Source organism: Streptomyces oceani, from assembly GCF_001751245.1.
GTDB lineage: Bacteria > Actinomycetota > Actinomycetes > Streptomycetales > Streptomycetaceae > Streptomyces > Streptomyces oceani.
Genome location: NZ_LJGU01000123.1, coordinates 21,400 through 78,142, shown reverse-complemented (window position 1 = coordinate 78,142; position 56,743 = coordinate 21,400). Strand labels below are relative to the sequence as shown.

General features: G+C 71.5%; 50 protein-coding genes and 1 pseudogene. 23 read left to right on the top strand and 28 right to left on the bottom strand.

What is annotated here, in order from left to right:
- Positions 1–30 precede the first annotated feature (30 nt).
- Together AN216_RS13145 and AN216_RS13140 are read right to left on the bottom strand one after the other, a co-directional pair.
- Positions 31–1,767 carry a hydantoinase B/oxoprolinase family protein gene (locus AN216_RS13145; RefSeq protein ID WP_070196856.1) on the bottom strand — a complete coding sequence of 579 codons (1,737 nt, stop codon included), beginning with the start codon at positions 1,765–1,767 and terminating at the stop codon, positions 31–33.
- Entirely contained in the window at positions 1,764–3,857 is a 2,094-nt protein-coding gene (locus AN216_RS13140; RefSeq protein WP_070196855.1) for a hydantoinase/oxoprolinase family protein, read from the bottom strand. Before AN216_RS13140 ends, AN216_RS13145 begins: the two co-directional genes overlap by 4 nt.
- Positions 3,858–4,024: 167 nt before the next feature.
- Between AN216_RS13140 and AN216_RS13135 the strand changes: the two genes are divergently transcribed.
- From AN216_RS13135 to AN216_RS13125, 3 genes are all read left to right on the top strand, one after another.
- On the top strand, positions 4,025–4,663 hold the full coding sequence (locus AN216_RS13135; RefSeq protein WP_070196854.1) for a GntR family transcriptional regulator: 639 nt from the start codon (positions 4,025–4,027) through the stop codon (positions 4,661–4,663).
- A 108-nt stretch (positions 4,664–4,771) separates the two neighbouring features.
- The gene (locus AN216_RS13130) at positions 4,772–6,103 is read left to right on the top strand and encodes an MFS transporter (RefSeq protein ID WP_070196853.1); all 1,332 of its coding nucleotides are present in this window, start codon (positions 4,772–4,774) and stop codon (positions 6,101–6,103) included.
- Positions 6,104–6,173: 70 nt separating this feature from the next.
- Positions 6,174–7,091, top strand: coding sequence for a LysR family transcriptional regulator (locus tag AN216_RS13125; RefSeq protein ID WP_070196852.1), 918 nt, complete (start codon positions 6,174–6,176; stop codon positions 7,089–7,091).
- An 87-nt stretch (positions 7,092–7,178) separates the two neighbouring features.
- Here AN216_RS13125 and hglS read toward each other — a convergent pair whose 3' ends face one another.
- Both hglS and AN216_RS13115 read right to left on the bottom strand, forming a co-directional pair.
- On the bottom strand, positions 7,179–8,591 hold the full coding sequence (gene hglS, locus AN216_RS13120; RefSeq protein WP_070196851.1) for a 2-oxoadipate dioxygenase/decarboxylase: 1,413 nt from the start codon (positions 8,589–8,591) through the stop codon (positions 7,179–7,181).
- Between the two features lie 35 nt (positions 8,592–8,626).
- Positions 8,627–9,775 (bottom strand): Glu/Leu/Phe/Val family dehydrogenase, encoded by a 1,149-nt coding sequence (locus AN216_RS13115; RefSeq protein ID WP_070196850.1) that lies wholly within the window; start codon positions 9,773–9,775, stop codon positions 8,627–8,629.
- Between the two features lie 718 nt (positions 9,776–10,493).
- Between AN216_RS13115 and AN216_RS13110 the strand changes: the two genes are divergently transcribed.
- The 6 genes from AN216_RS13110 to AN216_RS13085 are packed head-to-tail and all read left to right on the top strand — an operon-like array spanning position 10,494 to position 15,913.
- Positions 10,494–12,071 (top strand): ATP-binding protein, encoded by a 1,578-nt coding sequence (locus AN216_RS13110; protein WP_070196849.1) that lies wholly within the window; start codon positions 10,494–10,496, stop codon positions 12,069–12,071.
- Positions 12,068–12,472, top strand: coding sequence for a roadblock/LC7 domain-containing protein (locus AN216_RS13105; protein ID WP_244502443.1), 405 nt, complete (start codon positions 12,068–12,070; stop codon positions 12,470–12,472). The genes AN216_RS13110 and AN216_RS13105 overlap by 4 nt, the downstream gene beginning before the upstream one ends.
- The gene (locus tag AN216_RS13100; protein WP_070196848.1) at positions 12,469–12,819 is read left to right on the top strand and encodes a DUF742 domain-containing protein; all 351 of its coding nucleotides are present in this window, start codon (positions 12,469–12,471) and stop codon (positions 12,817–12,819) included. The genes AN216_RS13105 and AN216_RS13100 overlap by 4 nt, the downstream gene beginning before the upstream one ends.
- Positions 12,800–13,390: a GTP-binding protein gene (locus AN216_RS13095; protein WP_070196847.1), complete on the top strand. Its 591-nt coding sequence runs from the start codon at positions 12,800–12,802 to the stop codon at positions 13,388–13,390. The genes AN216_RS13100 and AN216_RS13095 overlap by 20 nt, the downstream gene beginning before the upstream one ends.
- Complete coding sequence (locus tag AN216_RS13090; RefSeq protein WP_070196846.1) at positions 13,387–14,664, top strand: cytochrome P450; 1,278 nt, start codon at positions 13,387–13,389, stop codon at positions 14,662–14,664. Before AN216_RS13095 ends, AN216_RS13090 begins: the two co-directional genes overlap by 4 nt.
- Positions 14,654–15,913 (top strand): cytochrome P450 family protein, encoded by a 1,260-nt coding sequence (locus AN216_RS13085; RefSeq protein WP_070196845.1) that lies wholly within the window; start codon positions 14,654–14,656, stop codon positions 15,911–15,913. The genes AN216_RS13090 and AN216_RS13085 overlap by 11 nt, the downstream gene beginning before the upstream one ends.
- Positions 15,914–15,963: 50 nt before the next feature.
- Here AN216_RS13085 and AN216_RS13080 read toward each other — a convergent pair whose 3' ends face one another.
- The 3 genes from AN216_RS13080 to AN216_RS13070 form a co-directional block, all read right to left on the bottom strand.
- Entirely contained in the window at positions 15,964–16,740 is a 777-nt protein-coding gene (locus tag AN216_RS13080; RefSeq protein WP_070196844.1) for an SDR family NAD(P)-dependent oxidoreductase, read from the bottom strand.
- Positions 16,741–16,820: 80 nt separating this feature from the next.
- On the bottom strand, positions 16,821–17,042 hold the full coding sequence (locus AN216_RS13075) for a DUF397 domain-containing protein (protein ID WP_070196843.1): 222 nt from the start codon (positions 17,040–17,042) through the stop codon (positions 16,821–16,823).
- Positions 17,039–17,893 (bottom strand): helix-turn-helix domain-containing protein, encoded by an 855-nt coding sequence (locus AN216_RS13070; RefSeq protein WP_070196842.1) that lies wholly within the window; start codon positions 17,891–17,893, stop codon positions 17,039–17,041. The genes AN216_RS13075 and AN216_RS13070 overlap by 4 nt, the downstream gene beginning before the upstream one ends.
- Before the next feature lie 157 nt (positions 17,894–18,050).
- On the opposite strand from AN216_RS13070, the gene AN216_RS13065 reads away from it, so the two are divergent.
- Together AN216_RS13065 and AN216_RS13060 are read left to right on the top strand one after the other, a co-directional pair.
- Positions 18,051–18,485: an ATP-binding protein gene (locus tag AN216_RS13065; RefSeq protein WP_070196841.1), complete on the top strand. Its 435-nt coding sequence runs from the start codon at positions 18,051–18,053 to the stop codon at positions 18,483–18,485.
- 89 nt (positions 18,486–18,574) lie between these two features.
- Complete coding sequence (locus tag AN216_RS13060) at positions 18,575–18,949, top strand: hypothetical protein (RefSeq protein WP_070196840.1); 375 nt, start codon at positions 18,575–18,577, stop codon at positions 18,947–18,949.
- Positions 18,950–18,969: 20 nt separating this feature from the next.
- On the opposite strand, the gene AN216_RS13055 is transcribed toward AN216_RS13060, so the two are convergent.
- Positions 18,970–20,022 (bottom strand): zinc-binding dehydrogenase, encoded by a 1,053-nt coding sequence (locus AN216_RS13055; RefSeq protein ID WP_070196865.1) that lies wholly within the window; start codon positions 20,020–20,022, stop codon positions 18,970–18,972.
- Between the two features lie 85 nt (positions 20,023–20,107).
- Between AN216_RS13055 and AN216_RS13050 the strand changes: the two genes are divergently transcribed.
- On the top strand, positions 20,108–20,683 hold the full coding sequence (locus tag AN216_RS13050) for a TetR/AcrR family transcriptional regulator (protein ID WP_070196839.1): 576 nt from the start codon (positions 20,108–20,110) through the stop codon (positions 20,681–20,683).
- Positions 20,684–20,751: 68 nt separating this feature from the next.
- On the top strand, positions 20,752–21,405 hold the full coding sequence (locus AN216_RS13045) for a class I SAM-dependent methyltransferase (protein WP_070196838.1): 654 nt from the start codon (positions 20,752–20,754) through the stop codon (positions 21,403–21,405).
- Positions 21,406–21,471: 66 nt separating this feature from the next.
- Here AN216_RS13045 and AN216_RS13040 read toward each other — a convergent pair whose 3' ends face one another.
- Together AN216_RS13040 and AN216_RS13035 are read right to left on the bottom strand one after the other, a co-directional pair.
- Complete coding sequence (locus tag AN216_RS13040) at positions 21,472–22,659, bottom strand: methyltransferase domain-containing protein (RefSeq protein ID WP_212732699.1); 1,188 nt, start codon at positions 22,657–22,659, stop codon at positions 21,472–21,474.
- Between the two features lie 188 nt (positions 22,660–22,847).
- Positions 22,848–23,657, bottom strand: a complete 810-nt coding sequence (locus tag AN216_RS13035; RefSeq protein ID WP_070196836.1) for a GNAT family N-acetyltransferase — start codon at positions 23,655–23,657, stop codon at positions 22,848–22,850.
- Positions 23,658–23,746: 89 nt separating this feature from the next.
- Here AN216_RS13035 and AN216_RS13030 point away from each other — a divergent pair, with 89 nt between their 5' ends.
- Positions 23,747–24,547, top strand: a complete 801-nt coding sequence (locus tag AN216_RS13030) for a metallophosphoesterase family protein (RefSeq protein WP_070196835.1) — start codon at positions 23,747–23,749, stop codon at positions 24,545–24,547.
- A gap of 158 nt (positions 24,548–24,705) precedes the next feature.
- Entirely contained in the window at positions 24,706–25,746 is a 1,041-nt protein-coding gene (locus AN216_RS13025) for an aspartate-semialdehyde dehydrogenase (RefSeq protein ID WP_070196834.1), read from the top strand.
- A gap of 137 nt (positions 25,747–25,883) precedes the next feature.
- On the opposite strand, the gene AN216_RS13020 is transcribed toward AN216_RS13025, so the two are convergent.
- The 3 genes from AN216_RS13020 to AN216_RS28200 form a co-directional block, all read right to left on the bottom strand.
- Complete coding sequence (locus tag AN216_RS13020; RefSeq protein ID WP_070196833.1) at positions 25,884–26,954, bottom strand: S1 family peptidase; 1,071 nt, start codon at positions 26,952–26,954, stop codon at positions 25,884–25,886.
- A 974-nt stretch (positions 26,955–27,928) separates the two neighbouring features.
- A complete protein-coding gene (locus AN216_RS13015) occupies positions 27,929–29,080 on the bottom strand; it encodes a slipin family protein (protein WP_079166542.1) in 1,152 nt (383 codons plus the stop codon).
- Between the two features lie 131 nt (positions 29,081–29,211).
- Complete coding sequence (locus AN216_RS28200) at positions 29,212–30,444, bottom strand: DUF5685 family protein (protein ID WP_070196832.1); 1,233 nt, start codon at positions 30,442–30,444, stop codon at positions 29,212–29,214.
- Between the two features lie 319 nt (positions 30,445–30,763).
- On the opposite strand from AN216_RS28200, the gene AN216_RS13005 reads away from it, so the two are divergent.
- A complete protein-coding gene (locus tag AN216_RS13005; protein WP_070196831.1) occupies positions 30,764–31,210 on the top strand; it encodes a cell division protein SepF in 447 nt (148 codons plus the stop codon).
- A gap of 716 nt (positions 31,211–31,926) precedes the next feature.
- Here the strand turns inward: AN216_RS13005 and AN216_RS13000 are convergent.
- Positions 31,927–33,132, bottom strand: coding sequence for an acyl-CoA dehydrogenase family protein (locus AN216_RS13000; RefSeq protein WP_070196830.1), 1,206 nt, complete (start codon positions 33,130–33,132; stop codon positions 31,927–31,929).
- 38 nt (positions 33,133–33,170) lie between these two features.
- Positions 33,171–34,826: an MFS transporter gene (locus tag AN216_RS12995; protein WP_070196829.1), complete on the bottom strand. Its 1,656-nt coding sequence runs from the start codon at positions 34,824–34,826 to the stop codon at positions 33,171–33,173.
- A 466-nt stretch (positions 34,827–35,292) separates the two neighbouring features.
- On the opposite strand from AN216_RS12995, the gene AN216_RS12990 reads away from it, so the two are divergent.
- The gene (locus AN216_RS12990; RefSeq protein WP_079166540.1) at positions 35,293–36,309 is read left to right on the top strand and encodes a phosphatase PAP2 family protein; all 1,017 of its coding nucleotides are present in this window, start codon (positions 35,293–35,295) and stop codon (positions 36,307–36,309) included.
- Between the two features lie 153 nt (positions 36,310–36,462).
- Here AN216_RS12990 and AN216_RS12985 read toward each other — a convergent pair whose 3' ends face one another.
- From AN216_RS12985 to merA, 6 genes are all read right to left on the bottom strand, one after another.
- Entirely contained in the window at positions 36,463–36,678 is a 216-nt protein-coding gene (locus AN216_RS12985) for a hypothetical protein (protein ID WP_070196828.1), read from the bottom strand.
- A gap of 461 nt (positions 36,679–37,139) precedes the next feature.
- Positions 37,140–38,150, bottom strand: a complete 1,011-nt coding sequence (locus tag AN216_RS12980) for a helix-turn-helix transcriptional regulator (RefSeq protein WP_070196827.1) — start codon at positions 38,148–38,150, stop codon at positions 37,140–37,142.
- Positions 38,151–38,368: 218 nt separating this feature from the next.
- Positions 38,369–39,376, bottom strand: coding sequence for a recombinase family protein (locus AN216_RS12975; RefSeq protein ID WP_070196826.1), 1,008 nt, complete (start codon positions 39,374–39,376; stop codon positions 38,369–38,371).
- Positions 39,377–39,630: 254 nt separating this feature from the next.
- Positions 39,631–40,149, bottom strand: a complete 519-nt coding sequence (locus AN216_RS12970) for a DUF1440 domain-containing protein (RefSeq protein WP_070196825.1) — start codon at positions 40,147–40,149, stop codon at positions 39,631–39,633.
- Between the two features lie 48 nt (positions 40,150–40,197).
- The gene (gene merB, locus AN216_RS12965) at positions 40,198–40,848 is read right to left on the bottom strand and encodes an organomercurial lyase MerB (RefSeq protein WP_070196824.1); all 651 of its coding nucleotides are present in this window, start codon (positions 40,846–40,848) and stop codon (positions 40,198–40,200) included.
- 28 nt (positions 40,849–40,876) lie between these two features.
- Positions 40,877–42,316: a mercury(II) reductase gene (gene merA / locus AN216_RS12960; RefSeq protein WP_070196823.1), complete on the bottom strand. Its 1,440-nt coding sequence runs from the start codon at positions 42,314–42,316 to the stop codon at positions 40,877–40,879.
- 122 nt (positions 42,317–42,438) lie between these two features.
- On the opposite strand from merA, the gene AN216_RS12955 reads away from it, so the two are divergent.
- From AN216_RS12955 to AN216_RS12940, 4 genes are read left to right on the top strand one after another with little or no spacing between them, the layout of a single operon-like run.
- On the top strand, positions 42,439–42,822 hold the full coding sequence (locus AN216_RS12955) for an ArsR/SmtB family transcription factor (RefSeq protein WP_070196822.1): 384 nt from the start codon (positions 42,439–42,441) through the stop codon (positions 42,820–42,822).
- Between the two features lie 19 nt (positions 42,823–42,841).
- The gene (locus AN216_RS12950) at positions 42,842–43,177 is read left to right on the top strand and encodes a hypothetical protein (protein WP_070196821.1); all 336 of its coding nucleotides are present in this window, start codon (positions 42,842–42,844) and stop codon (positions 43,175–43,177) included.
- A 41-nt stretch (positions 43,178–43,218) separates the two neighbouring features.
- On the top strand, positions 43,219–43,716 hold the full coding sequence (locus AN216_RS12945; RefSeq protein ID WP_244502442.1) for a TlpA family protein disulfide reductase: 498 nt from the start codon (positions 43,219–43,221) through the stop codon (positions 43,714–43,716).
- A complete protein-coding gene (locus AN216_RS12940) occupies positions 43,713–44,645 on the top strand; it encodes a cytochrome c biogenesis CcdA family protein (RefSeq protein WP_070196819.1) in 933 nt (310 codons plus the stop codon). The genes AN216_RS12945 and AN216_RS12940 overlap by 4 nt, the downstream gene beginning before the upstream one ends.
- 132 nt (positions 44,646–44,777) lie before the next feature.
- On the opposite strand, the gene AN216_RS12935 is transcribed toward AN216_RS12940, so the two are convergent.
- The 3 genes from AN216_RS12935 to AN216_RS30690 all read right to left on the bottom strand — a co-directional run bounded on the left by AN216_RS12935 (position 44,778) and on the right by AN216_RS30690 (position 50,062).
- Positions 44,778–47,822, bottom strand: coding sequence for a Tn3 family transposase (locus AN216_RS12935; protein ID WP_079166539.1), 3,045 nt, complete (start codon positions 47,820–47,822; stop codon positions 44,778–44,780).
- A gap of 101 nt (positions 47,823–47,923) precedes the next feature.
- Entirely contained in the window at positions 47,924–48,895 is a 972-nt protein-coding gene (locus tag AN216_RS12930; protein WP_070196818.1) for a hypothetical protein, read from the bottom strand.
- Between the two features lie 438 nt (positions 48,896–49,333).
- Positions 49,334–50,062, bottom strand: a complete 729-nt coding sequence (locus AN216_RS30690) for a transglycosylase family protein (RefSeq protein WP_275522293.1) — start codon at positions 50,060–50,062, stop codon at positions 49,334–49,336.
- Positions 50,063–50,371: 309 nt separating this feature from the next.
- Between AN216_RS30690 and AN216_RS12920 the strand changes: the two genes are divergently transcribed.
- Positions 50,372–51,253, top strand: a complete 882-nt coding sequence (locus tag AN216_RS12920) for a hypothetical protein (protein WP_244502444.1) — start codon at positions 50,372–50,374, stop codon at positions 51,251–51,253.
- 682 nt (positions 51,254–51,935) lie between these two features.
- Here the strand turns inward: AN216_RS12920 and der are convergent.
- The 4 genes and pseudogenes from der to AN216_RS12895 all read right to left on the bottom strand — a co-directional run.
- Complete coding sequence (der, locus tag AN216_RS12910; protein ID WP_070196815.1) at positions 51,936–53,402, bottom strand: ribosome biogenesis GTPase Der; 1,467 nt, start codon at positions 53,400–53,402, stop codon at positions 51,936–51,938.
- A gap of 18 nt (positions 53,403–53,420) precedes the next feature.
- A complete protein-coding gene (locus AN216_RS12905; RefSeq protein ID WP_420855730.1) occupies positions 53,421–54,038 on the bottom strand; it encodes a lysophospholipid acyltransferase family protein in 618 nt (205 codons plus the stop codon).
- Between the two features lie 59 nt (positions 54,039–54,097).
- Positions 54,098–54,799: a (d)CMP kinase gene (cmk, locus tag AN216_RS12900; RefSeq protein WP_070196813.1), complete on the bottom strand. Its 702-nt coding sequence runs from the start codon at positions 54,797–54,799 to the stop codon at positions 54,098–54,100.
- Positions 54,800–54,973: 174 nt separating this feature from the next.
- A pseudogene (locus AN216_RS12895) lies at positions 54,974–56,080 on the bottom strand (prephenate dehydrogenase); the annotation flags it as partial.
- A gap of 180 nt (positions 56,081–56,260) precedes the next feature.
- Here AN216_RS12895 and AN216_RS12890 point away from each other — a divergent pair.
- Positions 56,261–56,743: DNA polymerase beta superfamily protein (locus AN216_RS12890; protein WP_170843111.1), on the top strand; the 483-nt coding region annotated here is incomplete at its 3' end.

Below are 56,743 nucleotides of genomic sequence, written 5' to 3'. Positions count from 1 at the left end.
TCCGCGTCGCTCGGCGGGGCCGTGTGCCGCTCAGTCGCCCGATCGGACGATGCGGTAGTTCTCCGGGGGCCGGACGAGCGCAGTCGGCTCCCCGACGTACTCGACCTGTACTCCGTAGTGTTCACGGGCCGAGCGGATGCTCACGTAGCCGTTGACTACATCGTCGAGGACCCGCTCGACCGTGCGCGCCCGCGGCGCGCCGTATCCGCCGCCGCCCGGGAACGACAGCCGGACCTCCGCCTCCGGGTCGAGCCGCACCAACTGCTTGCGGGCGAGCGGTTCCCCGGAGACGGTGTCGGTGAACTCCCCGGGGGCTCCGGGCAGGCCGCCCTCGGCTCCGGGAGCGGGGTAGTCGAGCCGGTCGATGTTGGCGTTGACGGACCATCCGTGCCGCCCCCGGCGCCCCACCCGCACCACCTGACCGAGTCCGCCACGGTACGTCCCCGGTCCGCCGGAGTCGGGCCGCAGCTCACGCTGGCGCTGGACGAGGGGGGTGAGGGTCTCGAGCACCTCCGTGGGCGCGGCCCGCACACCGGTGGGGAAGCCCGTCGTGTTCAGCCCGTCCTTGTCCGGACGTCCGCCGACGCCGCCGGCCCCGAACACCGTCAGCGTGAAGGGGTGCGCCTCGCCCGTCTCGCCGCCCCGCCACACGGTCATCCACAGGGCGTCCGAGCTGGTCGCCGGCAACCCACCGGGGACCGCGTCCCGCAGCGCGTCGAAGAGCAGGCTCGGCAGGAAGTGTCCGACCAGGTGGCGGGAGGCGACCGGAGCGGGATCGACGCAGTTCAGCACCGAACCACGCGGCGCGCGTACGCGTACGGGGCGGAACGAGCCCGCGTTGTGCGGCACTTCGGGAGCGAGGGCGGCCTTGATCGCGAAGGAGGTGTACGCCCTGGTGTAGTTGAGCACGACGTTCACGCCGTACGGTGACTGCGGGGAGGAACCGGTGTAGTCGACGTCGACCCGGTCCCCGTCGATGGTGACCGCGACCGCGAGGTCGATCGCCTGGCCGTCGAATCCGTCGGAGGTCATCCGGGACTCGTACCGCCCGTCGCGCAGCTCGCGGAGTGCCGCCCGCAGGGCCCTCTCGGAGCGCGTCATGATCTCCGCGGCGACGGCGTCGACACTCTCCAATCCGAACTCCCGCAGCATCGCGCCGAGACTGCGGGCGCCCACCTGGTTGGCCGCGACCTGGGCGTAGATGTCGCCCATCGTCTCGTCGGGAGTGCGTACGTTGGCGCGGATGAGCCTCTCCAGGGTCTCGTTCGGCCCTTCGGCGGTACGCAGCTTGACGATCGGCAGCCGTAGGCCCTCCTCGAAGACCTCGTGCGCGGCGGCGGAGAGGATGCGCCCGCCGATGTCCGGGGAGTGGCAGCAGCTGGCGAACCAGGCGATGAGCGTCCCCTCGAGGAAGACCGGCGTGGCTACCGTGAGGTCGTTGATCTGGCCCGCGGTCATCCACGGGTCGTTCGTGATCAGCACGTCCCCGTCGGCCAACGCCGTGCGCGGGTACTCCGCGACGATGTGTTCCATCCCGGTGGCCATGGCGTTGATGTGCCCCGGGGTGCCGTTGGAGGACTGCCCGATCATCCGGCCCCGGCTGTCGAACACCGCGCAGGCCAGGTCCAGTGACTCCCGCACCACCGGGCTGAACGCCGTGTTCACCAGGGCCGCCTGTTGTTCGTCGAGCAACGAGTGCAGCCGGTTCGCCACCAGGCCGACCACCACCGGGTCGACCGACTGCTCGGAGCTGGAGGTCGGGGTCATCGCGGTTCTCCCTGGGTGAACTCGACAAGGATGCTGCTGTCCTCGGTGACGGTGCAACGGGCCGCTGGCGGGACGACCAGGGTGGATTCCTTCTCCCGCACGAGGGCCGGCCCTGACAGCACCGCGCCGGGGTCCAGCCGGTAGCGGTCGTACACGGCGGTGGATATGTGGCCGCTGGCAGGGAAGTACGCGTCCCGGTGGCCGAGCAGGGCGTCCGACGCGGTGTCCGTACCGGCCAGCCTCAGCCTGGCGCTCGGGTCCGGGCCACGTGAACAGACCCGCCAGGTGAGGATCTCCGTCTCGACGCCCTCCGGGGCGACGGTGCCGAAGCGTTGCCGGTACTGCTCGGCGAAGCGGGCCGCGAGGTCTTCCCGCCACCCTCCCGAGAGCGGCGGCACGGGCACCTCGACCTCGCTGCCCTGGCCCACGAACCGCATGTCCAGGGTGCGTTCGTGCTGGACCTCGGCCGCGGGGACGCCCGACTGGTCCAGCAGTCGAACGCCCTCGTCCTCCATCTCGTCGAAGATCGCCTGCGCCGTGTCGGGAGACACCGTGCCCAATGGAGCGTGCCTGGAGCGGACGATGTCGATGGACATGGGAGCGGACAGGAATCCCAGCGCGCTCAGTACGCCGGCGGCCGGAGGCACCACCACGGCGGGGCTGCGCAGGGCGACCGCCACACCGGGACCGTGCAGCGGACCGTTCCCGCCGGATACGAACAGGGGCACCCGGGCCGGGTCCTGGCCGCGTTCGACGGCGTGCACCCGGGCGGCGTTCGCCATGCTCTCGTTGGCGGTCGCGTGTATCCCCCAGGCCGCCTCGGCCACGCCGATGCCGAGGGGGCGGGCGATCTCCTCCTCGATGCTGGCCGCGGCCGCGGCGGCGTCGAGCACCATGTCGCCCCCGAGGAAACCGTCCGGGTCGAGGTACCCCAGGACGACGTCCGCGTCCGTGACGGTGCAGTGCCGGCCTCCCCGGCCGTAACTCACCGGCCCCGGCTCGGAACCGGCCGAGTCCGGACCGACGGTGATCAGTCCGAGCGCGTCGACGCGGGCGATCGAACCGCCGCCGGTGCCGATCTCGATCATGTCGATGACCGGAGCCCGTACGGGCAGTCCGGAGCCCTGCCGCAACCGGTACACCCGGTCCACCTCGAAGGTGTGGGTGACCAGGGGGCGACTCCCCTCGATCATGCAGAGCTTGGCGGTGGTACCGCCCATGTCGAAGGCCAGTTGGTCGGGCCGGCCGGCGGTACTCCCGAAGGCCAGGGCTCCCAACGCCCCACCGGCCGGCCCGGACTCCAGCATCCGGATCGGGAACCGGCGCGCGACGTCCACGGCGGCGAGACCGCCGTTCGACAGCATGATCAACGGGTCGCTCCGCAGGCCGATGCCCCGCAGCCGGCCGCGCAGGTCGTCCAGGTACGTCTCCACGAGTTGCTGTACGTAGACGTTCGCCACGGTGGTGGAGCTTCGCTCGAACTCCCGTATCTCCGGGTTCACCTCACTGGACAGCGCCACTCGCAGGTGCGGCGCCGCGGCGGCGATGACCTCCCGGGCCTGCCGTTCGTGCGCGCTGTTGGTGTGGCTGTGCAGGAAGCACACGGCCACGGCCTCGACGCCGGCGTCCGCCAGTTCCACCGCGAGTTGCCTCACCGTCGTGGTGTCCAGAGCGGTGTCCACGCTGCCGTCCGCGAGCACGCGCTCCCGTACGCCGAATCGCAGGTGCCTGGGAACCAGCGGTCGCGGCAGCTCCAGCCCGAGGTCGTACAGCTCGTACCGGTGCTCGCGGCCCATCTCGACCACGTCCCGGAAGCCCTCGGTGGTGAGCAGGGCGGTGGGGGCTCCGCGACGCTCGATGAGCGCGTTCGTCACCAGGGTGGTGCCGTGCACCACGCTGGTGATGTCGCTGGCGGCGAGCCGGTGTTCGTGGAGGGTCTGGCGCAGGACGTGCTCGACGGCCGCGGCGGGCTCCTGGTGGGTGGTGAGAGTCTTCCCCACGGCGACGATCCCGGAGTCGTCCAGGATCGCCATGTCCGTGAACGTTCCACCGATGTCGACCCCGACACGCAACGCACGGGACGTGGTCATGGCACCTCCTCCGGGGGTGGCTGCGGGTGAGTGGGACGGTACAGATCGTCCGACGATTCTGCAACGAATCGTCGGACGATAATAGAGTGCGGAACAGAGCGAACGACCAGCACGGACCACCGGCGACACCGGCGCCGGCGGGGCCGCGGAGGGGGCGGTGAACTGAGATGGACTCGACCGGCACGGCCAGCAGGGTCGCGGACACCCTGCGGAGCCAGATCGTCTCCGGCGAGCTGAAGCCGGGCAGTCGACTGCCGGAGGAGGCCTTCCGGGAACTCCACGGCGTCTCCCGCAGCACCCTGCGGGAGGCGTTCCAGCGGCTGATCCGCGAACGGCTCCTGGTGCACGAGCTGAGCAGGGGCGTCTTCGTCCGGCAGCTCTCCCGCGGAGATGTGGCGGACCTCTACGAGGTGCGCCGGATCGTCGAGTGCGCGGCCGTACGGCGCATCCGCAGTCTCACCCCGGCGGGGTTGCGACGGCTGGCCGAGGCGCTGTCCGCGGGCACCGCGGCGGCCGAGGCACAGGAGTGGGACACCGTGGCCGCCGCCAGCATTCGCTTCCACGAGGCCCTGGTGGCGCTCGCCGGGAGCGAGCGGCTCAGCGCGATGATGAGCGGCGTCCTCGCGGAGTTCCGGCTCGCCTACGCGCGCATGGGCGACACCCAGCGCTTCCACGCCGCCTTCCTGGAGCGCAACAGGGAGATCGCGGAGGCCCTGCGGGCCGGCGAGACGGACCACGCCGCCACCTTGCTCGACGCCTATCTCACCGACTCCGAGGAGGCCCTCCTGAAGGAGTACCTCGACTGACGCCGTGAAAGATGCCCCGAGACTCTTGAGGATCGTCAGACGATACACCTAGGGTCGGCGCACTGTTGGAACGCGGTCCCCAGCCCGTACGTATCCTCGGGAGTTCCTGTGAGTGCCATCCGCAACCCCACCTCCGCCGGGAACGATCCGGCCCCCGACGCACCCGGCCCCGCACCCGACACACTGCGTCGCGCGACGGTGGGGGCCACGATCGGCAGCGTCGTGGAGTGGTTCGACGTCGCTGTCTACGGATACCTCGCCGCCGTCCTGGGCCAGGTGTTCTTCCCCGGCAGCGACCCCACCACGGCGCTGCTCAGCTCCTTCGCGGTGTTCGGGGTGGCCTTCGCCGTACGTCCCCTGGGCGGCATCTTCTTCGGAGCGCTCGGCGACCGCATCGGCCGACAGAAGACCCTGGCCTGGGTGATCATCCTGGTCTCCGCGGCCACCCTGTGCACCGGGCTGCTGCCCACGTACCACTCCATCGGTCTGACGGCGCCGGTGCTCCTGGTGATCCTGCGGCTCTTGCAGGGCTTCTCCGCCGGCGGCGAGATGGGCGGCGCGTCCGCCTTCGTGGCCGAGTACGCCCCAGCCAAGCGACGCGGCTACCTGGTGAGCTGGGTCGAGATGGGCTGCATCCTGGGATTCCTGCTCGGTTCCCTGGTGGTGCTGGTGCTCAACACCTCGCTGACGGCTGACGAGATGGAGCAGTGGGGGTGGCGCGTGCCCTTCCTGATGGCCGCGCCGCTGGGGGTCATCGGGCTGTACATCCGCAACAAGCTCGAGGAGACTCCCGAGTTCGCCCAGCTCCGCAGCCAGGGCAAGGTCTCCAAGCGTCCCCTGACCGAGTCGGTCACGCGCCACTGGCGCGGAATCCTCCGTACCGCGGGATTCGCCCTGTTCCAGAACGCCGCGCTCTACGTGATCCTCACCTTCGTACCCAGTCACCAGGAGGGCCCGCTGGGCTACTCGGCGAGCATGGCCTCGGTCTCCTCCGTGGTGTCCATGACGCTGGTGTGCCTGATGATCCCGCCGACGGGCGCGTTGTCCGACAGGATCGGCCGGAAACCGGTCCTCGGCGGTGCCTGCGTCCTGGCCCTGGTGTTCTCGTATCCGCTGTTCCTGCTGATGGACACGGGGAACCCCACGCTCGCGATCGTCGCCCACACCGGCCTCGGACTGATCCTCGGCGTCTTCCTCGGTCCGACCCTGGCCGCCATGAACGAGCTGTTCAGCACCCGGGTGCGGTACGGCGGCTTCTCGCTGGGCTACAACTTCTCGGTCTCCGCGTTCGGCGGCACCGCGCCGTTCCTCGTCACCTTCCTCGTCTCCCGGACCGACATGAACGCCTCTCCCGCCTTCTACGTCATGGCGGCCTCCGCCATCACCCTCGGGGTGGTCTTCGCTACACCCGAAACCGCTCCCCGACGCGTGCGGAGTTGACCTTCCCGTCCGCTTCCCTGTCCCCGGGGGGCCACTGTGCTCATCTTCATGGCTTTTGGAGGGTTCTGGGTTGAATCCAGCTCATGTCCGTACTTTTGGTGAGGTACTGGCCACGGGATCGTTCGCCGACGCGGCGAAGCGGCTGGGTTACACGGCCTCCGCCGTCTCGCAGCAGATCAGCGCGCTGGAGCGCGCGACCGGACTCACCCTCTTCGAGCGCGGTGCCCGCACCATCCAACCCACCCGCACCGCACGGGTACTGGGTGAGCGGTGCGGGGAACTGCTCGACTCGCTCACCGCGCTCGAACGGGAGGCCGAGGCGCTGGCGGCCGGGCAGCACGGACTGGTGCGGGTCGGCAGCTTCGCGACAGCCGGGGCCTCGCTCGTGCCCTGGGCCCTCGCCCGGTTCGTACGGCGGCAGCCGGACGCGGAGGTGTCCCTGGAGGAGGGCGAGCCGGACGAGCTGCTGCCTCTGGTGCTGGCCGACAGCCTGGACCTGGCCCTGGTGTACGAGTACGACCTCGTACCCCGCCGCTGGGCCCCGCAACTCTCCGTCTCCGAACTGCTGCGGGAGGACCTGCACCTGCTGCTGCCGCCCGCGCACCGGGCGGGCCGCTCGGCAGCGGTGGAGCTCGCCGACCTGGCGGAGGACACCTGGATCGCCAGCCGGGAGGGTTCCGCGGGTGCCCGGTCGCTGTCCCGGCTGTGCGCGGGTGCGGGCTTCGAGCCGAGGGTGGCCTTCCGTACGAACGACTACGACGTCGTGCGGGAGCTCGTACGAACCGGGCTGGGGGTGGCCATGGTGCCGGAACTCGCGGTGACCGACTCCGCCCGGCCGGGAGCGCGCCGTCTGTCCGGCGAACCCGTCGGACGTCGGATCGTCGCCGTACGACGGGCGGCGAACCCGAATCCCCTGCTGGCCCCGCTGGAGGACGCCCTGGCGCGTGCCGCCGCCGCGCGCGTCCGGAGCCGTCCGCGGGCTGACTGACGTGTCCCGCCACGCTGCGGAGCACTCTCGAGAGTGGCGCTGCCTCCGTCCTCCTCAGACGGGTCAGGGTCAGGGTCAGGGTCAGGGTCAGACGGGATCATCCCCCGCCAGCCGGATGTCCGGCAGTCCCAGTTCCTCGGACACGCCGCGCAGCGAGCCACCACGCTGCGCGGCGTAGAGCCGCATCGGGTCCCGTACCGGGCGGTCGAGGACGCCGGACAGCCATTCCGTGTCCCGGGCGACGGCTTCCCGGGCGCTGTCCACCGAGCCCTCGCTGGTGAGGTTGGAGGAGAAGATCCCCGCCGCCGAGCGGGGCAGGAAGTCCTCGTAGACCACCGGCGTCGCGGTGATCCAGCCACCGTCGAGCAACCCGGCGAGGTCCCGCGGCGGCTCGGTGCCGTCCCTGGGCCGCCCCCGCGCCACGGCGAAGGTGTAGAAGGCGAGGTCACCGGCGGCCAACCGGTCCTCCGAGCCGGGCAGCCGCTCCTCCCAGACCGCCGCCGCGGCGTCCTGGCGTGTCATGCCGGTGCTCTCCGCCCGATGGTCCGCCTCGGCCACCATGGCGTCGTACAGGTCTCGCCCGGCGGGGGTGAGGGCGACTCCCCGGGCCTCCACCTCTCCGAACCGCACGCGCAGCGAGTCCGTGCCCACCGAACCGTCCGGCTCCCGGAAACGCCGGGGTTCGGCCAGCGCCCGGAACGAGGTCTGGCGCAGCAGCACGTCCGGCCCGGACCAGCGGGGCGGCCCCTGGATCTGGTCGATCATCGCGATGCCGTGGCCCTCCATACGCCGGTAGAGCGCGTCGATGTCCAGGACCCTCGGGGTCAGATGATTGATGTGGGTGCTGGTGACGCCCCCGATGTCGGCGGCCACCGCCGAGATCCGCTCCAGCGTGGTGTACCAGTCGCGGTCCACCGGTTCGTCGGAGAGCGCGAAGGAGCGTGTCGCCAGTTCCAGAAAGCGGTCGGCCAGCGTCTCGGACAGGCCACCCTCGGCTTCGGCCCGGTCCGCCAGCGCGAGGAGTTCCTCCGGGAAGAGCTGGCGTGCCTCGAGGAAGTTCCTCAGCCGCCCTTCCAGATCGGCGTCGAAGAAGCGCCGGTCCTCCGGTGTCAGCAGGGAGGTGAACACCCGGAAGGGATTGGCGGCCAGTTCTCCGGGCTCGATCGGGCGGAACGCGGTCGAGACGACCGGGATGGGCGAGGGTTTCGCGTCCCGCAGGTCGTAGAAGCCGGTGGGGTGCATCCCCACGGCGCCGAACACCCGGGCCACTTGGCGCAGTTCCTCCGGCGTGCCGAGCCGGATGGCGCCGTGCCGCTCGGCCGTCACCCGGTTCAGGTCGCCCAGTCGCTCGGCGGTGCTGCCATGCTCCGCCAGGACGTCGGCGTTGACGCGCTCCGAGACATCCACCAGCGTGCGGTACGCCGGCACCTCGGTTCCGTACAGCGCGGACAGGTTGCGGGCGAAGCGGGCACGGAGCTCGGTGGAGTTGACCGTGTTCATGTGGCCTCCGGTTACGTACGTCGTGGGCGGTGCGGTCAGTTCCGGGGCAGCCGGCCCCGCAGGGCCATGGCCTTGTGCACACGCTCCCGGGCGAGTGCCAGGGCGGTCTCGTACGGGGTGTGGCCCCGTGCTCGGCTCTCCTCCAGCACCTGGACCGTGTTGGCCCGCAGCTTCACCGACAGGGTGTCGAAGATCTGCGGAGGCTGCGGGCGGAAGGGCGAGTAGCGCGCGTCCATCGCGAAGGCCGCGGCCACCGCGCCTCCGGCGTTCGCGATGAAGTCCGGGACGAGCACGACGCCGCGTTGGGCCAGGACCGCCTTGGCGGCGGGGGTCGTCGGCAGGTTCGCGCCCTCCACGACGAGGTGGGCCGAGGTCTCGCGGGCGGTCCTCTCGTCCACCGCGTCCTCGCGCGCCGCCGGCACCAGGATGTCCGTACGGACGTCGAGTTCCACGCCGACGGGCAGGAGTTCGGCGTCGTAGTGCGCGACACAGGCGTCCCCGGCCGCGGCGCGCAGTTCGAGCAGCTCGGCGATGTCCAGGCCGTCCGGGTCGTGCACGGCGCCGTGGCTGGTGGAGAGCGCGACGATGACCGCCCCCAGTTCGGTCAGGCGTTTCGCGGCGGCCGCCCCGACCGCGCCGAAGCCCTGGAGACTGACGCGGGAACCGCTCAGTGGGCGGCCGATGTGCTGCGCGGCGGCGTCGACCGACTCGGCGAGGCCGTAGCCGGTGACGCCCAGTTCGTCGTACGGCACGCCGCCCAGCGCGGCGGGCAGACCGACGGCGGCTCCGGTGTCACCGAGCTCGTCCCGCAGGATCGCGGCGTCCCGCTCGTCGAGTCCCATGTCGAGCCCGAGTACGTACTCTCGCGGGACCTCGTTGGACAGGGCACGGGCGAAGGCGCGGAGCATCTCCTCCTTCTGGGGCGCGTCGGGGTCACCGAGAATCCCGGCCTTCGCCCCGCCGTGGAACAGGTCGGTCGCCGCCCACTTCCAGGTCATCGTCCGGGCGAGCCGTGTCACCTCGGTGACGTCGAGGGTGGGGCTCATCCGGGTTCCGCCCTTGCCGATGCCACGTGCCGTGTTGTCCAGCACGAGGACTCCGCGCATTCCCGTGCGGGAGTCGGAGACGCACACGACCTTCTCCGGTCCCCATTCGTCCATCGTCGAGAGCAGTCCTTCGGTCATGTCGGCGCCTTCCGCGGGTGCTGATGTCGCTTCCACGGTGGGCTCAGCGGCCTCCCGACCCAAGAGCCCGAGAGATCGTGCTCGCTTGGCTGAGCGCAAGGACCGCTTGTGCTCGACACGACGGACTCCGCTGCCGCGCTCTTCGGGCAATACCGGCGATCCTCCCCGGACACCGAAACCAGTGGTTTACGGAGGAACCAGTCGAAGCCTGGTCGGTACCGGTACGCCGACGGGCCGAAACCCCGCGATCCGGCGTCCGGTCAGGGGATTCAGTCGCCGCGAACCCTGTTACTGAGCGCAGGCGGACGAGTATGGTGCGCTTGGGCTCAACGGAGATATGACTACCTGGACTTGGCCGATGACTTCTCTCAGCACGTACCCCTCTCGTACGGCCACCAGCCTGGGCAGAGCCTCTGAGTCACCTTCCGGCTCAGCTGGCGGGGCGGAGCGATGAACCCGCCGTCCGCCGGACACCGCCGGTTCGAGGACGGGCGGCCGAGAGGCCAGCGCCCGTGGCGGCCACCGCCCCGCTGCTTAACCAGACGCCCGGGCTGAACGGCCGGCACCTTCCCGCATCGTCCGGGTCGTTGCCCCTCCAACCGGACGGCACCGGTGAGCCCGCCGGGCAGCGGTCCTCCGCGCGCTCCGTGCGGTCCATCTCGCTCACGGACCGCGCGGTCGCCAACCCCCTTCCCCTTTGACCTCGAGGACTCTAGATATGGCGACATCGGAGGTTGTGTCCGTCAGCCTGGCGGTGGCCCTGCTGGCCACAGCCGTGCTGGCCGCGGTACTCCTGTTCTACGCGCGGGGTGTGGCGCGGCATGCCCGCCAGGAACGGGACGCCGCCGCCCAGGAGAACCTTCGCCTCTCGGCGCATCAGCGGATGCTCGAGGAGGAGACCGGCCACCTGGTGTCCGTACGTCTCCCCGCGCTGCTGGGTGACACGCCGAGCGACGAGGTGCCGGGGGTGGGTCACTCCTCCCTCGCCGCCACGGTGTTCGCCGAGCAGCATCGCGCGGTGCTGGAGCAGGCCAGCGTCGCCGTACAGGCCGAACGCGGCCGTGCGGAGTCCGCCCGTGCGGCCTTCCTGGTGATGGCGGACCGCATCCAGGTGATGGCCCTCGCACAGCAGCAGGACCTGGACGAGCTGGAACAGCGCGCCGAGGACCCGCACCTGATGGCGGGCCTGATGCGTTCCGACCACGCCGCCGCGCAACTGGCCCGGCAGGCACAGACGATGACGGTGCTCTGCGGCGCCTGGCCGGGCCGGCAGTGGCCCTCCGCCGTCTCGCTGCTGGACGTCGTACGCGGCGCCCAGTCCCGCGTCCTCGAGTACCAGCGGGTGCAGGTGCAGGACGCCCGGGAGTTGGCGGTCGAGGCGCCTGTGGTGGAGGCGCTGATCCACGCGGTGGCGGAGCTGCTGGACAACGCGGTGCGGTACTCGCCACCCACGGTCGCGGTGCTGGTCGCGATCCGGCCGGTGCACAGCGGCGCCGTCATCGAGATCGACGACGGCGGGGTCGGCATGACCGAGCAGGGCCTCGCGGAAGCGGAGGTCCGGCTGCGTGGGGACCGGGAGGCCGAGGCGAGCGGTCTGGGCGGCAGCCCCAAGCTGGGCTTCGCCGCCGTGGGACGGCTGTCCCGCCGGTTCGGCTTCTCGGTGCGGCTGAACTCCCCGTCGGCGTACGGCGGGGTGCGGGCCGTGCTGCTCGTACCCTCCGCGCTGCTCGCGGACGCCCCGCAGGCGCCGATCACCCCCGCCCCGCCCCGGATGCCCGCGGCTCCGCCCGGCCCGGGTCCGGCCCCGCGGCACGAGGCCGTACGCGAAGCGCCGTACGCGTCCGAGGCACACCAGCGGCCGGCGCAGCAGCAGCCCACGCACCAGCACGCGCACCAGCAGCCGGCGCAGCAGCAGCACGCGCACCAGCAGCCGGCGCAGCAGCAGCTCGCGCACCAGCAGCCGGCGCACGAGGAGCCCCTCCCGCAGCGTCCGGCGTCCGGCGAACCGGCCCCGCCCGGCACCCGGGTGTCCGCGGCACCGGTCGAGGTCTCGGCCGAGGGCCTGCCCCAGCGGCGCAGCCGTCGTCAGGCGGGCGCCGACCAGACCGCCGGTGCGCCGGGCACCGGCCCGAACCCCACCTGGGCCCCCGCCGACGCTCCGCCCGCGAACAGGTCGACCCGGTCTCCCGACGAGGCGGCGGCGCTGATGAGCAGTCTCCAGACCGGTACCCGGCAGGGCCGTGACCAGGCAGCGAGCCAGGGCCCGCAAGCAGCTACGGAAGGCGAGCAGCGTTGAGCACGCATGGGAAGTTCGACTGGATGCTGAGCGACATCGTGCGGGTACCGACGGTGCAGCACGCCCTGCTGATCTCCCGAGACGGCCTGTCGATGGGACGCTCGGCCAGCGTGACGCAGGACGACGCGGACCGGATATCCGCCGTCTGCGCCGGGCTCCAGTCCCTCGGACACGAGGCGGCGGCACAGCTGGTCGGCACCGGGAGCACCACCCGCCAGGTGATGGTGGAGTTCGACGGCGGTTTCCTCTTCCTGGTCGCCGCCGGCCCCGGTGCCGCACTCGCGGTGTCGACGAGCGACCAGGTGGACGCGGGCCTGGTGGCGCGGGAGATGCAGCAGTTGGTGGCCCGGGTAGGCGAGCACCTGACCAGTCCGCCCCGTAAGGAGACGACCACCCCGTGACCAGTTCGGCGGGGTCCGGCCCGGTCCGCCCGTACGTCATCACGGGTGGCCGGTCCGTGCCGGCACTCGACAACCTGGCGCTGGAGACCCTCGTGATCGCCGCGTCCGGCAGCGCGCCCGAGCCGCGTATGAGCCCCGAGTCGGCGGAGATCCTGTCCCTCTGCCGACGGCAGCTGTCCGTGGCCGAGGTCGCCGCGCATCTCGGCCAGCCGATCACGGTGGTCAAGGTGCTGCTCGCCGACCTGGTGGACGCCGGTCTGATCAAGGTCCGCCCGCCCGTTCCGATAGCTGACCTGCCTGACAAGGGGCTGCTGAAAGAGGTACTCGATGGACTCCGCCAACTCTGACGACCACTACGTGGCGGACACGGTGAGCGCGGCCGTCAAGATCGTGATCGCCGGGCCGCTGGGGGTGGGGAAGACCACGCTGATCGGCTCCCTGAGCGAGATCGTCCCGCTGCGTACCGAGGAGTCGATGACCCAGGCCGGGTCCGGCGTGGACGAGGAGGTCAGCGGCAAGGCCACCACCACGGTGGCGATGGACTTCGGCCGCATCACGCTGAACGCGCGCCGGGTGCTGTACCTCTTCGGTACACCCGGCCAGCCCCGCTTCTTCCCGATGTGGCGGCATCTGGTGCACGGCGCGCTGGGCGCGCTGGCGCTCGTCGACACCCGCCGGCTGGAGGCGAGCTTCGACGTGCTGGGGCATCTCGAGGACCTGGGTGTGCCGTTCGCCGTGGCGGCGAACAACTTCCCCTCGTCTCCCAACTACCCGCCGGAGGCGCTGCGCTCGGCCCTGGACCTGTTGCCGGAGACCCCCCTGATGATCTGCGACGCACGTGACCGGTACTCCAGCGCCCAGGCGCTGATCACCCTGGTCGACCACCTGTACACGACCGCGTCGGAGGCGACCCGATGACTTCCCCGAACCCCTCCGCTCCGCCCTCCGGATGCCCCGCCCACCAGGGACGCACCCCGTTGTACGGCGATGTCCTCAGCGGCGACACGCTCCCGCTGTACGAGGAGATGCGGCGTACGCACGGCCCGGTCGCCCCGATCGAGCTGGAGCCGGGCGTGCCGGGCTGGCTGGTGCTGGGCTACCGGGAGTTGCTGGAGGTCACCCGCAACGAGGAGTGCTTCTCGCACGACTCGCGGTACTGGCGGGCGCTGCGTGAGGGGCAGGTGCGGAAGGACTCGCCGCTGCTGCCCATGATGGGCTACCGCCCGACCGTGCTGCACACCGACGGCCCCACCCACCGGCGGTTCTCCTCCGCCGTCGCCGACAGCCTCGGCCGTATCGACCAGCACCAACTGCGGCGTACGGTCACCCAGCTCGCCAACAACCTGATCGACGAGATCGCCCCCACCGGCCACGCCGACCTGGCCCCGCAGTACGCGCACCAGCTGCCGCTGTGGGTGGCCTCCCGCCTCTTCGGGCTGCCGGACGAGCTGGCGCCGCGAATCATCGCCGGGGTGCAGGGCCTGGCGGACAGCGGAGCGGAGGCGCAGGCCAGCAGCAAGGCGCTGGAGAAGATCTTCACGGACCTCGTACAGGACCGTTCCGCGCGCCGGCGCGACGACCTGCCGTCCTGGCTGTTCGACCACTCCTCGCAGCTGACCGTGGCGGAGGTACTGCACCACCTGATGGTGGTCATCGTCGCCGGGAACGGCCCCGCCGCGAACTGGATTCTCAACACCGCCCGGCTGCTGCTGCTGGACGCCCGCTTCCGCGCGAACCTCACCGGCGGCCGGCGTACGGTCGACTCCGCCCTGGACGAGACGCTGTGGCGGGACACCCCGGTACAGAACTTCCCCGGTCGGTACGCCACCCGGGACCTGAACTTCGGCGGCCAGTACATCCGTTCCGGCGACGTCCTGATCCTAGGGCTGACGGCGGCGAACCACGACCCCGCCGTACAGCCCCCGGACGGCCGGATCGTGCCGGGCAACCGCTCGCACGTCGCCTTCGGTGCGGGCCCGCACACCTGCCCGGCGCGGGACCCCGCGCGGGTGATCGCGCACACCGCCGTCAACACCCTCATCCACCGGCTGCCCGACATGCAGCTCACGGTCGCGCCGGAGGAGTTGAGCTACCGACCCTCGCCGTGGTCCCGGGCGCTGCAGAGCCTCCCCGTGCGCTTCACCCCCACCCTGCCGCTGAACGACACCACCGGAGAGCGCTATGCACAGTGACACCCACGCCGCACAGACCCCGCAGACCCACGCAGCACCGCTCGTCCCGCTCGACCCCACCGCCTCCGACCTGCACGGCGAGGTCGAACGGCTGCGTGCCATCGGCCCGTTGGTACGGATCACCATGCCCGGCGACGTACCCGCCTGGGTCGCCACCCGGCACCAGGTGCTGCGCGAACTGCTGGAGGACCCGCGTGTCGCCAAGAACTCGGAGCACTGGAGCGCCCTGACGGACGGCACCGTGCCGGATGGCTGGCCACTCATCGACTTCGTGACCAACCCGGGCATGACCACCGCCGACGGCGACGACCACCGCCGGCTGCGCACCCTGGTGACCAAGGCGTTCACCCCCCGCCGGGTCGCGGCGATGCGGCCGGACATCGAGGCCAGCGTGGACTCCCTGCTGGACTCGCTGGCCACCCACGCGCCCGGCCCGGTGGACCTGCGCCGGCACTTCGCCTACCCACTGCCGATGCGCATGATCGGCCAACTGCTGGGCGTACCAAGCGAGCGGTTCGACGAGTTCCGCCACCTGTCCGCGAGCCTCATCAGCAGCACCACCTCCCCCGAGGAGACCCTGGAGACCGGACGCAAGCTGTACGCCCTGCTCACCGACCTCGTCGCGAGCAAGCGCGCCGCTCCGGGCGAGGACCTCACCAGCGCGCTGATCGACGTACGGGAGGACGGCGACCGGCTCACCGAGGCCGAACTCACCGGCACCCTGACCCTGATGCTCATCGCCGGCCACGGCACCACCCTCAACCTCATCACCAACGCCGTCCGAGCCCTGCTCACCCACCCCGAGCAACTCGCCGCCGTACGGTCCGGGGAGCGCCCGTGGGGCGCGGTCATCGAGGAGACGCTGCGCTGGAACTCCCCGGTCGCGCACTTCCCGATGCGGTACGCCACCGAGGACATCACCGTCGGCGAGGTGACGATTCCGAAGGGTGAGGCGCTGCTCGCCTCGTACGTGGCGGCCGGCCGGGACCCCGAGCAGTACGGCCCGGACGCCGGGGAGTTCGACATCAGCCGGGAGTCGATACGGCACCTCTCCTTCGGGCACGGCCCGCACTTCTGCATCGGCGCCGGGGTGGCCCGGCTGGAGGCCGAGGTGGCCCTGCCGGCGCTGTTCGACCGCTTCCCCGAGCTGGCGCTGGGCGTGCCGGAGGCGGAGCTGACGGCACAGCCGTCGTTCGTCAGCAACAGCGTCGCGAAGCTGCCGGTCACCCTGGGTGGCGACGACGCGTAGGACGACGGCGGATCCCGTGTGCCGGCCAAACGTGCGAGCCGGCGTGGCGCTCACAACGCGTGCCCGCCGGCCGCCTGGAGGACCTGGCCGGTGACGAACCGGGCCTGGTGGGAGGCGAGGAACAGCACCGCGTCCGCGATCTCCGCCGGCTCCCCCGCCCGGCCCAGCGGCACGATGTCCCGTACGTGCGCGAGTAGTTCGTCGTCCATCCAGCCGGTCTGCACCGGTCCGGGCGCCACCGCGTTGACCCGGATGCCGACGGCGGCGAGGTCGAGTGCCGCGCCCCGGGTGAAGGCCTCCAGTGCGGCCTTGGAGGTGCCGTAGCCAAGTTGTCCGGGGAAGGCACGGGCGGCGTCGGTGGAGATGTTGACCACGCAGGGGGCTTCCCGCGACGGGTCGTGGCGGCGGGCCAGTTCACTGGTCAGCAGGGCCGGCGCGGTCACGTTGACGCGGTAGTGCCGCTGGAGGCTGACGGCGGTGAGGGTGTCGATGGTGTCCGGGCTCGCGCAGTGCGCGGCGTTGTTCACCAGCACGTCCACAGGCCCCAGTCGCCGCTCCACCTCGTCCAACAGCCCGGCGGCGGCGTGCTCCTCGGCCAGGTCCATCCCGACCGCGACGGCGCCGGGGAGTTCGGCGGCGAGCCGCCGGGCGGTCTCCCGATCCGGCAGTTCGTGTGCCACCTCGGTGGGTGGCGACTCCGGCACGGGCAGGAAATGCACCGCCACTCGGGCGCCCTGGGCGGCGAAGGCCCGCGCGGTCGCCGCTCCGATGCCCGCGCCCGCGCCCGTGACCAGCACGACCTTGTCGGTAAGGCCCGTATCCAGCATGGCGGCGAGTCTCGTGCCTCGCGCGCGGGCGGGGCAATCGGATTTCGTACGGTCAGCTGTGCCGGGTTACGTACGACTGCTCAGCGCGCGGCATCCGCGAAACCGGCGGCGTACGCGGCGAACGCCACCCAACCAGCCTCGGGAAACGCCAGCTTGGCCCCAGCAGCACACTTCGAGTCCCGCACCCGCACCGTGTCGGCAGTAGCCGCCACCTCGACACACTCTGGCCCGTCGTTGCTGCTGTAACTGCTCTTGACCCAGCGGAGATCGGAGTCGTCCCGTACGGCGCGCTTCAGCGTCATCTCTCTCCCCAGACTTTCTCGATGAAGGCCAGCGACTCACGCGGTGTGAGAGCCTGCGCACGGATAATGCCATACCGCATTTCCAGCGTCTGTACCTCGCGAGCGCTGGTGACCAGTCGGTTGGTGAGCTGCATCTCCGTATGCCCGACCGTCGTGCCGTCTTTGAGCCGGAGCAACTGAAAGGGTCCGCTCATCCCCGCGTGCTCTTCCCGCTCCGTGGGCATCACCTGGATGTTCACGTGTCGCAACCTCCCCACCTCCAGCAGGTGTTCGAGTTGCTGGCGCAGGGCCGCACGCCCTCCGATCGGGCGGTACAGCGTCACTTCCTCCTGGACGAAGCTGAGCATGGGCGCCGGGCACCGCCGGATGATCTCCTGTCGCGCCATCCTGGCCGCCACCTGCTGCTCGATTTCCTCCTCCGAGTAGGTCGGCCTGCGCATCTCGAACAGCGCCCGGGTGTATTCCTCGGTCTGCAACAGCCCGTGCAGGTTGTGGTTCGCGTAGGCGCCCAGCTCGACGGTTTCCGCCTCCAGTTTGGCCAGGTCCCGCACCTTCTTCGGATACCGCGCCTGCGCGACGTCCTGCTGCATCCCGGCGATGACGCCGCCGGCGCCGAGCGCCTCGTCGGCCCGGTCCAGGAACTCCGCTTTCGGGACGCGCCGGCCGCGCTCCACCGAGGAGACCTGTTCCACGCTGTACCCGATGGCGGACCCGAGGTCCGCCTGGGTCATCCCGTCCCGCTCCCGCCACAGCTTCACCAGCCGCCCCACCGCCTTGAGTACGGCCGTGGTGTCGTCCTCGCCGACGGGCAGGTCCGTGCCGCCCGCCGACTGTCCCGCTTCCCGTGTCATCCCCACCTCCGGTGTGCGCCGTTTCCTGTACAACACCGCGCTGGGCGCCAGGTCACGCTCGGCGACCCGGACAAGCCCGGACAACGATCCGGACAGTGACCCCGTGTACCAACATCGCTACTTTCCATCACGGGAGGCGTCGGAAAGGCTGAGCGACATGACCGCACGCATCGACCCCGCCACGGAAGGGCAGTTCGCCGTCCAGCTCTCCTCCACGCCGCGCGGCGCCCGGCTCGCCCGCCGCCTCGCGGTGCAGCAACTCGCCGAGTGGGGCTGGCCGTACGACTGTGAACTCTCGGACACCGTGGGCCACCTCGTCTCGGAGCTGGCGGGCAACGCCGCTCGGCATGCCCGCTTCCCCGGCCGGGACTTCCGGTTGCGGCTGCGCTGGCCGGATCGCCGTACGCTGCGGATCGAGGTGACCGACGTCCGTGGCGACCTGCCGCCGGAAGGTGTGCCGGCCCAACCTCCGGGCGTACTGACCGAGTCGGGGCGCGGGCTGCTGGTCGTCGAGGCGCTCGCGACCCGGTGGGGCGTGGACCCGCGCCCCGCACCCGGCAAGACGGTCTGGGCGGAGTGTGCCATGCCGTGACGGCCTCCCGACGTACTCAGGCGGACGTCCCGCGCGTTGAGTACGCGCGCGGATGTCGACCAACTGCCCCGCGACCTACCGTCCTTCGCATGGACCACATCGACGGCATCCCGCAGACCACGGCCACCGCCCCGAACGGCTCCGCGCCACAACACCGGCGTTCCGTCGCCGACTGGCTCGGCCTGGTGCTGCTCTCGCTGCTCGTGCTCTTCGTCGGCGGGTTCACCGGGGTGCTGGGGCCGCTGTTCGCGATCTCGTGTGAGTCCTGCCAGGACGGAATCCGGATCCCGCTATTCGACGAGGTTCTCCTCCTTATCGCCTTTGTCCTGGTGCCCCTGACGACCTTCGTAAGCGTCGTCGCCACGTTCCTCCCCCGAGGGGGTGCCCGGGCGGGCGGCATCGGCCTGGGCACGCTTCTCGTGCTGTTCGTCGTGATGCTGGCCATCGGCCAGATCCCGGCCTGATCGCCAGCAAGAGGCGCCCGTCAGGGCCGCAGCACGATCTTTCCCACGTGTCCCCTGCGGGCGAGTTCCTCCTGCGCTCGGGCGGCCTCGTCCAGCGGGAAGCTCGCGGCGATGACGGGCTGTATCTCGCCCCGCCGGGCCAGCTCCATGAGGCCGTCGAAGTGCGCGGGCGTGTGCATCGCGGAGCCGATCACCTGCGCGTTGTGCAGGTAGAGCCGCCGTACGTCGAAGGCCACGTCGTATCCGCCGAGCGCACCGGCGACCACCCACCGGCCGCTCTCACGCAGCAGCGGCAGACCCTCGCTCAGCAGGTCTCCGGCGACGACATCCAGGGCGACGTCGACGCCCTCCGGGGCGGCGGCCCGTAGCCGGGCGGCGAGGTCGTCCCGGTAGCGGTCGATGACCTCCTGCGCGCCGGCCTCTCGTACGGCGGTGATCTTCGAGCCGCTGCTGAGCGCGAGCACCCGCGCGCCACGAGCACGGGCGATCTGGACCAGCGCGAGGCCGACACCGCCGGACGCGCCCGAGACCAGGGCCGTCTCGCCCTCCCGCAGCCGGCCGCGCTCGATCATGCCCAGCGCGGTGCCGTAGGCGGTCGGTAGCGCGGCGAGTTGTTCGTCGGTGAGCGGGGAGTCCGTCACGTCGTGCGCCCGCTCCGCCGGCGCGGTCACGTACTCGGCGTAGCCGCCGTCGCGTTCGCTGCCCATCAGGCCGACCGGGTTCGCGTCGGGACCTTCGCCGTCGTAGAGCGCCGGGTCGACGACCACGCGGCGGCCGAGGAGGCTGGCGTCCACGTCGGCGCCGACCGCCACGACGTGGCCGGCCACATCGGCACCCTGGACACGCGGGAAAGTGATCGGGCCGCGCCAGCCGGACGGCGCCTCCGGGTCTCCCGGGCGGCCGTACGCACCCTCCCGGGTCCACAGGTCGGTGTTGTTCAGCGCCACGGCACTGACCCGCACCAGCACCTCCCCCGCATGCGGCTCGGGCACGGCCACCTCCGCCGGCGTGAGGACCTCCGGCCCTCCGTGCCGTGCGATCCGCATCGCGCGCATGGTCTCTCCGACGCTCATGACGGGAACCTCCTCGTACGTATACTGATCGGTGAACATCACTAGCGTACACCGCCGTGTACACCGATCGGTAAAGGGGAGTCCGATGCAGGAGGCACAGTCCATGACACCGGCCGGCCGGCGTATCGCGGCGGCGGCCGAGGAGCTGTTCTACGAGCGCGGCATCACCCCGGTCGGCGTGGACCTGATCGCCGAGCACTCGGGCGTGACCAAGCGGACCCTCTACAACCAGTTCGGTTCGAAGGACCAGCTCGTGGCGACCTACCTCGCGATACGCGACCAGCGCTGGCGGTCGTACGTCAGCGCGGCCGTCGAGGCCCGCGACGACCCGGTCGAGGCGGTCACCGCGCCCTTCGACGCCTTGCGGACCTGGAGCGAGAGCAACACCCGGGGCTGCGCGTTCGTCAACGCGCTGGCCGAACTCCCCGACCCCGCGCACCCGGCGCACCGCGTCGCCACGGAGCAGAAGCTCTGGCTGTCGAGGCTGTTCGAGGAACTCGCCACCGAGGCCGGCTGTCCACACCCCGCCACCCTCGCCACCCGGCTCCTGGTCCTGCACGAGGGCGCTCTCGCCACCCAGCCGCTCCCACTCGACACCCTCGAACCAAGCGCCGAACTGGCGCGCGCCCTGGTGCGGGCCGAGCCCTCGCCCCGTCGATAGCAAACCGCGGCGGACCGGGGCGGATTGATGTTCCTATGGATGTCAGTGCGGGGTGCGACAGTCGGCGTATGGGAGACAGCACCTCGATCACCGCGTACTGGGACGCCGCCGCGGCGGAGTTCGACGAGGAACCGGACCACGGGCTGCGGGCCGAACCCGTCCGGGCCGCGTGGAGAGTTGCCCTGCGCGGCTGGTTGCCGGCCGGGCCGGTGGACGTCCTCGACCTCGGCTGCGGCACCGGCTCGCTGTCCCTGCTGCTGGCGGCGGACGGGCACCGGGTCACCGGGGTCGACCTGGCGCCGCGCATGGTCGAGCGGGCGCGTGCGAAACTGGCCGCCGCCGGGCTGCCCGGCGGTTTCCTCGTCGGTGACGCGATGGCGCCGCCCACCGGAGCCCAGCGGTTCGACGTCCTGCTGTCCCGGCATCTGGCGTGGACACTGCCCGATCCTCAGGCCGCGCTGCGCGAGTGGGTGTCCCGGCTGCGACCGGGCGGGCGGCTGGTGCTGGTGGAGGGCCGTTGGCGGGAGGCGGGCCAGCGCGGGGTGCCGTACGTCCCGGGCGCCGAGGCGCTGCCCTGGCACGGCGGGATCGGCGCGGCGGAGCTGGCCGCCGCCGTACGGCCGCTGGTCTCCGGCCTGCGTGTCGAACCGCTCGGCGACGAGCCCCGGTTGTGGGGTGGCCCGGTGGCCGACGAACGATACGCCCTGGTGGCCGAGCGGTGACGGGCCGATCCGTGAGCCACCGTGCTCCGGGACCGGCCTCGTCACCTTCGATCGGAGCGGTTCGGGTCAGCCGCCCCGGCCGCGGTGTGCGGGTGGCACGCGCGCGGACGCGCCCGCGCCCTGTCGTCGTTCCTTCCGGCGCGGGGCGGTCTCCGCCCGCAGTCGCACGAGGTACGCCCACGCTCCGGAGACCCTCAACTGCCGCACCTGCACCGGCGTGAGTCGCTGCCTCAGCGCGTCGCCGAGCCCGTCGGTCCCCGGCAGCAGCAGCACCGCCTGGCCGTCCGGGGCCAGTACCCGACGCAGCTGCGCCCACCACAGTTCCGGCCGCTCGGTGAGGGCTCCGCCCGCTCCGACCTGGCCTCCCCACGGCGGGTTGCACAGCACCCGGTCCACGCTGCCGTCCGGCAAGGGGAGTTGAGCCGCGTCCGCGTGCTCCAGGTCAAGCGACGGGTGGTCGCCGACACCGGGGTGCTGGTGCCTGCTGAGGCCCGCGCTGTTCGCGCGCGCGGCCCGTAGCGCCGCCGGGTCCAGGTCGAAGCCGACATAGCGGGCGCCTGGTCGGGCGTGTTGCGCCTCGATCAGGAGAGTGCCGGCACCGCAACAGGGGTCGAGCACCCGCTGCCCCTCCTGGATCTCGGCATCCCTGGCCATCGCTGCGGCCAGCGGGGGATGCAGGGTGCCGGGGATGGTGCGCTGCTTGTACGGACGCCGGTGCAGCGGCCGTTCCGTCAGCCGCAGCAGCAGGGTGGCGTGCGTGCCGTCCAGTGTCAGTCGCCAGCCGAGGCAACCAGGCGGTGGCCGGGTGTCGTTCCGGCGGGAGTGGTAGTCACGCCCGAGTCGCCGAGCCACGGCCCGGCCGACGGTGTCCTCAGCGTCGAACCGGGTGAACTGGCGCTTCCCCAGGAAGGACGCCGACACCTCGATCCCGCTGGGAGGCCCCTGCCTGCCTGGAGCCCGCCCGTGCCTGGCCAATGCCGACTCGGCGTCCTCCGCGAGCCGCGTCAGCCCTGCCAGCTCGGGCCGCCCGGGCCCCGGGTCCGGCATCCGACCGGCCAGCAGGAAGACGTCGTCCGCGGTGCGAAGTCGGGCCGGCCCGGCCGGATCGGCGGTGCCGCTCCGGCCACCCGTGCGGAAGTGCACCTCACGGTGCCCGAGCCAGGTGATCGTACCGAGTCCACGGTCCAGGACCTCCGCGGCCACCGTGGCCTCGAGTCCGCGTACGCATCGCGCCACCAGGCGCGCCGCCGTCACGGGACGGCGGGCGTGCCGGGACGCGGTGCGGTGAGAAAGAGAGCGCTGAGGCGCATAGTTGATCGTTTTCTCCCACGTCAAGGCTCGGGACGGCCTTACGCCGCCCCGCCTCGCCGGCGGCGGGATCGTCCGCGTCCGCCGACGGGACCTCAGCCGAGGTGGAAGAAGAACTGCTGCATGGGCTCATCCTAACCGAGCTGCGCGGCGGGCGCGTTGGCGATGCCGGGCGGTCGATGGACGTACGGCGTGGTGGTGGTCAGCGGGATGAAGCCGAGCCGTCGCAGGATGGGGCGGCTCTGCTCGGAGGCGTCGACGTGCAGGTAGCGGTAGCCGCGCTCGGCGGCGATTCGGGCACGGTAGGCGACCAGCGCGCGGTAGATGCCGCAGCCCCGCCAGGCCGGCGCCGTGCCGCCGCCCCAGAGGCCGGCGAAGTCGGCGTGCGGCGGCAGTTCGACCCGGGCGCCGGAGACCGGACGACCCCGCGCGGTCGCCACCACCATCGCGACGGTTTCCGGCTCCCCCGCGAGCTGGGCGCGCAGTTCCTCGGCCAGTTCCGGCCGCCCGGTCCCGAAGGCCGCCGCGTGTGCCTCCGCCAGCGGTTCCACGGCGTCCGGGTCGGTCACCGGACGCAGCCGTACGCCCTCGGGCAGCACGACCTCGGTGGCCAACTCGGCCACGTTGGCGACCATCACCGTCTCCCTCGGCTCCGGTCGGAAGCCGGCCGCGCGCAGCCGCGCGCCGAGGTCCGCCGGCTCGTCGTGGGCGTAGAGCTTCCACTCGAACTCCCGCTCCCGGACGGCGTAGTGGCGGACCTGCGCGGCGATGGCCCGGTCGGCGGTGCCCTCGTCCAGATCCGACCAGACGACCCCCGACCAACGGCCGGGCCCGGCGGTGAGGCGTACGACTCCCCCGATCTGCTCGGTGTCGGCGCCCGCGCCGCCCCGGGCGCGCTGTCGCAGCTGGACGTCGAAGTCGGTGAGGAGCGCGTCCGGGTCCATGGGCACCAGCGGACCAGCGCGCGCGGGCCGACGGCAAGGGGTTTTCCACGCCTCCGCGGAGCAGCCGAGCCGAAGGTAGGTTGTCGGTCATGACCACAGTCCAGACCGTCGAGCGCGTCGCCGTGCTGTCCGACATCCACGGGGTACTGCCCGCCCTGGAGGCTTTGTTGGACGAGCCGGAGGTGCGCGACGCCGACCGGATCGTGCTGGCCGGGGACCTCGCGGCCGGGCCGTTGCCCGTGGAGACCCTGGACCTGCTCGCCGAGTTGGGCGAGTGGGCGGTGTGGCTGCGCGGGAACGCGGACCGGGAGCTGGTGGAGTACCGACACGCCGAGCGTACGGACATCCCCGACCCGATCGCCCCCTGGGCGGCGGACCAGCTGCGCCCGGACCAGGTGCGGCTGCTCGCCGAACTGCCGGCGACCGTGGAGCTGGGGATCACGGGGCTGGGGCGGGTGCTGTTCTGCCACGCGACACCACGTGCCGACGAGGAGTTGGTGCTGGTCGACTCCTCGGTCGAGCGGTGGGCCCAGGTGCTGGCCCAAGTGCCGGACGAGGTGGCGGCCGTGGTGTGCGGGCACACGCACATGCCGTACGCACGGTTGACGCACGGGAGGCTCGCGGTGAACCCGGGCAGCGTGGGCATGCCCTACGGACGTCCCGGCGCGCACTGGGCGCTGCTCGGTCCCGGTGACGCGGTGAGTCTGCGGCGCACGCCGTACGACTACGCGGCGGCGGTGGACCGTATCGCCGCCACCTCGGGCTTCCCGGAGGCGCACGCGTGGGCCACGGAGTTCCTGTACGCACGGAACTCCGCTGAGGACGCCCTGGGCGTCCTCAGCCCGGGGGACGGGCGCGTGGCCGGCCGGGCGGGCGAGCACCCTGTGTGACCGATCTCAAAGGTTTGGCGGCGGTGCCCGGACCAGGGCAGGGTAGAGGGATGCCAGGAGCACGAGCACCTGGACCGGCCGCGAGCGTGAAATGGCCGCGAGCATGAACCGGGCATGAGCCTGGGCCAGCCACGAGCAGGGACTGCTGAAGGAGACGCATGAGGATCGGGATCGTCGGAGCCACCGGCCAGGTCGGTGGCGTGATGCGGGAGATTCTGGCGGAGCGGAAGTTCCCGGTCGACGAGCTGCGACTGTTCGCCTCCGCCCGCAGCGCGGGTCGTACGCTCAGCTGGCGCGGTGGCGGCGAGGCCGTGGAGGTCACGGTCGAGGACGCGACGGCGGCGGACTACTCCGGCCTGGACATCGTGCTGTTCTCGGCCGGCGGCACGACCTCCAGGGCGCTGGCCGAGAAGGTAGCGGCACAGGGCCCGGTCGTGATCGACAACTCGTCCGCCTGGCGGCTGGACCCCGAGGTCCCGCTGGTGGTCTCGGAGGTCAATCCGCTGGCGGCCCGCCGGCGGCCCAAAGGCATCATCGCGAACCCGAACTGCACCACCATGGCCGCCATGCCGGTGCTCCGACCGCTGCACGACGCGGCCGGACTGACCTCGCTGGTGGTCGCGTCGTACCAGGCGGTCTCCGGGAGCGGTCTCGCCGGGGTCGCGGAGCTGGAGGAGCAGGCCCGCAAGGCGGTGGAGAGCGGCGCCGGGCAGCTGACCTTCGGCGGGGACGCCGTCGACTTCCCCGAGCCGGACGCGTACAAGCGGCCGATCGCGTTCAACGTGCTGCCGATGGCCGGTTCGATCGTGGAGGACGGCCTGGAGGAGACCGACGAGGAGCAGAAGCTCCGGCACGAGAGCCGGAAGATCCTGGACATCCCGGAGCTGCTGGTGTCTGGTACGTGCGTGCGGGTGCCGGTCTTCACGGGCCACTCGCTGCAGGTCAACGCCCGCTTCGCCGAGGCGCTGAGTCCGGCGCGGGCGCGCGAGCTGCTGGCCGCAGCGCCAGGCGTGGAGCTGTCCGAGATCCCCACCCCGTTGCAGGCCGCCGGCCGGGACGCCAGCTACGTGGGCCGTATCCGTACGGACGAGACGGTGGAGAACGGCCTGTCCCTCTTCCTCAGCAACGACAACCTGCGCAAGGGCGCGGCGCTGAACACCGTGCAGATCGCGGAACTGGTGGCCGCCGAGGCGCGCTGAGGACCGTCCGGCCCGGTGCGGGAGAGCGCTGGGCACCGAGCGCGACCGGCGAGCGTACGGGGCCAGTGCCCCGGACGGCACGTACGAAGGGACCCCCGGCGAACCGGGGGTCCCTCGCGTTGCGATACGGCCAGTGGTCAGCCGATCTGCGCGCCATAGGCGTCGAGGGCCTCGCCCACCGGCTGGAAGTAGGTCTCACCGCCGGCGGAGCAGTCACCGCTGCCACCGGAGGTCATACCCAGCGCCTTGTCGCCGGCGAAGAGGGCGCCACCGCTGTCACCGGGCTCGGCACACACGTTGGTGTGGATGAGTCCGTTGACGGTGCCCTGCGGGTAGGAGACCGACGCGTCGACCGCCAGCACCTCACCGTCGTGCACCTGCGTGGTGCTGCCGCTACGCGTCACGGTCTGGCCGACCGTGGCCTCACCCGCGCCGGAGATGGCCTGGGTGCTGCCGTCGTAGAGGTTGACCTCGCTCGGGGCGTCGGTGTCCGCGGTGTACATCGCCAGACCGTAGTCGTTGTCCGGGAAGCTACCGCCCTCGGTGGCCGCGATCTCGCCACCGCCCTGCGAGTCGGACCAGCTGGTGACCTCGTTGGTGCAGTGGCCCGCGGTCAGGAAGCCGGGCTGACCGTTCACCGTGACGTTGAAGCCGAGCGAACAGCGGGAGCCGCCGCCGTAGATGGCGTCACCACCGGCGATCCGGGTGGTGAACTTGCCGTCGGTGTGCTTCAGTACGGCCTTGCCGTCCTGCGCCGCCACCTGCTTCTTCAGCTTGGCGAGCTTCTCACCCTTGACCGTCTTGTCCGCCGTGATGACGACCTTGTTGGTCTTCGGGTCGATGGCCCGCGAGGTGCCGACCATGTCGTTCTCGGTCATCGACTTCTTGACCGAGGTCAGTTGCTTCATGGTGTGGTCGACGACCTTGGCCTCGGCCCCGGTCTCCTGCACCTTGTCCTTGGCCGCGGCGTCCACCACGTTCACCACGAGCTTCTTCGCCTCGGCGTCGTAGTACGCACCGGCGTCACCCTTGATCTCCGAGGTGATCTCCTGGGCGAGGGTGGTGGCAGCCGAGGACGAGAGGGTGTCAGCTGACGCGGGTTCAGAGGCGTTGGCGCTGGAGAAGGTGAGCGCTCCAGCGACAAGGGCGGCCACGCTGGTGCCGGCAACGGCGACACGGCGCTTGGATATGCGACGGTTGTGTCTCAACTGTCTGCCTCCAGTGGGGGTATGAGCTCACTCAGTCGGAGCGGGCCCGGAGGACGTATGACACACCGCACCCCGCGAAGGATGCGTCCATGCCAACTTGGGCGTGAGTATTGCGCGACGGGCAGTTAACACACAAGACCAAGGGCAGAGCCCGTCCGGTAATGGTGCGTCAGTCCCCGTATTCCGGGAGTATTTCCGGGACTTGCGCCGCACATGTCAGCTTCGGACCGAAACTTCCGGGCGAGTTCGAGCATCCGGGGGCGTACGGACTGTCGCCACCCGCCCCTACGCGCACAAAGGGCGCGGGGAACCGGCTTTCACCCCTAAGGGGTTACTCGCCAAAATCGACTCCACATCGTGTAGATGAGGAAATATAGGACGCCTCGCCCCTTCACGTGTGTTCCCCCACGCCACACCTCGGCATGAACGGAGCATCCACGTACCACAACCAGCAGCCCGTGCCGCAGAGCGTCACCCGCAAACGGAGAGCCAACCACGGACCACATCTCGTCCTGCCCATCTCACCCGCGGGGCCGGGCCATCACCGGCTGGCCCATCGCCGCCGTGATCGGACGGAAGCAACCACCCCCGTCCTGCCGCACGCCCCCACCCTCTGCAATACACCCCACCCCTACGGGCACCCCCGACAGCAGCCCTCACCCACCAGATGCCTCAGGCCACCACTTGGCATGAGCCGCCCAGCCAACAGCCCCCGACCGGCACGCGACCGAGCAGTGTTCCATCCTCGACCCGCTCTGTGCATGCCCGCACATACGTCAATCCGCCTCAGCCTCTCCGCGTCCCCAGGTCTACAGGCGGCGAGGCTTCTTGCTGCCACCGCTGGCCAAGGGAGGCGCCATGGAAGCCGAGCACCGCGCGCTCGCCGCGTGGAACGCGGCCCCGTCGCGTCCTCGTCCGCGGTGGCTCCGTCCCTCAGCCGGCGAGCGCCACGGAGACCGTCCCGCCGAGGACAGTCACTCCCCCCGACCGCGCCGCTGGCGCTCCTCCCGCTCGCGCGACCCGGACTCCGTGGACGGCTCCGGTCCCGTGGACGGCTCCGGTTCCGTGGACGGCTCCGGTTCCGTGGACGGCTCCGGCTGTGGGTCCAAGGGCAGTGGCTCCACCGGTACGACCGACTCAGCGGGCCCGGCGGATTCCACGGGCGGCTGCTCGCCCCCCTTCCGCGATGCGCCACCCTCCGCGAGCGACTGCTCCGTCAACCCCGTCAACTCCGCCAGCCTTGCCTCGTCCGCGCCCCGTACCTCCGGTGTCTCGCCCCCGGCGGAGTCGGCGATCCCCGGCTGGCCGCTCGGCTCCTCCGAGGCGACCGCCGGGGGCGTGGACGGCGCCTGCCGGGGCTGCTGGGGCTGCGGGTTCTGCTGCGAACGGTCCAGGAAGCGCAGCAGCTCGACCGGGAACGGAAGCACCAGGGTGGAGTTTTTCTCGGTGGCGACCGTGGTGACAGTCTGCAGCAGCCGCAGTTGCAGGGCGGCGGGAGTCTCGGACATCGCGGTGGCCGCCTGCGCCAGCTTCTTGGACGCCTGCAGCTCCGCGTCGGCGTTGATCACCCGCGCCCGACGGTCCCGGTTCGCCTCGGCCTGCCGGGCCATCGACCGCTTCATCGTCTCGGGCAGGGACACATCCTTGATCTCCACCCGGTCGATCGTGACCCCCCACTCCACGGCCGGGCTGTCGATCATCAGCTCCAGACCCTGGTTCAGCTTCTCCCGGTTGGAGAGCAGGTCGTCCAGCTCGCTCTTGCCGATGATCGAACGGAGCGCGGTCTGCGCCATCTGGGAGACCGCGAAACGGTAGTCCTCGACCCGGATGATGGCGTCCGCCGGGTCGACCACCTTGAAGTACACCACCGCGTCCACCCGAACCGTGACGTTGTCTCGCGTGATGCCCTCCTGGGCTGGCACCGGCAGGGTCACGACCTGCATGTTGACCTTGTGGAGACGGTCCACGCCCGGGATGATCATGGTGAACCCCGGTTGTTTCACCCCGCCCAGCACCCGCCCCAGCCGGAACACCAGCCCCCGCTCGTACTGCTTCACCACCCGGGCCGCCGCCACGACGTAGACAGCTCCGCCGCCGAGCGCTACCGAGACCAGTTCCACCACCATGACGGCCCCCAATGTCCGTATATCGACAAAGGTAAACCCAGGGGACCGCTCGGTCGAATTCCGACAAGAGGAACAAACGCTTCTCCAGCGCCGACCCGTACGAGGCGGCCCCTACGGGCCGGGGCGTCGTCTCAGCAGTCGCAACACGAGCAGCACTCGCAGCACTCGCAGTAGTGACAGCAGCCGTGTCGCGTCTTGCGACTCCAGGGCCCCTCGTACTCTTCCTTGCAGCACATCCGGCAGGTGCAGAACAGCGACAGGAAGACGCCGCAGCCCGCGATCAGCCCGCGTCGGCCACTGGAGCCGCCCGAGCCCGAGCCGCCCCAGCCACCACCGCCGCCGTCACCGGAACCACCGCCCCAGCCGCCGTCCGCCGGGTAGCCGGGGTCGCCAGACTGTCGGCGCCGCTGTCCCCGCTGGTTCGGTTGCCCCTGCTGAGCGTACGGGTTCCCGCCGTACGGGTTCCCGCCGCCGTACGGGTTCCCGTCGGGTGGCGTACCGTGCGCACAGGCGGCCCCGAAGGCCCGGTGCACGCTCTGCTCCAACTCGTGCGCGAGCAGTACGTGAGCGAGCTTCCCCTCCACGAACTCCACGTCCCGCAACGCCAGTCGCACGCCGTGCACCGCGTCGTCGCACAGCCGCCGCACCTGTGCGGGGGTGGCGCCGGTGGCAGCGATCGGGTTCCAGGCGCCGGCCTGCTCATCGGCCGTCAGATCCTCGACGGCGTCCAGGAGGTGCGCGAGTCGACCGAACAGTCGCCCCGCCTCGGCCAGGGGTTCCGCGTTCCCCGGCCGCCCCGCGAGCATCGCGGTGTGCGCAAAGGCCGCCGCGGTCGCCGTCTCGGTGGGTTCGGTCACCGCGAGCAGGGACGTACCAGGGCCGGTAACCGCCTCGATCGAGGGCTGCCGATCCACCGCCTCGACCAGGACGGCGGTGTCGAAGCCGAGGTCCGCTCCCGTACGGGCGCCCGCCCGGTCCCATCCCGCGGCGACCCGGCGCGCGGCCGCGGCGACCGGGCGCCGCCCCAGCAGCCCGTCCTGGTCGCTGATGTGGTCGCGGGTCTTCGCTGACGCCAACACCAGCGACACCGAGGCGGCCAGCCGCGCACCCTCGCCCCGCGCGACCGAGGCCGTACGCATCCCACGCAGCGGGCAGGGGCCGGCGGTACGGCGCCCGTCGCCGGCCACTCCGGTCTGGGCCTCCGTCAGCACGGAGACGACGAGGCCGTCATAGTTCGTGACCACTCTGGCGAACTGTCCGTGGTCTCCACGCAGCGCGAGGCAGAGTCCGCACAGATGAGCCATCCATGAGGTCCTCAGTTCGTTACCGAGTCGGTGACGGCAGGGCCTGATGATTCCGAACATCGTTCTCCCGTTCCCCCGTTCTTGCATGGCGCGGACCTCACCTTACGTGGAAGAGGCCCAGGGCGGGTCACCCGGATGTCCGCGTGCGCCACCCACCTGGACGGATCGAGAATCTGTCGTTCCGTCAGCATGCCGGTATGGAAAGATGCCTGATCCGACGGCATATATTGGCCACGTGAAACCCTTGTGAATGTCGCCGGTGGCGGCAATCCACTTGGCACATCCACCGCGTCGTACAGGACCATAGGATTGCGGGACACGCGGTGGTGTGCCGCGATCAACACGTAGCGAGCCGCGACGCGGAGGAGAGGAGGCGTTCATGGGATCGGTGCGCAAGGCGAGTGCCTGGCTGGGCCTCGTCGACGACAGTGAGATGCGTTACTACGACGACGAATACGCCGAGGGACCGGAGCCCGGTGACGCCGCCCGCGAATCATGGGTGACGGACCCCCGGGTCCGAGTGGCGGCGGAAGCCGCGCAGGACCAGGGCACCCGGATCGCCACGGTCACGCCGGACGGTTTCCGAGACGCCCGCGGAATCGGGGAACTCTTCCGGGACGGAGTCCCGGTGATCGTGAATCTCACGGCTATGGAGTCGGCGGACGCCAAACGCGTCGTGGATTTCTGCGCGGGTCTCATCTTCGGACTGCGCGGCGACATCGAGCGGGTGGCCACGCGGGTTTTCCTCCTGACTCCCGCCGATTACCAGATTGTCGGCGGCGAGGCCCGCCGCGCCGGCGAGGGCGGATTCTTCAACCAGAGCTGACGGGCCCGCCGAGGGGAGCACCATCCCCCGGCGGGCTCGCACGTCGCGCACCCACTGCCGCGCCCCGGCCGCTCGCGGTTTCCGGGCATGGTTGGCGGAAGTCCGCCGCTTGTGGCGGAGGAGGGGGTCTGATCGCCCGTGGGCGACCAGACCAGGACAGGCGTCCACACCCGGCCGGCACGCGACGCTTCGCCGCCCGCACGCGCCCCGAGCGGGACGGTGGAGGTGGTGTCGCTGCCGCAACCAGCCGCTACGAGGGTCGAGAAACGGGATCGATCTCCGCCGGATTCTCCTGCAGCCGACGGGCTCCGCGGGCAACACGGTCGTCGGTGTCGACCGACATCTCCTCGCGGAGCCGTAACGCCTCGCCCAGGTCGTCCGAGAAGATGCCGAGGACGTCGACGATCGCGGTGTGTATCCACTCGGCGTGCCGTCGTTGGCGACCGCCAGCGCCGACGCGACCATCCCCAGCCCGGCCCGGTCCCCTCGCCGGAGCAAGCCCTCCGCCGTCCGCAGGGTGACGAGGGTGTCACGGGGATCGAGTACGAGTCCCGGCAACGGTTCCTCGCTTCACCGTCTGGCGAACCCGGCCAGGCTGTGACCGGCGTCCGCCCGGTCACGCCAGTCGGCGCTTCGTCCGAGTTCGCCAAGCGCCCCGACAACGGCACGTCGCAGTTCACCGTCCACGGATACGCGCGCCCCTCGCGCGCCGCGGGTCAGTCGCCGCGAAACGCCTCGATACCGGTCAGGGCTTTGCCCAACACGAGTTGGTGCATCTCGGTGGTGCCCTCGTAGGTCAACACCGACTCCAGGTTGGTGGCATGCCGCATGACCGGGTAGTCCAGCGAGATGCCGTTCGCGCCGAGGATGGTACGGGCCTCGCGGCAGATCGCGATCGCCTCCCGGACGTTGTTCAGCTTGCCGAAGCTGACCTGCTCCGGTCGCAGCCGCCGCTGGTCCATCCGACGGCCGAGATGGTGCGCCAGCAGGATGCCCTTGTGCAGCTCCACGGCCATGTCGGCGAGCTTCGCCTGGGTCAATTGGAAGCCACCGATCGGCTTCCCGAACTGTTCGCGGGTGCGCGCGTAGTCCAGCGCCGCCTCGAAGCTGGCGCGCGCCGCGCCCATCGAGCCCCACACGATGCCGTAGCGGGCGTGACTCAGGCAGCTCAGCGGCCCCCGCAGGCCGACCGCCTCGGGCAGTACGGCGTCGCCGGGCAAGCGCACCTCGTCCAGCACCAACTCGCTGGTCACCGAAGCCCGCAGGGACCACTTGTGCTTGATCTCCGGAGCGCTGAACCCGGCCGAGGAGGTGGGTACGACGAAGCCGCGGACGCCGTCCTCCGTACGGGCCCACACCACCGCGATACCGGCCACCGAACCGTTGGTGATCCACATCTTGCGGCCCGTGAGGAGCCAGTCCTCACCGTCCCGCCGGGCGTACGTGCGCATGCCGGCGGGATCGGAGCCGTGGTCCGGCTCCGTCAGCCCGAAGCAGCCGATGACCTCACCCGAGGCCATCCGCGGCAGCCACTCCCGCTTCTGCTCCTCGCTGCCGAACCGGTGGATGGCGTACATCGCCAGCGAGCCCTGCACCGAGACCAGCGAGCGCACGCCGGAGTCCGCGGCCTCCAGTTCGAGGCAGGCCAGGCCGTACTGCACCGCCGAGGCGCCGGCGCAGCCGTACCCGCTCAGGGACATGCCCAGAGCGCCCAGGGCGCCCAGCTCCCGGGCCAGCTCCCGAACGCCGGGCAGCTCACCCCGCTCGTACCACTCGGCGACGTGCGGCAGCACCCGGTCGGCCGCCCAGGCGCGCATGGTGTCCCGGACCGCGAGGTCCTCCGGGTCCAGCAGCTCCTCGACGCCCAGCGGATCGGTGGGGTCGAACGGCGGCAACCCTGACGTGCCGGACGTGCGGGACATACGAGCCTCCGGATGATCGTCGCGCTTCGCCGGTGACGTTACGGCCGGGTGATCCCGGTGGACAAGAGGGTCCCGTCGCCGGCCGCACGCGGGGAACGGTCCCCGGAGCGGGCCGGCGCGTCCCGGTCCGTACACCCCATCGAGCGTGGCAATCGCAGCGCGGCTAGCGCACCGAGCAGCAGCAGGACGCCGCTGACGGTGAGCGTCACGTGGAGACCGTGTACGAACGCCTCTCGAGCCGCGCGCAGCAGCGTGCCACCGGCCGGATCGCCCAGCCGGGCGGCGACGCCGTACGCCTCGCCGAGTGAGTGGCTCGCGGCGCCTCTGGCCTCGCCGGGCACGCCGGGGGCGTTCCGTACGCCCGGCGCGTAGGCGGCGTTCATGATGGTGCCGAGGACGGCGATGCCCAGGCCCGCGCCGAGCTGGTAGGCGGTCTCACCGACCGCGGCTGCGCCGCCGGCCCGATCCGCGGAGGACTCGCTGAGCATCGACTCGTAGCAGCCGAAAAGCGTCGTCTCCAGGCCGAAGCCGAGCAGCACGAAGCCGCCGGCGAGGACGGCCGGCCGGTCCTCCAGGCCCAGGGTGGTGAGGAACAGTACGGCGAGCGCGGTCAACAGGAAGCCGAGCGCGACCATCAGGCGCGGGCCGAGGCGTTGCAGCAGCCGCGAGCCGACGAGACCGGCGGCGACCGCGGCGACGGAGAGCGGCAGCAGGCGCAGCCCGGTCTCCAGGGGCGAGAGACCGAGCACCAGTTGGAGGTACTGCGCGGCGATCAGCGCGAGCCCGACGAGCGCGAGCACGGTGAGCACGATGCAGCCGACGGCGGTGCCGAAGGCCGGGCGGGCGATCTCACTGAGGTCCACCAGCGGGTACTCACGCTGGCGCTGTCGGCGTACGAAAAGGATCAGCAACGCCGCTCCGGCGGCGAGCGGCAGCAGCGCCTCCGGAGCGAGCGGGCTGCCGGTGCCCGCGTGCTTGACCCCGAGGATCAGGCCGAACAGCCCGGCGGCGGCCAGGGTGGCGCCCAGCACGTCCCACGGTCCCTTGGCGCCCCCGGTGGACTCGGGCAGGAGGAGCCGGCCGGCGAGCAGGCTCGCCGCCATCAGCGGGATGTTGATCAGGAAGACCGATCCCCACCAGAAGTGTTCCAGGAGCAGGCCCCCGAACAGCGGTCCGACGGCGGCCCCCACGGCGGCGACGGAACTCCAGATGCCGACCGCCAGCGCGCGCTCACGGCGGTCTGGGAAGACCTGCCTCAGGATGGACAACGTCGCCGGCATGATCATGGCTCCGCCGATGCCGAGCAACGCGCGGGCGGCTATGAGCAGTTCCGGGGTGTGGGCGTACGCGGCGAGCGCGGAGGCCGCGGCGAAGAGGGCGTATCCGTAGAGCAGGACCCTGCGCCGTCCGACACGGTCCCCGAGGGTGCCGAAGAGTATGAGGAAGGAGGCGCACACGAGCGGGTAGCTGTCGACGATCCACAGCAGCTGGTTCGGACCGGGGCGCAGGTGCGCCGAGACGGCCGGCACCGCGACGTGCAGCACGGTGGCGTCCAGCGCCACCAGCAGCAGGCTCGTACAGAGGACGACCAGCACGGTCCAGCGGTTGGGGGAACCGGCAGCGGGGGGCGGGGAGTCTCGTTGCCCGGGGACGTGAGCGGCCCTTCCGGTTCCGGCCGTGCTCGTGCCGGACATGTACGCACCTCCTCTTGCGCCCGCACCGGCGCTGGGGACCGTGGGGAAATGCCGGGGCGCTCCGCTGCGGGCCCGGCCCGGTCCATCCAACGGGCAGGTGGGCGATAGCGTACGCGAGACCTCGGCGCCGTCGCGTGGCACGTCTCACCCTACGACCGTGATCGGGAGGCCACAGAGGGTGGGTGCTTCTGTCGGTCGACGACGTCGGTCGACCTCCGACGACCCGAACGGGGGAATCTCGTTCGGGAATTCGGTATTAAAGTTCCATGAACGCAATCCGGCTTCTTCCATTTCCACGGGTGGCCGACTCCACGGCCCCGTCTTCCGACGCCGCGAGGAATCCCCAGGACAACCCCGATAATGCCCGGCTAAATGTCCGTGGGGGTGGCCAGGGCCACATCACATCGTCATCACAAAGGCGGTGACCAGGACGTTGGCCTCTCGGCGGCGTTGTAACGTCGATTAGGTGCGTACCGAGCGATTCCTCGCCAGGCTCGAGCAAGAGCCCGAGCGACCGAGCGTCCGCGATGTCCCGCGGATGAGCCGAACCCGCAAGGCGTTGTTCGGCACCACCGTGCTGCTTTACGCGGCCATCGTCGTCGCGGTCCTCGTCACGTCCCAACTGGTGCGGGTGGACTGGCAGGTGATGCTGTTCCGGCCGTACAAGCAGTGGCCGGAGTACCACGCTTTCCTGGACTACTTCGTGGTGCTCGGCCAGCGCGCGCCGACCGCGGTGCTGGTCGCAGCCTGGCTGGGCTGGCGCTCCTGGCGGCAGCGGACGTTGCGCCCCCTGCTGGTGCTGGGGACCTCGCTGTTGCTGCTGAACGTCTCCGTCGGCGCGGTCAAGATCGGCCTGGGGCGGCTGGGCCCGCACTACGCCACTGAGGTGGGGTCCGCGGAGCTGTTCGCCGGCGGGGACATATTCCCGTCCGGGCACACCGCCAACGCCGTGGTGACCTGGGGCATCCTGGCCTACCTCGCGAGCACGCCACGAGCCCGTCGCATGCTCTCGCTGCTCGCGGCCTTCTTCGCGCTGGGCGTCGGGGCGACCACCGTCTACCTGGGCACGCACTGGGTCAGTGACGTGCTGTTGGGCTGGGCGGCCGGTCTGTTGATCCTCCTCGGGCTCCCCTGGTGTGAGCCCGCCATCGCCCGGGTGGAGAACACCGTCCTGGAGTACCGCGAGCGGCTGCGTACGGCCCGGGGGCGGACGGCGGAACCACTACGGCCGGTCGCCGTGCGCTCGGCGCCGCAGCACGACGACACGGCCACTCCCGACCCGGGCGCCGCGCCCGCGGCGAGCACGACTGAACGCGGGAGTCCCACACCCGCGCCCGCGACCCGCGCGCACCACGCCAGCCGGCCGCACACGGTACGGGCGGGATCAGGCAGCGCCAACAGCGCCAGCGGGGGCGGCCGACGGAGCACGCCAGAGCGCACGATGCAGCCGAGCACCGCGCGGTTCGGGCCGCACGCGGGCTGAGCCGAGGCGCCACGTCCCGGACTGCGGGCTGGTAGTCGCACCGCGGGCCCGGCGGTGCGACGTAACACCGCCTCGGTCCGGCGGTGCGTCAGCCCATGGCCTCGTCAGCCATACTGCCCGTCAGCCGCACCACCCGGTCAGCCGTGCTGCCCGTCAGCCCTTCCAGCAACGGACCACGGCCCCCTCGCGCACGGCGAAGTTGATCCTCCCGGAGAGGTACTCCATGGTGATGATGGCGTCCGGGGCGACCGCCCGTACGGTGGTCCAGCCTCGTTCCCGGGCACGTTGCTCGGCCGTCTCGGCCAGCAGGCCGACGTAGCCCTCGGTGTCGTCCTGGGGGGTGTCCGCGCCTGCGGGGTCGGGTGCCATCGGGCTCCTCACGAGGGGCCACCGGGGGTGCGGTGGCGGTTACCTGACTGCTTGCGTCCTGTGTGCCGTGTACGGCGTTCCGTCCGATTCCTCCCGGGCGGAGGCATGACAAATATTCTAGGGGAACGGACCGGAAGCGGGTCATCGGGCCGTGTCCGACCCGCCTTCACGCCGCCCGCGGAAGGCCCGCCACCGGTGCGGCGCAGATCACACGAAGAGGCTCGGCCACGGAGTGGAGTTCTGGTCGCGTCCTTCCCGCGTCACACTTGTGTCACAGCTGCCAACCACCCTTTCGGATAATCCGACGGGCCGCCACAGGACTTACGACGGCTCCCCCCGAGTCCCTGAATGCGGGAATGCGCGGCCGCCCCCAAAGAAGTCCGCAACGGAAGTTCACCGCCTTGGAGAATTACGCGAACCACGGGCTCGACACGACGGCCCGCCTGATGCCCGGGCGGAATTCACGCCCGCTGTTCGGCTTCGCCTTCCGGTGCTTCTCCGTGCGCGTCCGGCCGCGTCAACGACCGGGTCAGTCGGTCCCGCAGCTCCCGCATCCGTACCTCCAGCGCGCCCGGTTCGCGCACCTCGAAGTCGTAGCCGAGCAGCAGGAGGTGGATCACGATGAGATCCAGGGAGTGTGCCCCCGTACGCAGCAGGCAGCTGCCCGAGTCCACCGCCTCGAGACTGCCGGCCAGCGGCGAGACCCGTGCCGCCACCCGCTCCAGGGGCACCCGGAGCAACACCTCCGCCTGCTCCGGATAGACCCGGGTGGAGATCCCCGAGGAGACCCAGCCGGCCAGGTCCTCAGCCGGCGGCGTACGGGGACTGAAGCACGGTCCGTGTGGCGGCCGCAGGGTGATCCGGTCTACGCGGTAGGTACGCCAGTCGATCCGGTCGAGGTCGTAGCCGACCAGATACCAGCGTCGGTGCGTGCTCACCAGTCGGTACGGCTCCACGCCGCGCCGGGACTCGGTGCCGTCGTGCCGGTGATAGGTGAAGCGCAGTCGCTGGCGGTCCCGACAGGCGTGCGCGATCTCGGTGAGGACGCCGGGGTCGACCGCCGTACCGTGCTGCTCCCGCTCCATCGGCACCGTGTAGGTGTGCAGCGCCCCGACCCTGCGGCGCAGCCGGTGCGGCAACACCTGTTCCAGCTTGGCGAGCGCTCGCACGGAAGCCTCCTCGAGCCCCCGCACCCCCAGGCCGGCGGCGCCCCGCAGCCCCACGGCGACCGCGACGGCCTCGTCGTCGTCCAGCAGCAACGGCGGCAACTCCGCGCCCGCCCCCAACTGGTAGCCGCCGGTGACGCCGGTGCTGGAGTGCACGGGATAGCCGAGCCCGCGTAGCCGGTCCACGTCACGGCGAACGGTGCGGGGGGTCACGCCCAGCCGTTCGGCGAGAGCGCCGCCGGACCACTCGCGGTGTGTCTGGAGCAGCGACAGCAGTCGCAGGAGCCGTGCCGATGTCTCACGCATGCCGGAAGTCTGGCACCCCCTGCGGACAGCAACCGTCCGCGATGGGGAGCGGACCCGTGCACCAGGCGACGGGCGTACGACGTCACGTGCCGGTGCGCCGTCAGTCCGCGCGCCCGGTCTCCACCTCGAGCGCCAGCTCGTTGGCGCAGGTGAAGTACGGCGTGACGACGGCCGACCTGGCCCTGTTCTCCCGAAGCTGCCGCGAAGTGACAAGTAACTCAGCGTGTCGTTAGGGCCTTGGCTTCTGTACGAGGTTCAGGAACCTCGCTGCCAGCGAGGGCGGCGAAGTCGGCGCGGGCCTGTTCGACGGCTTCCGGGTACGCCGCCCGCTTCTCGTGCTCGGCGAGTGCCCGGTAGATGCTGGCGACGGAGGGGTTCTGACCCTTGCGCTTGCCGGTGGGGATGATCAGATCGGGCTGGATCTGCTCAACGGGCTCGCCGCCCGCGCGGCGCCGCAGCACGGTATGCAGCATGTCCTCGGTGATGACCGGCGGCCGGCCGCCGTGCTTGCCCTTGCGGGCCGCGGTGTCGAGCCCCTCCAGCGTCGACTCCCGAATGTTCTCCCGCTCGGTCTCCGCCATCGCGGCGAAGAACGCGAACAGCAGCTTTCCCGGCCCGGTGGGGTCGTAGATGCCGGGCAAGGGCCCGGCCAGCATCTCCAGCACCAGGCCGTGCGCGGTTAGGTGGTCGGCGAGCGCAGTCAGCTCGGCGGCGTCCCGCCCGAGCCGCTTCATCTCGTACACGGTGAAGATGACTCGGCAGTGCGGGGCGTGCGCCTTGACCTCCCGCGCCGTCCTCAGTGCCTCCTCGAACCGGGGGCGGACGCGGACGCGGGTGCTGATCTTCTCGCTGAAGATCTTCTCCCTCGGGATGCCGTGCTTGCTGAGCGCGTCGAGCTGGGAGTCGAGTTCCTGCCCGAGGGTCGAGCACCGCGCGTATCCGATGCGGATGTCCGCGCTCGGCAGGTCCGGGTCGGCCGACGTCGGCGGCGGGGTGCCCGGCCGCCACGGCCGGCCCGGGCCGCGGTCGGCCGGGGTCGGCACCCGCAGCGCCTTCTTCAGCCGGGGCACCATGGTGAAGCGGCGGGTGTGGTAGGCGGAGGCAACCGCGCCGCCGCGCGAGCGGCAGGGCGATCCGGGCTGGGCGTCACACTTCGGACAGGCGTGCTGTTCGACGTCGTCGGCGTCCGACCGGTCGTTCGGGGAAGGCTGCTGAGGGTCCGTCATGAGCCCGGATTTTCGCACAATGCAAGTCTCACAAGGGGGTCCGCCCCGCTTTTGAGTGAGAACGGGTTCTGCGAGTGAATCCGGGTCCGGCGGGGGTCCGGCGGCCCGGGATTGATCTTGCTCGCGCAAAGGACCGTTTGTGAGAGTAGCCCCGCGTACAACTCTGGCCCTTGGCTGGCGCTGGGGAAGAACCTGCGGTCGGCGGGCAGGGCTTGGGTGATCTATTCGAGCTTCGCAAGCAGCAGCTTGCAGAGTCAGCGCCCGGGGTGTGGGCGGCGGCGGAGGATCGCCCAGGCGGTTTCGGTGACGGTGGCGACGGCGAGGCCGAAGGCGAGGTGGGCGGCGAAGCCGCGCAGGTGGGTCACGGCCGGGTAGGCGCGGTTGGGAGCGGAGAATCCGGCCAGTGGGGTGATGGCCTCGTCCACGATCAGGGACATCGCTGCCCCGGAGGTGAGCCCTGCTGCCACCGGGTTCAGTCCTGTGGTGCGGCGCAGCAGCGCGTACACCGGGGCCCAGCTGGTGGCGAGCCCGTAGTGGAAGGCCGTCCCGGACCACTCGCGCGCGGTGCCTTCAAGGTGAATACCGAGCAGGCCGAGGGTCTTGTCGGCGGCGATCTGGGACGGGGAACCGGGCCGGGCGGCATCGTCGCGTTCGCGGGTCTTGTCGGATTGGAGCTGGTAGAGCTTCATGCTCAGCGGTTCCATCGCCTTCGTCGCCGTGTACCCGGCGACCGGGGCGATGACTGCGTCGGTGAGCAGGTCCGTGGTCTTCATCTGCGCGTTCCCTTCCTGACGGGGTATGGCGGTGTCCGGCGCGGGGTTTCAGCAGCAGCACCCGGCCTGGCCGGGGTCCTGCTGGAAGGCGGTGGCCAGCAGCTGGCCGACGGCCAGGGCCTGTTGGACGGGCACGGTGGTGGCCTCGGGATGCTCAGCCAGCCAGGGGGCGGCGGCATGGTGGGAGGCGAAGAAGTGCACGTGATTGCAGAACGCGGAGCGCACGGCGGTGAGGTCGTCGGGGGTGACGAGCGAGATGACCGCGGTGGCGGGGTCGGTGCGGGTGACCCGGCCGGGTTCGACGGTCAGCCGGACGGTGGCGTGGGTGGTGTGGCAGGGGGATTCAACCTCGGCGGGCCGGCCGAGGACGGCGGGGAAGACGAGGGTGTCCAGGGCGCACCAGGTGAACAGCTGCCGTCCGTCGACGGTGAAGCGGTGCGGGGTGGGGTTGAGGGTGATGCCGCTGCCGACGATGCGGCCCGCGGCGTCGTATTCGGTGTCCGGCAGGGTGGCGAGCGCGTGGCGGACCTCGTCTTCGCTCTTCCCCGTGGTGTCGGCGAGCTGGGTGGTGGTGACGGCCTCGCCGCGGCCGAGGAGCTTCAGCAGCGCGGGCCACAGCCAGGGGCGGGCGGTGGCGTGGCCGGCGGCGGCGAACGCGGTGGTGAGGCGGTCGGTGAGCTGCTGGGTGCTGGCGTCCATGGCGGGGGCCTTTCGCGGCAGGGGCTGGTCAGGAGGCGCAGCAGGAGAGTTTGGTGATGTCGCGGGTGTAGGTCTGGGCGGCCAGCTTGAGGCCCTCGGCCATGGTCAGGTAGGGGCACCACAGGTCGGCCATCTGTTGCACGGTCATGCCGCCCGCCAGTGCGTAGACGGCGGCGGCGATGACGTCTCCGGCGCCGTCGGCCAGGACGTGCGCCCCGAGGAGGCGACCGGTGGTGGCGTCGGCGACGAGTTTGATCAGGCCGCGGGTATCGCGGTTGACCAGCGCGCGGGGAACGTATTCCAGCGGCAGGACGCGGCAGTCGCATGTGTAGCCCTGGGCGATGGCTTCGGCGTCGGTCAGGCCGGCGGAGGCGGTGGCCGGGCTGGTGAAAGTGACGCGGGGCAGGTGGTGGTAGTCCACCGTGCGCCCGGCGGCGTCGAAGGCGTTGTCGGCGATGAGGGCGCCGTGGGCGGAGGCGACGTAGACGAACTGGGGGTGCCCGGTGACGTCCCCGGCCGCCCAGATCCGCGGGTTCGCCGTGCGCAGCTGCTCGTCGACGACGACTTCGCCGCGCTCGCCAGTGGTGACCCCGACCGCGTCCAGGTCGAGTTCGTCGGTGACCGGACGGCGACCGGTGGCCACCAGCAGATGCGTGGCGCGCAGTTGACGCTCGCGGCCGTCGCCGGTGCGGGCGGTGGCCACTATCTTGTCGGCGTCCCGGCGCACCGTAGTCAGTCGGGTGTGGGTGTGGACGGTGATGCCTTCGTCCGCGAAGACGTCTTCCAGGGCGGCCGAGATCTCGGGTTCCTCACCCGAGGTCAGGCGGCTGCGCGCGATCACGGTGACCTTGGTGCCTAGGCGGGCGAAGAGCTGGGCCTGCTCCAGACCGACATAGCCGGCACCCAGGACGAGCAGGCTTTCGGGGAGTGTGTCCAGGTCCATGGCGGTGGTGGAGGTCAGGTAGCCGGTCTCCTGAAGGCCCTCGACGGGCGGCGCCCACGGGGCGGAGCCGGTGGCGATGAGGTAGTGGGCGGCCTCGACCCGGCGGCTGCCGACGCCGTCGGCCAGCGCGACCTCCAAGGCAGGGCTGTCGGAGCCGCCGGTGAAACGGGCAGTGCCCGGCAGGATGTCCCAGCCGTACTCGGCGGCCAGGTCGGTGTACTTCTCCGCCCGCATCTGCTCGACCAGCTTGTCCTTGCCGCCGATCAGCGCGTCGAAGTCCACTGGCCCGGCCTCGGTCCGGATACCGGGGAACCGCTTGCCCTCCATCGCGCTACGGCGGGCCTCGGCGGCGGCCAGCAGCGCCTTGGACGGCACGCAGCCGGTGTTCACACACGTGCCGCCGGTCGTGGCGCGCTCGACCATCACCACGGAGCGGCCCTTGCGCCGCGCGGCGATCGCGGCGGCGAACGCCCCGCCGCCGGAGCCGATGACCGCCAGGTCGTAGCCGTTGTCCGCTGCGTTCACCGCAGCACCTCCTCGCGTGCGGGGCCCGGTGTGACCGGGACCATTCCTATGCGTCTTGCCGAATAGCTTGCTGTCACCATACTATGCGGTCAGGCGAATAGTTCCAGTCGTGGAGGCCCCGAATGCCCGACCGCACCCCAGCACCCGCCCCCACCGTCCACGATGCGACGGGGGAGGTGCCGTGTACCCACCTGGACACGGTGGCGAAGTTCTTCCGCGCCCTGTCTGACCCCACCCGCCTGAAGCTGCTGGAGTACATCCTTCGCGGCGAGCGGACCTCCGCCGACTGCGTCGCCTACGCCGGCATCTCCCAGCCCCGCGTCTCAGTGCACCTGTCCTGCCTTACCGACTGCGGCTATGTGACCGCCCGCCGGGACGGCAAGAAGCTGCGCTACTCCGTCGGCGACCCGCGGGTGGCCGACCTGATCGTGCTGGCCCGCTCGCTGGCCGCGGACAACGCCACCGCCCTGACCTGCTGCACCCGCATCCCCGACAGCCAGGGCTGACCCGCAAGGAGCGTCCGCTATGCCCACGACCGACCGGCCCCCGCGCCGTGACCCAGAGTCCTCCGGCACCGGCATGGCCGCCGCCGGGATCGGCGCCGCCGTCCTGATGATCGTCTGCTGTGCCGGGCCCGCCCTGATCGCCGCCGGCGCCCTCGCCGGAATCGGCGCCTTCCTGGGCAACCCCTGGGTGATCGCCGCCGCGGTCGTCCTACTGGTCGCCACCGTCACCGCTGTCGTCCGTCGCCGCCGTTCCGGCCGCGATGCCTGCTGCCCGCCCGCCGAGGCGACCAAGAACTCCGCCGACCGGGACCACCCGCACGCCCCGGCCGACCAGGAAGGCCCCCGCTCCCGATGACGACGTCCCTGCCCCGCCACCGCACCCTCCTCGCGCTTGCCGTGACCGCCGTTCTCGCGGCGGGCGCCACGGCCTGCGGCAACCAGGACACCTCGACGACCAAGCCCGCCGCCGGTGCCTCCGCCAGCTTCGGGTCCCAGCAAGGCACTGCGGTGACCACGATCGGCGACGAGAAGGTCACGGTGCCGGACAACAAGCCGACCGCACTGTTCTTCTTCTCCGTCGGCTGCGGCGAATGCGCAGGCGGCGCCAAGTCCCTGGCCACGGCGGGCAAAACGCTGAACGGCAAGGCCAACATCCTGGCCGTGGACATGGACCCCAGCGAATCACCCCAGACCATCCGGCAGTTCCTGGGCTCCATCAAGGCCCCCGAACTACCCGCGGCCATCGACACCCGAGCCGCCCTCTCCCAGCGGTACAAGGTCGCAGCCCTGTCCACCCTGATCGTCGTCGACCCCCAGGGCAAGGTCACCTACCGGGCCACCGACCCCTCCTCGGACCAGATCCAGACCGCCCTGCACAAGGCGAGCGCCAAGTGAACGGCCTGCTCGCCCTCGCGTTCGCCGCCGGGATGATCGCCCCGGTCAACCCTTGCGGATTCGCCCTGCTGCCCGCCTGGATCACCTACGCCCTCGGTGACGCCGACACCGCACCCCTGCCGCTGCGGCTGGCCCGTGCGCTGCGCTCCGGAGCCGCGCTGACGATCGGTTTCGCCGGGACTCTCGCGGTGGCCGGGCTCGTCGTCAGTGCCGGCGCCCGCGCCCTGATCCAGGCCGCCCCCTGGCTCGGACTTGCCACCGGCGTCATCCTGCTGCTGCTCGGACTGGCGATGCTCGCCGGCCGGACCCTGAGCCTTCGGCTGCCCGGCACCCCCGGGCGGGCAGCCGAAGGCCCGCCCACCACCCGCCGCATGGCCGTCTTCGGCATCGGCTACGCGGCCGCATCCCTGTCCTGCACCTTCGGCGTGCTGCTCGCCGTGATCGCTCAGGCCCAGGCCACCGCCAGCTACGGCGGACTGCTCCTCGTTTTCGCCGCGTACGCCGCCGGATCCGCCACCGTCCTGCTGCTCGTCGCGGTCATCACCGCGGCGGCCGGGGCCGCGCTCACCCGGAAGATCACCGCGCTGGCCCGCTACGGGCCCCGCGTCACCGCCGCCGTCCTCGTCGTCACCGGCGTCTACCTGGCCTGGTACTGGTACCCGGCAGCCATCAGCGGCACCGCCACCAGCAGCGGCGCCCTGGCCCGCTTCTCCAGCGCCGTCTCCACCTGGATCCAGGCCCACAGCACCTTCGTCGCGGTACTCGCGGTACTCGCGGTAATCGCCGTCCTCGCCGCGGGCGCCCCCGCCCTCCGCCACCGTCTCCACGCCCAGGCCACCGGCGAGGCCCAGGGCAAAGACCGGCGCGACGACGAGGACGCGACCCAGCACGCTTCCTCCACCACGCCGTCCGACGGTCGCTGTTGCTGATCCGCCCACTGCCGGCGCCGCCATGACTGCCCCGCGGCGCCCGCCCGGACGGGCGACCGCGTCGACACCGGCCCGGCGTCTCACCCCGCTCAACGATCCAGCCGCCGGGGAGCGACGCCGGGCCCATGGTCTTCAGGATGCCGACCCAGCCGCACCGTCCGTCGCCGATCGGGCGGTTTCCGCCTCGGGCGCGGTCCGGGGGCCGGGCACCGTGGCCGCCGCGGCGGCGAGGTCGAGGTGGGAGTTCATATCCAGCTCGAACCGGCCGTAGGGGTTCACGTGGGTCCAGAACAGCGGGGACAGGGCCCGCCGGTCGGCGTCGGTGAGCCGCTTCTGCCACTTCTCCTCGCTCAGGATGTCCTGGAGGAGCAGGGTGTTGACGTACACCAGCGCGGACTGGAGCAGGTGCAGGGCGAGCATGGACACCTCCTGGGACTCCTTGTCGGAGCCGGTCAGGTCGCCGTCCTTGCCGTAGAACAGGTCGTGGTTGGCGCTGTTCCAGTTCTCCACGACCTGGAGCCCGTCGTTGATCTCCCGGCGCAGGCCAGCGTCCGCGAGGTAGTCGCAGATGAACGCCGTACGCACCGCCCGCCCCAGTTCCTCGATCGCCCGGTACGTGGGGTGCTTGGGCCCGCCGCGGATGAAGCGCCGCAGGACTTGCTCGGCCTCGGCGGTGCCCAGGCGCAGGGCGGTGGTGTACTTCACGATCTGGTCGTACTGCTGGCGGATCAGGTCCCAGTCGATCGTCTTGGTCGACAGCACCGGCGCCAGGTGCGGCCAGGTCTCGTCCTCCCCGGCCGTCGGCCGGTACAGCCGCGCGGAGCCGACGTTCTTCAGCCTCGGCAGCAGGTTGAAGCCGAGCATGTGGGCGAAGGCGAACCCGACGATGGAAGCGCCGTGCGTGTCGGTGTACTGCCGGTCGATCTCCACGTCCGTGCAGTGCCGCAGCACACCCTCGATCATCGCGGCGACCTCGGAGGCCGAACAGGACTTGAGCTGGCTGTAGACGCACAGCGACTTCTTCTCGACGTGCCAGTAGATCATCACTCCGGGGCCGCGGTAGCGCTGGTGCCACTCGGTCATGAAGTTCGAGCTCCAGGAGCCGAACTTCTTGGAGTCGCTCGCGCAGGCAGTGCCCTCGCCCCACCACGCCTGATCGCGGGCGGCGAAGGTGGCGTTGACCAGCCGCACCAGCGCGGAGCGCAGGTTGGCCCGGTTGACGAACAGGTGCCGCACCCGCCGCAGCACGGCCTCGGTCTCGCCGTGCTTGCCGGTGACCGCGACCCGCTTGATGCCCATGTTCGTGCCCAGGGCGAACAGCACCAGCAGCAGGCGGCGCCGCAGCACCGCCTTCGGTACCGCCTCGCGTGTGGCGACCGAGGTGAACTCGCCGGTGAAGCCGGTGGCGAACTCGGCCTCCTTGAGGATGTCGATCAGGTCGATGGTGCCCCAGCGGCGTTCGATCTCCGCCTTCAAAGCGACCAGGTTCTCCGGCTCCTCCTGCTTGCCCAGCGGCGAGACCTTGATCCACGGCTCGCCGTGCCGGCGGACGATGTCCACCCCGCCCGTGGTGCCCAGCCCCAGCGCCGCATCGAAGCGGGCCAGGGCCTCGCGCAGCCGCTTCTGAAGGGCCCCGATGAACTTCTCTGGGTCTTGCGGCTGGCGGATCGCGTCGTAGTGGACATCGCGGTTGTCCTCGAAGTCCGGTGGCAGATCGTCCTCCGGGTTCTGCCACCGGTTCGCGCCCGGCACCCAGATCTCCCGCCGCCGCAGCGCGTCCCGCAGCGCCACCAGCACGCACAGCTCGTACGGGATGCGCTCGACCCGGCCGCGCTCGTCCACCACCGCCTTGCGCCACTCATCGCGCACCACCCCAGCCAGCGGGATCTTCTCCGCCTCGTCGAAGAACGCCCCCTCCTTCGCGATGGGCTGGTCCAGATACCGCTTGAGCAGGTCGATCGCGTCCATCACCGGCCGGTAGGCGGTGTTGTTGCACTTCAGCTCCAACGCGCCCAGCAGCGGCGAGAGCATCCGACGCCAGTGGTTGGAGTACGACGAGCGCAGCACCGTACGCACCCGGGCCCGGTACCGGGCCTCGTTCGCCGCCGCCTCCGCCGCCAGGGCCTTCAGCGTCGACTCCCCGGCCACCGGATAGATCACCTTGCGGACCGTGCCGCCCGGCTCGGCGACCGCCGCCTCCGCCAGCCGCAGCAGGATGCCCTCCTTGCCGCGGACCCGCTTCATCTCCTTGTTGAACTCGCCCTCGACCTTCTTCTCCGCCCGCGTGTTGATCTTCTGCACCAGCTGGATGAACAGCTCCACCAACGAGTCGGTGATCTCCGTCTCCCGCACGTGGCACAGCGTGGCCAGCAGCGTGTAGCGCACCGGGCCGGCCGCCGCCCGCAGGTCCGAGGGGTACTCCTTCGACGCCCGTGCCCGCCAGGCGGCCACCAGCTTCTCCGACACGTCCCCGAACAGCTCCGGCGCCAGCTCCAGCGCGCGAACCCGCTGGAGCTTGTTCACCTCCGCCAACAGGCTGTCCAGCCCCAGCGCGCCCGGGTCGGCCTTCAGCTCGGTGAAGAACGTGCCCCCGCCCCCCGCGCTGTCCTCGCTCGCCTCGGCGTCCTCGGCGATCAGGTCATCCAGCCGGGACCGGGTCGCCGCGGACAGCCGGACCACCGTGGCCGCGCAGAACCGTTCCTCGAAGGTGCTGACCGCCGACCCCACCAGGCGAGCGATACGCCCCGGCGTCGGCGGCTCAAGCCGGTCCTTGCGGCAACGGGCCACCACCGCCTCCGCCAACCGGTCCCTCGACAACTCCACCCCGCACAGCTCCACCGCCAGCCACTCGGCGAGCTGGGCCTGGTCCTCCTCCGTGCACTCACGGAAGCCGAACGCGCCCCGGATCTCCACCCGGTGCCGCTTGATCGCCCGCCCCGCCCAGTCGTACGCGGCCCACTCCTCCGCGGGCACCTTCACCTGCTGGGCGACGTACGCCACCGCCGGCGCCGGGATCTCCTCAGCGTTCTCCGGGAACCGGGCCTCCACCTCGAAGAACTTCAGCAACAGCGCGAACCCCAACCGGTTCGCCCCCGACTTGTTCCGCAGCCGCTCCAGATCCTCCTCCAGCAGCGTCCAGACCTCGATCAGATCCTCCGGCTCCCACTCCTGCCGCACCCCGGGCTCCTTCCGGTCGTCATGACCGGACCAACGTCGCCGAGCACGGCCCCCGATGAACCCAGAAGATCGAAAACGCTGACAGGCGCACCCCAGATCCGCTACAGAGAGCTACTTGTCACTTCACGGCAGCTTCGGGAGAACAGGGCCGACCTGGTGTGCTGTGCCGGATAGCTCACGTGCGGTCGCTTGTCCGGCACGTCGTCCAGGAGCCACGCCGGGCGTACGGCCTGACCCGACCCGTTGGGGAGCAGCCACACGTCCCACTCGGCGGGTGGTGCGGACAGGCGGTCCAGGGACAGGGTGGCGGTGAACTCCGCGCCGTCCCCCGTCCGCCGCACGAGGGTGGTCACCGCCTCCTCGGGGGCCGGGTGCGGTGTCGTGGTGCCGTGCCCATCGACCGTGGCGCCGGTGGTGGGGGTGGCAGTGGCGGCGGGGTCCCGCCAGGCGGCCGTTACTGCCGGCCCCGCCGGTTCGCGCGGCCACGCGACCATCCGGGCCGCGGAGCCGAGTCGCGTCCCGAACAACCTTCCGCGCAGCAGCAGCCCGGCGGGAGACGTCCGTACCCGAGCCAGCTCGGCGTGCGGCGCGCGGTGCCAGGAGCGGACGGCGAGTGCGCCCTGCGCGCCGGCGTACGGGACGCGTACGCCGAGCCACGCACGATGGCTCCCGGGATCACGTTCGTTGAGCGGACGGGTGTCGAGCCGTCCCGTGCGCAGCCGCCAGGAGAGACCGTCGCCGAGTGTCACATGGGCGTCCCAGTGCCCCTCGTCCAGCGTCATGGTGCTGGGCATCGTCGCGCGCAGCCGGGTCCCGCCGAACGGGTAGAGCGGCAGGCGTACGTCTTCCGGCTGCTGGTCGACCGCACGCTCCCGGCGTCCCGGTCCGTCTGCCCGGACACCCCTGGCGCCCCCGGCTCCCCTGGCACCCGCGCAGACGCAGCCACGCCCGCCTCCGCAGCCTTCCGGACGCACGCGCAGCAGCAGCGCCGCGTCCCAGCGGCCGGCGCTGCCGTCGTGCACGGTGAGGTCGAAGGTGAGGCCGCCGGCCGAGTCCGCGACGCAGTCCGCCACCGGCCATACGGGCGGCGGTGACGCCGCTTCCCGGCCGCGCCGTCTCGGCGGGTTCATAGGCGGCCCCGACGGGCCGTACGGGGGTGCGGGTGGCTGGTGTCCCGTCGTGGGGCGTACATCTTCTCCGGGTCTCCACGGGTCGCGCGTGCCGCCATGGACGTCTGTCACCCGGTAGGACCGAAGAAAGCGGGTCAGGGTTGGTCGGATTCATCAGACCGTGTTGCGAGGGTTCGGACATCTTGACCCGCGAACGGGAACTCTCCCCCTGCCGGCACCGGGCCGGCCGGACCCGAGGCACCGTACGGCGGTACTCCCGGACACCCGGGAGTCCGGGAGCCTGGACACCCGGCCACTCGTGCGGCGGGCCGCCGGCCGGACGCGCCTCCTCGAGGCGTGCGTCGTGCCAGCGGCCCGCGCATGGTGGGGGTTAGGGCAGGGTCAGCCCTGCGGGATGGACAGTTCGGTGCCGATCTGCAGGATGTCCGGCTGGTCGCCGACGGCCTCCTGGTTGGCCTCGTACAGCTCGGGCCAGCCGCCCGGTACGCCGTGCTCCTGGGCGATGGAGTACAGGCTCTCGCCGGCCCGTACGACGTGGGTGTCCGCCGACTGGGACGTCGCGGAGGACTCCGGCGTCTCGGACGCCTCCGGAGGCCCGGGCTGTGCCGGTGCCTCGGGAGCCTCCGGGCTCTCGGACTGTGTGGACTGCTCGGGTTGCGCGGGCTCCGGCTCCTCCGGCTGCGGTGACGACGGCGACACGCTCTCGTGCCCGTGCAGACCGTAGCGGGCCGAGCAGACCGGCCAGGCGCCCCAGCCCTGGGTCCCGACCACCCGCTGGGCGATCTCGATCTGCTGTTCCTTGCTGGCCAGGTCAGCACGGGCCGCGTAGCGCAGTCCGCCGAACCCCTCCCAGGTGGACTGCGAGAACTGCAACCCTCCGTAGTAACCGTTCCCGGTGTTGACGTCCCACTGGCCGCTGCTCTCGCACTCGGCGATGCAACTCCAGGGCCACCCTTGTTCGGCGCACTGACGCGCCGTGGGTTGCTGTCTCTCGGCTGCGGATCGTGCGGAATTGGAATCGGCGGAAGTGGCGTGGGCCGAGCCCGCGGGCAACACCGCCACAGCGGCGGTTGCTGCGACGACGGCTCCGGCGCGAATACGAACACACATCTGCGACATCGGCACACGCTAAGCAGCCGAGAGGTTGCTTCCGGCCAGCCCGCGCCCGTGATTCGCCCGGCCCACCCGGTCGGAGCACGACCGTACCCCGGTCCGACGCACCCGATAAGCGGATTGCCCGGCCACCGACGCGTGACCGCGACCACCGCGCGCCCGTTAGCTCTCACGGACACCGAAGTGCCGGGCCGCCATGTCGCGGGCCGGGCACGGCACCACCCGACCCGTAACCGACGCACGCATCACCGACCACATCAGCAGCCGTTCCGCAACCGCAGAAAGCCAGGAGTTTCCGTGCCCCCCATGCTCGACCTCAGTGACGACGTACGCGCCGAGATCGGCGAGGACGAAGCAAGCCGGCTGCTGGCCGGAGAGAACGCCCCCGGCAGCTACGACTGCACCTCCTGCCGCACTCCTGGTGACACCGACCGGGAACGCACCAGCACCGTGCTGTTCGTCGGCGACGAGACCGCGGTGCTCGCGTTCGCGCACGCCGCGTGCGTGCCCTCGCAGGTCGTCCCGGTCTCCGAGGAGCAGCTCCAGGGTGCCGTGCGCACCATCACCGACCAGCAGGAGCCGCCCGCGGCTGCCGTGGCCCCCGAGGAGGCCCCGGGGTCCGCGTACGCCTCCCCCGCCGCTACGGACGGCGCCCCGGGCGCTGACCGACCGGACACCGAGCAGAGGCCGGCCGGCGACCAGGGGCCGCCCCGACAGGCCGTGCTCGGCGTCACCTGCGGTCAGGTGCTGATCGGTGAGACGCTGCATCCCGCTGTGGTGGTCGAGCCGACCGGTCCTATCGCGCGCCCGGGCTCCGACGGCCCGGGGGACGACTTCCTGCCGCTGCTCATCGAGCAGGGCTTCCATCCGGTCATGGGTCTCGACCGCGTCCCGGAGCGGGTCGAGGGCTGGTCCGTGCTGCTGGCGATGGGGCAACTGCACGGCATCCTGCAACCCTCCTCGGACGGCACCGGAGGGTCCACGGCCTGGTGGCAGGCGCACACCCCGCTGTCGGTCACCGACGGTTGGCGCACCACCGCGAACAAGCACCACACGGTGGTGGTGTACGCCGCGCCCGCCGGTTCGATCGGTCAGCAGCCGCGTGAGGACCTGCTGCGAGAGGCTCTCGAGCGTGCCGCCGCGAACGGTGCGCTGGTGGCCGGGGAGATGCCGCTGGCAGGCACCTGAGGCCCTGCCCTCGGCCGTACGCCCGCCCCGGTCCCGCTCGGCCCGGGCGTACGGCCGACGGGCGCTGGACCGGACCGGGGCGCGCGATCGGACCGGGGTAACGGGATCGACATGTCCACGACGGGCGGCGGGGCTCGGCAGCACGTACGAAGATCCTGACCAACAGGTCAAATCGCCGCCCCGCCCCACATCCACCGGGCGGTGAGGTCGTTTGACCTGTCGTGCAGCCTTACGAACCCTCCCAGCCCCGGACCAACCAGCCACGCCAGGACCGGACTCCCGGCCTTCGGGACACCTCGCCCGCGTGCTCCACGAGTTCGGACACACCCATCTACGACAGCCTGTACGCGGAGTACCGGCGACTCTTCCGGGCGTTGCCCGGCGACCGCAGCGACGAGGAGGAGCTGCGGTTCAGGGGGTTCGGCACGGTCCACGGCACGGGTACCGGCCGCTGGGGCGACCCGCGACCGCTGCCCCGCAACCTCGGGTCCGCACCGCCACCCGTGCCCCTGCCTCCTGCGCCGCGGGACGGCCACCGATACGGCTTCTGAACGCGTCCGCGCGCGGACCGGCGCACGTATCGGCGGACCGGAGAGCACCGGTCCGCCGAGCGCGCCGGACGGTCACCGCCCGCGCGATGACGCCGCACGCGCGCCGGCCGGCCGCGTCGCACGCCCGCGGGTCACTTCTTCCGGCCGCGCTTTTCCCGCACCCGTACGGACAACTGCACCGGCGTGCCCTCGAAGCCGAACTCCTCCCGCAGTCGGCGCTCCACGAAGCGGCGGTAGCCGGCCTCCAGAAAGCCCGAGGCGAACAGCACGAAACGCGGCGGCCGGGTACCGGCCTGGGTGCCGAACAAGATGCGCGGCTGCTTGCCCCCGCGCACCGGGTGCGGGTGCGAGGCGACGATCTCGCCCAGGAAGGAGTTCAGCCGCCCGGTCGGGACCCGGGTCTCCCAACCGGCCAGCGCGGTCTCGACCGCGGGCACCAGCTTCTCCATGTGCCGCCCCGTGCGAGCCGAGACGTTGACCCGGGGCGCCCAGCGCACCTGGTTCAGCTCCCGCTCGATCTCCCGCTCGAGGTAGTACCGGCGCTCCTCGTCCAGCTGGTCCCACTTGTTGTAGGCGATGACCAGGGCACGCCCGGCGTCCACCGCCATCCCGATGATGCGCAGGTCCTGCACGCTGATCGACTCGGTCACGTCGACGAGCACGATCGCCGCTTCCGCCTTCTCCAGAGCCGCGGCGGTGCGCAGCGAGGCGTAGTAGTCGGCGCCCTCCTGCAGGTGCGTCCGTCGGCGGATACCGGCGGTGTCCACGAACTTCCAGGTGCGTCCGCCGAGTTCGATCAGCTCGTCGACCGGGTCCCGGGTGGTGCCGGCGGTGTCGTCGACGACCACCCGGTCCTCCCCGGCGACCTTGTTCAGCAGCGAGGACTTGCCGACGTTCGGGCGGCCGATCAGGGCGATCCGCCGTGGGCCGCCCGGCATCGCGCCGAAGCTCTGGGCAGGCGCGTCCGGCAGCACCCGCAGCACCTCGTCGAGCATGTCGCCGGTGCCGCGCCCGTGCAGCGCGGAGACCGGCTGTGGTTCGCCCAGGCCGAGCGCCCACAGGTACGTCGCGTCCGCCTCGCCGGAGGGTCCGTCGACCTTGTTGGCGCACAGCACCACCGGCTTGCCGGCCCGGCGCAGCAGCTTGACCACCGCTTCGTCCGTGTCGGTGGCGCCTACCTGGGCGTCCACCACGAAGACCACCGCGTCCGCCGCCTCGATCGCGAACTCCGCCTGGGCGGCCACGGATGCGTGGAGGCCCAGTACGTCCTGCTCCCAGCCGCCGGTGTCCACGATCTTGAACCGGCGCCCGGACCATTCCGCCTCGTAGGTGACCCGGTCCCGGGTGACGCCGGGACGGTCCTCCACGACCGCCTCCCGGCGGCCGATGATTCGGTTGACCAACGTCGACTTGCCGACGTTGGGTCGTCCGACGACGGCGAGCACGGGCAGCGGGCCGTGTCCCGCGTCGTCGAGGGCGTCCGTCACCTCCTCGGCGTCGAATCCCTCTTCCACGGCGAGTTCCATGAACTCGGCGTACTCGGCCTCACCGAGTGCGCCGTGCTCCTGGTGGTCGCCGGAATGGCTCTGCTCAGACATGAAGTCCTACGTCCTTGCTCACTGGTGCACCTCGGTGCACGGTTCTGGGCGGCCGGTGCGCTCCCTGGCCTCTGCCAAGTGCGCGGTCAACCGCTCCTGGACCCGGGTGGTCGCCGCGTCCAGGGCCTTACGGGTACGCCGGCCTCCGGCCACGTCATCGACCCGGAACGGTTCCCCGAAGACGACGTCGATCCTGCCGCGCGCCGGTGGCAGGGCGCCCACCAGGCGCCCCCGCCGCTCGGCGCTGCCCAGCACCGCCACCGGGACGACGGGCGCCCCTGAGCGCACCGCGAAGTAGGCCAGTCCGCTGCGCACGGCGGCGAAATCGCCCTCACCGCGGGTGCCTTCGGGGAAGATGCCGAGCAACCGGCCCTCCCGCAGCACCCGCAGCGCCTCGCCGATGGCGGCACGGTCCGGGGCCGAGCGGTCCACCTTCACCTGTGCGATGCCGCGCAGGAACGGGTCGAGCGGGCCGACGAACGCCTCCTTCTTGATCAGGAAGTGGACGGGCCGCGGCGCGAGGCTGAACAGCATCGGGCCGTCGATGATGTGCGCGTGGTTGACCGCGAGTATCGCCGGTCCGCTCCCGGGCACCCGCCAGTCGCCGAACACCCTGGGCCGCCACAGTCCGCGCATCACGCCGATGCCGACCCGGCGCGCCGCCCGTGTACCCCGGGCGGACGGGACCCGCTCGGTCACCCGGCCTGCTGCTTTTCCCGAATCAGGGTGACCACGCACTCGACGACCTGTTCCAGCGTCAGCTCCGTGGTGTCCACCTCGAGGGCGTCGCCGGCCTGCCGCAGGGGCGAGGTGGTACGGCTGGAGTCGGCGCTGTCCCGCTGGAGCAAAGCCGCCTGGGTGCCGGCCAGATCGGGCTTGGCGGCGCCGTCCGCACCGCGCAGTTCGCCACTGCGACGGGCTGCTCGCGCCTCGGGAGAGGCGGTCAGGAACACCTTCAGGTCGGCGTCCGGCAGGACGGTGGTGCCGATGTCCCGCCCCTCGACGACTATGCCGGTCTCGGCCTCCACCGCGATCCGACGCTGCAGTTCGGTCAGCTGGGCGCGGATCTCCGGCACCGCGCTCACCGCGCTCACCGCGGCGGTGACCTCCTGGGTACGGATGGGGCCGGTGGCGTCGACACCGTCCGCGGTGATGCCGGGAGCCGCCGGATTCGTACCGGAGACGATCGCCGGCTTGTGGGCGGCCGCGGCCACGGCGGCCGGGTCGTTGACGTCCACGTCGTTGGTGAGCATCCACCAGGTGATCGCCCGGTACTGCGCCCCGGTGTCGAGATAACTCAGTCCCAGGGCGGTGGCCACCGCCCTGGAGGTACTGGACTTGCCCGTGCCGGAGGGGCCGTCGATGGCGACGATGACGGGAGCCGGTGCGGTTTGCACGGTGGGGACCTTTCTCGATGCACGGGCCGGGACACGACGGGCCGAGGGGCCCCGCACAAGGTTAACGGCTGTGGCGGCGCACCCGGGCGCGTGGTCCGGAAGCACGGGACTGAGCGGCCGGCCACCGCGGTCAGGCACCCGCCCAGTCACCGCGACCGGCCATCACCACCTCGGTCACTGCCCACGCAGCGCCCAGCCGCGTTCGCGCAGCGCCGCGCTGAGCACCGGAACCGCCCGGGCCTCCACCATCAGTTGTACGTGGCCGGCCTGCTGTCCGGTGGCGTGCTCGATGCGTACGTCCTCGATGTTCACGCCCGCCGCACCCGCGTCCGCGAAGATCCGGGCCAACTCCCCCGGCTGGTCGCTGATCAACACGCTCACCGTCTCGTAGACGGCCGGTGTCTGACCGTGCTTGCCCGGCACCCTGGCGCGCCCGGTGTTGCCGCGCCGCAGCACGTCCTCCAGCGCACGCGCGCCCGACTTCCGCTCGCCGGGCTCCGTCGAGTCGAGCGCGCGCAGTGCCCGTACGGTGCCGTCCAGGTCGGTGGCCAGCTTCCCGAGCACGTCGGCCACCGGGCCGGGGTTCGCGGAGAGGATGTCGACCCACATCGCCGGTTCCGAGGCGGCGACCCGGGTGACGTCACGGATGCCCTGGCCGCAGAGGCGTACGGCGTTCTCCTCCGCGTCCTCCAAACGTGCGGCGACCATGCTGGACAGCAGCTGCGGGGTGTGCGAGACGAGGGCCACCGCCCGGTCGTGCGCGTCCGCGTCCATCATCACCGGCACCGCGCGGCACAGGGAGATCAGCTCCAGGGCGAGGTTCAGCACCTCGGTGTCGGTCTCCCGGGTGGCGGTGAGCACCCAGGGGCGCCCTTCGAACAGGTCGGCCGTGGCGGCCAGCGGACCGGACTTCTCCAGCCCGGCCATGGGGTGCGTGCCGAGGTAGCTGGACAGGTCACAGCCGCCGGCCCGCAGCGCACGGTGCAGTTCTCCCTTGACGCTGCCGACGTCCAGGTAGCCGCGCGCCAGCCCCTGGCGCTGCGCCGTCAGCACCGCCTCGGCCAGATCCGCCGGCGGCACCGCGAAGAGGGCGAGGTCGACCGGCTCCGCGGGTTCCTCGTCGACACCCGCGCCCATCGCGGCGGCGGTACGCGCCTGCTCCGGATCACGGTCCCGCAGGTACACCCGCACGCCGCGCTCCGCGAGCGCCAGGCCCGTGGAGGTGCCGATCAGGCCGGTTCCGATCACCAGAGCGCTGCGCATGTGGTGCGTGTCCTTTGCTGTGCGGTGGGCCGATGCCGCTGCTGCTGCGGCGCGCGGTGCGGAGGTCGCGTACGAGCCGCCGCCGCGTCAGCCGCACCAGCGAGGATACGGGGCGCGCTGGAGGACGGCCGGGACGGTGGCATCATGCCCACGTGACACGTCCCCGCCCCTCGATCCGCACGCGCTCGTGCGCCCCACGTGGAACGCGCGAACCACACCGGCCCGACGCTGTTGGCGCTGCGTGGCGCCTTCCTGTCCCGCCACGTGCACCGCACCTTCCTGGGTTACGTGGCCCAGCAGCGCCGGAAGCTGGAGACGGACGTCCAGCGCCGTGGCGCTCCCCGCGGCAAGCACGCGATGCACCTGGTTTGGTTGTTGCTCAGCTGCCGGGACCTGCTGCGTACGGGCAACCTACGGCTGGACGTGGGCGAGGCCCGGGAGCGGTTGCTGGCGATCAAGCACGGCGAGCAGCCCTGGTCCCGGGTGGAACCCTGGCTTGCCCGGTTGCACGCCGAGGCGGACGAGGCGCTGTCCCGTACGCCGCTACCCGCGGAGCCGGACACGGCGCGGGGGGGAGGACTTCCTGCACGAGGTGCGCCGCGCCTTGGCCCGGGACGGCGGATAGCCGAGGGCCGAGTCGACGACCCGCCGGACCGGCGGCGGGCGGCGGGCGGCGGGCGG

Bases quoted from the DNA above. Each gene is read 5' to 3' on its own strand.
- AN216_RS13050 (WP_070196839.1), top strand. From the start codon at position 20,108: ATGCAGGAGGCACAGTCCATGACACCGGCCGGCCGGCGTATCGCGGCG.
- AN216_RS13135 (WP_070196854.1), top strand. From the start codon at position 4,025: ATGGACTCGACCGGCACGGCCAGCAGGGTCGCGGACACCCTGCGGAGC.
- AN216_RS13035 (WP_070196836.1), bottom strand. From the start codon at position 23,657: ATGGACCCGGACGCGCTCCTCACCGACTTCGACGTCCAGCTGCGACAG.
- AN216_RS12970 (WP_070196825.1), bottom strand. From the start codon at position 40,149: ATGAAGACCACGGACCTGCTCACCGACGCAGTCATCGCCCCGGTCGCC.
- der (WP_070196815.1), bottom strand. From the start codon at position 53,402: ATGTCTGAGCAGAGCCATTCCGGCGACCACCAGGAGCACGGCGCACTC.
- AN216_RS13070 (WP_070196842.1), bottom strand. From the start codon at position 17,893: ATGACACGGGAAGCGGGACAGTCGGCGGGCGGCACGGACCTGCCCGTC.
- AN216_RS13085 (WP_070196845.1), top strand. From the start codon at position 14,654: ATGCACAGTGACACCCACGCCGCACAGACCCCGCAGACCCACGCAGCA.
- AN216_RS13060 (WP_070196840.1), top strand. From the start codon at position 18,575: ATGGACCACATCGACGGCATCCCGCAGACCACGGCCACCGCCCCGAAC.
- merB (WP_070196824.1), bottom strand. From the start codon at position 40,848: ATGGACGCCAGCACCCAGCAGCTCACCGACCGCCTCACCACCGCGTTC.
- AN216_RS13065 (WP_070196841.1), top strand. From the start codon at position 18,051: ATGACCGCACGCATCGACCCCGCCACGGAAGGGCAGTTCGCCGTCCAG.
- AN216_RS12980 (WP_070196827.1), bottom strand. From the start codon at position 38,150: ATGCGTGAGACATCGGCACGGCTCCTGCGACTGCTGTCGCTGCTCCAG.
- AN216_RS13140 (WP_070196855.1), bottom strand. From the start codon at position 3,857: ATGACCACGTCCCGTGCGTTGCGTGTCGGGGTCGACATCGGTGGAACG.
- AN216_RS13055 (WP_070196865.1), bottom strand. From the start codon at position 20,022: ATGAGCGTCGGAGAGACCATGCGCGCGATGCGGATCGCACGGCACGGA.
- AN216_RS12955 (WP_070196822.1), top strand. From the start codon at position 42,439: ATGCCCGACCGCACCCCAGCACCCGCCCCCACCGTCCACGATGCGACG.
- AN216_RS12975 (WP_070196826.1), bottom strand. From the start codon at position 39,376: ATGACGGACCCTCAGCAGCCTTCCCCGAACGACCGGTCGGACGCCGAC.
- AN216_RS13030 (WP_070196835.1), top strand. From the start codon at position 23,747: ATGACCACAGTCCAGACCGTCGAGCGCGTCGCCGTGCTGTCCGACATC.
- AN216_RS13115 (WP_070196850.1), bottom strand. From the start codon at position 9,775: ATGACCGAAGGACTGCTCTCGACGATGGACGAATGGGGACCGGAGAAG.
- AN216_RS12905 (WP_420855730.1), bottom strand. From the start codon at position 54,038: ATGCGCGGACTGTGGCGGCCCAGGGTGTTCGGCGACTGGCGGGTGCCC.
- AN216_RS13075 (WP_070196843.1), bottom strand. From the start codon at position 17,042: ATGACGCTGAAGCGCGCCGTACGGGACGACTCCGATCTCCGCTGGGTC.
- AN216_RS13090 (WP_070196846.1), top strand. From the start codon at position 13,387: ATGACTTCCCCGAACCCCTCCGCTCCGCCCTCCGGATGCCCCGCCCAC.
- AN216_RS13005 (WP_070196831.1), top strand. From the start codon at position 30,764: ATGGGATCGGTGCGCAAGGCGAGTGCCTGGCTGGGCCTCGTCGACGAC.
- AN216_RS13095 (WP_070196847.1), top strand. From the start codon at position 12,800: ATGGACTCCGCCAACTCTGACGACCACTACGTGGCGGACACGGTGAGC.
- AN216_RS13110 (WP_070196849.1), top strand. From the start codon at position 10,494: ATGGCGACATCGGAGGTTGTGTCCGTCAGCCTGGCGGTGGCCCTGCTG.
- AN216_RS13000 (WP_070196830.1), bottom strand. From the start codon at position 33,132: ATGTCCCGCACGTCCGGCACGTCAGGGTTGCCGCCGTTCGACCCCACC.
- AN216_RS13015 (WP_079166542.1), bottom strand. From the start codon at position 29,080: ATGGTGGTGGAACTGGTCTCGGTAGCGCTCGGCGGCGGAGCTGTCTAC.
- AN216_RS13080 (WP_070196844.1), bottom strand. From the start codon at position 16,740: ATGCTGGATACGGGCCTTACCGACAAGGTCGTGCTGGTCACGGGCGCG.
- AN216_RS12950 (WP_070196821.1), top strand. From the start codon at position 42,842: ATGCCCACGACCGACCGGCCCCCGCGCCGTGACCCAGAGTCCTCCGGC.
- AN216_RS30690 (WP_275522293.1), bottom strand. From the start codon at position 50,062: ATGTGTGTTCGTATTCGCGCCGGAGCCGTCGTCGCAGCAACCGCCGCT.
- AN216_RS13025 (WP_070196834.1), top strand. From the start codon at position 24,706: ATGAGGATCGGGATCGTCGGAGCCACCGGCCAGGTCGGTGGCGTGATG.
- AN216_RS28200 (WP_070196832.1), bottom strand. From the start codon at position 30,444: ATGTTCGGAATCATCAGGCCCTGCCGTCACCGACTCGGTAACGAACTG.
- AN216_RS13145 (WP_070196856.1), bottom strand. From the start codon at position 1,767: ATGACCCCGACCTCCAGCTCCGAGCAGTCGGTCGACCCGGTGGTGGTC.
- AN216_RS12985 (WP_070196828.1), bottom strand. From the start codon at position 36,678: ATGGCACCCGACCCCGCAGGCGCGGACACCCCCCAGGACGACACCGAG.
- hglS (WP_070196851.1), bottom strand. From the start codon at position 8,591: ATGAACACGGTCAACTCCACCGAGCTCCGTGCCCGCTTCGCCCGCAAC.
- AN216_RS12920 (WP_244502444.1), top strand. From the start codon at position 50,372: ATGCTCGACCTCAGTGACGACGTACGCGCCGAGATCGGCGAGGACGAA.
- AN216_RS12995 (WP_070196829.1), bottom strand. From the start codon at position 34,826: ATGTCCGGCACGAGCACGGCCGGAACCGGAAGGGCCGCTCACGTCCCC.
- AN216_RS13045 (WP_070196838.1), top strand. From the start codon at position 20,752: ATGGGAGACAGCACCTCGATCACCGCGTACTGGGACGCCGCCGCGGCG.